This window comes from Pseudomonas sp. JL27(2026) (assembly GCF_056933555.1).
In genome coordinates this window covers 4,869,153-4,923,875 of sequence record NZ_CM167794.1, presented here as the reverse complement: position 1 = coordinate 4,923,875, position 54,723 = coordinate 4,869,153, and the positions used below count along the sequence as shown (strand labels likewise).

54 protein-coding genes, 1 tRNA gene, 2 pseudogenes and 1 riboswitch (2 of these 58 running past the window's edge) are annotated in these 54,723 nt (G+C 59.6%); of the genes and pseudogenes, 29 read left to right on the top strand and 28 right to left on the bottom strand.

Features of this window, described 5'->3' with window-relative positions:
* The 5 genes from AC1Z1G_RS22370 to AC1Z1G_RS22350 all read right to left on the bottom strand — a co-directional run.
* On the bottom strand, nt 1-158 hold the start of the coding sequence (locus AC1Z1G_RS22370; RefSeq protein WP_003171603.1) for a ribose-phosphate pyrophosphokinase. The gene continues 784 nt to the left of window position 1, outside the view; the window shows 158 of its 942 coding nt (coding positions 1-158); its start codon is at nt 156-158; its stop codon lies off the left edge, out of view.
* A gap of 46 nt (nt 159-204) precedes the next feature.
* Nucleotides 205-279: transfer RNA gene (locus AC1Z1G_RS22365), tRNA-Gln, on the bottom strand.
* A gap of 37 nt (nt 280-316) precedes the next feature.
* Complete coding sequence (ispE, locus tag AC1Z1G_RS22360; protein WP_483622502.1) at nt 317-1,168, bottom strand: 4-(cytidine 5'-diphospho)-2-C-methyl-D-erythritol kinase; 852 nt, start codon at nt 1,166-1,168, stop codon at nt 317-319.
* Nucleotide 1,169: 1 nt separating this feature from the next.
* A complete protein-coding gene (lolB, locus tag AC1Z1G_RS22355; protein WP_483622501.1) occupies nt 1,170-1,787 on the bottom strand; it encodes a lipoprotein insertase outer membrane protein LolB in 618 nt (205 codons plus the stop codon).
* Between the two features lie 4 nt (nt 1,788-1,791).
* Nucleotides 1,792-3,516 (bottom strand): tetratricopeptide repeat protein, encoded by a 1,725-nt coding sequence (locus tag AC1Z1G_RS22350; protein ID WP_483622500.1) that lies wholly within the window; start codon nt 3,514-3,516, stop codon nt 1,792-1,794.
* A gap of 182 nt (nt 3,517-3,698) precedes the next feature.
* On the opposite strand from AC1Z1G_RS22350, the gene hemA reads away from it, so the two are divergent.
* The 6 genes from hemA (at nt 3,699) to AC1Z1G_RS22320 (ending at nt 9,044) form a co-directional block, all read left to right on the top strand.
* Nucleotides 3,699-4,988 (top strand): glutamyl-tRNA reductase, encoded by a 1,290-nt coding sequence (hemA, locus tag AC1Z1G_RS22345; RefSeq protein WP_483622499.1) that lies wholly within the window; start codon nt 3,699-3,701, stop codon nt 4,986-4,988.
* The gene (prfA, locus tag AC1Z1G_RS22340) at nt 4,985-6,067 is read left to right on the top strand and encodes a peptide chain release factor 1 (protein ID WP_347902000.1); all 1,083 of its coding nucleotides are present in this window, start codon (nt 4,985-4,987) and stop codon (nt 6,065-6,067) included. The genes hemA and prfA overlap by 4 nt, the downstream gene beginning before the upstream one ends.
* The gene (prmC, locus tag AC1Z1G_RS22335; RefSeq protein ID WP_483622498.1) at nt 6,068-6,898 is read left to right on the top strand and encodes a peptide chain release factor N(5)-glutamine methyltransferase; all 831 of its coding nucleotides are present in this window, start codon (nt 6,068-6,070) and stop codon (nt 6,896-6,898) included.
* A complete protein-coding gene (locus AC1Z1G_RS22330) occupies nt 6,892-7,647 on the top strand; it encodes a molybdopterin-synthase adenylyltransferase MoeB (RefSeq protein WP_483622497.1) in 756 nt (251 codons plus the stop codon). Before prmC ends, AC1Z1G_RS22330 begins: the two co-directional genes overlap by 7 nt.
* The gene (murI, locus tag AC1Z1G_RS22325) at nt 7,640-8,431 is read left to right on the top strand and encodes a glutamate racemase (protein WP_483622496.1); all 792 of its coding nucleotides are present in this window, start codon (nt 7,640-7,642) and stop codon (nt 8,429-8,431) included. Before AC1Z1G_RS22330 ends, murI begins: the two co-directional genes overlap by 8 nt.
* 94 nt (nt 8,432-8,525) lie before the next feature.
* Complete coding sequence (locus AC1Z1G_RS22320; protein ID WP_483622495.1) at nt 8,526-9,044, top strand: acyloxyacyl hydrolase; 519 nt, start codon at nt 8,526-8,528, stop codon at nt 9,042-9,044.
* 74 nt (nt 9,045-9,118) lie between these two features.
* Here AC1Z1G_RS22320 and AC1Z1G_RS22315 read toward each other — a convergent pair whose 3' ends face one another.
* The 7 genes and pseudogenes from AC1Z1G_RS22315 to AC1Z1G_RS22285 all read right to left on the bottom strand — a co-directional run bounded on the left by AC1Z1G_RS22315 (nt 9,119) and on the right by AC1Z1G_RS22285 (nt 15,092).
* A complete protein-coding gene (locus AC1Z1G_RS22315; protein WP_483622494.1) occupies nt 9,119-9,424 on the bottom strand; it encodes a YkgJ family cysteine cluster protein in 306 nt (101 codons plus the stop codon).
* 129 nt (nt 9,425-9,553) lie between these two features.
* Nucleotides 9,554-10,336 (bottom strand): SDR family NAD(P)-dependent oxidoreductase, encoded by a 783-nt coding sequence (locus AC1Z1G_RS22310; protein ID WP_483622493.1) that lies wholly within the window; start codon nt 10,334-10,336, stop codon nt 9,554-9,556.
* A 17-nt stretch (nt 10,337-10,353) separates the two neighbouring features.
* Nucleotides 10,354-10,476: pseudogene (locus AC1Z1G_RS22305) on the bottom strand (nuclear transport factor 2 family protein); the annotation flags it as partial.
* A gap of 34 nt (nt 10,477-10,510) precedes the next feature.
* The gene (gene phrB, locus AC1Z1G_RS22300; RefSeq protein WP_483622492.1) at nt 10,511-11,956 is read right to left on the bottom strand and encodes a deoxyribodipyrimidine photo-lyase; all 1,446 of its coding nucleotides are present in this window, start codon (nt 11,954-11,956) and stop codon (nt 10,511-10,513) included.
* Between the two features lie 19 nt (nt 11,957-11,975).
* Nucleotides 11,976-12,914, bottom strand: coding sequence for a MerR family transcriptional regulator (locus AC1Z1G_RS22295; RefSeq protein ID WP_483622491.1), 939 nt, complete (start codon nt 12,912-12,914; stop codon nt 11,976-11,978).
* On the bottom strand, nt 12,915-13,877 hold the full coding sequence (locus AC1Z1G_RS22290) for a YbgA family protein (protein ID WP_483622490.1): 963 nt from the start codon (nt 13,875-13,877) through the stop codon (nt 12,915-12,917).
* A 228-nt stretch (nt 13,878-14,105) separates the two neighbouring features.
* A complete protein-coding gene (locus tag AC1Z1G_RS22285; protein WP_483622489.1) occupies nt 14,106-15,092 on the bottom strand; it encodes an NAD(P)/FAD-dependent oxidoreductase in 987 nt (328 codons plus the stop codon).
* A 195-nt stretch (nt 15,093-15,287) separates the two neighbouring features.
* Here AC1Z1G_RS22285 and AC1Z1G_RS22280 point away from each other — a divergent pair, with 195 nt between their 5' ends.
* The gene (locus AC1Z1G_RS22280) at nt 15,288-16,190 is read left to right on the top strand and encodes a TIGR01777 family oxidoreductase (protein ID WP_483622488.1); all 903 of its coding nucleotides are present in this window, start codon (nt 15,288-15,290) and stop codon (nt 16,188-16,190) included.
* Nucleotides 16,191-16,204: 14 nt separating this feature from the next.
* Nucleotides 16,205-17,227 carry a ferrochelatase gene (hemH, locus tag AC1Z1G_RS22275; protein ID WP_483622487.1) on the top strand — a complete coding sequence of 341 codons (1,023 nt, stop codon included), beginning with the start codon at nt 16,205-16,207 and terminating at the stop codon, nt 17,225-17,227.
* Between the two features lie 161 nt (nt 17,228-17,388).
* Here hemH and AC1Z1G_RS22270 read toward each other — a convergent pair whose 3' ends face one another.
* Nucleotides 17,389-18,663 (bottom strand): uracil-xanthine permease family protein, encoded by a 1,275-nt coding sequence (locus AC1Z1G_RS22270; RefSeq protein WP_483622486.1) that lies wholly within the window; start codon nt 18,661-18,663, stop codon nt 17,389-17,391.
* A 2-nt stretch (nt 18,664-18,665) separates the two neighbouring features.
* Nucleotides 18,666-19,304, bottom strand: a complete 639-nt coding sequence (upp, locus tag AC1Z1G_RS22265) for a uracil phosphoribosyltransferase (protein WP_483622485.1) — start codon at nt 19,302-19,304, stop codon at nt 18,666-18,668.
* 165 nt (nt 19,305-19,469) lie between these two features.
* On the opposite strand from upp, the gene AC1Z1G_RS22260 reads away from it, so the two are divergent.
* The 4 genes from AC1Z1G_RS22260 to AC1Z1G_RS22245 all read left to right on the top strand — a co-directional run bounded on the left by AC1Z1G_RS22260 (nt 19,470) and on the right by AC1Z1G_RS22245 (nt 21,449).
* On the top strand, nt 19,470-20,027 hold the full coding sequence (locus tag AC1Z1G_RS22260; RefSeq protein WP_347901985.1) for a hypoxanthine-guanine phosphoribosyltransferase: 558 nt from the start codon (nt 19,470-19,472) through the stop codon (nt 20,025-20,027).
* Nucleotides 20,028-20,031: 4 nt separating this feature from the next.
* Nucleotides 20,032-20,505, top strand: coding sequence for a WbuC family cupin fold metalloprotein (locus AC1Z1G_RS22255; protein WP_483622484.1), 474 nt, complete (start codon nt 20,032-20,034; stop codon nt 20,503-20,505).
* Nucleotides 20,506-20,612: 107 nt separating this feature from the next.
* Nucleotides 20,613-21,098 carry a hypothetical protein gene (locus AC1Z1G_RS22250; protein ID WP_483622483.1) on the top strand — a complete coding sequence of 162 codons (486 nt, stop codon included), beginning with the start codon at nt 20,613-20,615 and terminating at the stop codon, nt 21,096-21,098.
* Nucleotides 21,099-21,161: 63 nt separating this feature from the next.
* Nucleotides 21,162-21,449: a PA4642 family protein gene (locus AC1Z1G_RS22245; RefSeq protein ID WP_483622482.1), complete on the top strand. Its 288-nt coding sequence runs from the start codon at nt 21,162-21,164 to the stop codon at nt 21,447-21,449.
* A 116-nt stretch (nt 21,450-21,565) separates the two neighbouring features.
* Here the strand turns inward: AC1Z1G_RS22245 and mqo are convergent, their stop codons facing one another.
* Both mqo and AC1Z1G_RS22235 read right to left on the bottom strand, forming a co-directional pair.
* Complete coding sequence (gene mqo, locus AC1Z1G_RS22240) at nt 21,566-23,074, bottom strand: malate dehydrogenase (quinone) (protein WP_483622481.1); 1,509 nt, start codon at nt 23,072-23,074, stop codon at nt 21,566-21,568.
* Between the two features lie 740 nt (nt 23,075-23,814).
* Entirely contained in the window at nt 23,815-24,048 is a 234-nt protein-coding gene (locus AC1Z1G_RS22235) for a hypothetical protein (protein ID WP_483622480.1), read from the bottom strand.
* Between the two features lie 182 nt (nt 24,049-24,230).
* On the opposite strand from AC1Z1G_RS22235, the gene AC1Z1G_RS22230 reads away from it, so the two are divergent.
* A complete protein-coding gene (locus AC1Z1G_RS22230) occupies nt 24,231-24,815 on the top strand; it encodes a YajG family lipoprotein (protein WP_347906277.1) in 585 nt (194 codons plus the stop codon).
* 108 nt (nt 24,816-24,923) lie between these two features.
* Here AC1Z1G_RS22230 and AC1Z1G_RS22225 read toward each other — a convergent pair whose 3' ends face one another.
* Nucleotides 24,924-25,130 carry a hypothetical protein gene (locus AC1Z1G_RS22225; protein WP_084320502.1) on the bottom strand — a complete coding sequence of 69 codons (207 nt, stop codon included), beginning with the start codon at nt 25,128-25,130 and terminating at the stop codon, nt 24,924-24,926.
* A gap of 193 nt (nt 25,131-25,323) precedes the next feature.
* On the opposite strand from AC1Z1G_RS22225, the gene AC1Z1G_RS22220 reads away from it, so the two are divergent.
* Nucleotides 25,324-25,608 carry a hypothetical protein gene (locus AC1Z1G_RS22220; RefSeq protein ID WP_483622479.1) on the top strand — a complete coding sequence of 95 codons (285 nt, stop codon included), beginning with the start codon at nt 25,324-25,326 and terminating at the stop codon, nt 25,606-25,608.
* 214 nt (nt 25,609-25,822) lie between these two features.
* Here the strand turns inward: AC1Z1G_RS22220 and AC1Z1G_RS22215 are convergent, their stop codons facing one another.
* The gene (locus AC1Z1G_RS22215; RefSeq protein WP_483622478.1) at nt 25,823-26,989 is read right to left on the bottom strand and encodes a 1-acyl-sn-glycerol-3-phosphate acyltransferase; all 1,167 of its coding nucleotides are present in this window, start codon (nt 26,987-26,989) and stop codon (nt 25,823-25,825) included.
* A 140-nt stretch (nt 26,990-27,129) separates the two neighbouring features.
* Here AC1Z1G_RS22215 and AC1Z1G_RS22210 point away from each other — a divergent pair, with 140 nt between their 5' ends.
* The 3 genes from AC1Z1G_RS22210 to AC1Z1G_RS22200 are packed head-to-tail and all read left to right on the top strand — an operon-like array spanning nt 27,130 to nt 28,241.
* Entirely contained in the window at nt 27,130-27,312 is a 183-nt protein-coding gene (locus AC1Z1G_RS22210; protein ID WP_347901977.1) for a CPXCG motif-containing cysteine-rich protein, read from the top strand.
* 12 nt (nt 27,313-27,324) lie between these two features.
* Nucleotides 27,325-27,585: a putative signal transducing protein gene (locus tag AC1Z1G_RS22205; RefSeq protein WP_483622477.1), complete on the top strand. Its 261-nt coding sequence runs from the start codon at nt 27,325-27,327 to the stop codon at nt 27,583-27,585.
* A 35-nt stretch (nt 27,586-27,620) separates the two neighbouring features.
* Entirely contained in the window at nt 27,621-28,241 is a 621-nt protein-coding gene (locus AC1Z1G_RS22200; protein WP_483622476.1) for an SOS response-associated peptidase, read from the top strand.
* Nucleotides 28,242-28,387: 146 nt separating this feature from the next.
* Here AC1Z1G_RS22200 and AC1Z1G_RS22195 read toward each other — a convergent pair whose 3' ends face one another.
* A complete protein-coding gene (locus tag AC1Z1G_RS22195; RefSeq protein WP_483627962.1) occupies nt 28,388-29,131 on the bottom strand; it encodes a methyl-accepting chemotaxis protein in 744 nt (247 codons plus the stop codon).
* A gap of 111 nt (nt 29,132-29,242) precedes the next feature.
* Nucleotides 29,243-29,440: pseudogene (locus AC1Z1G_RS22190) on the bottom strand (HAMP domain-containing protein); the annotation flags it as partial.
* A gap of 1,367 nt (nt 29,441-30,807) precedes the next feature.
* On the opposite strand from AC1Z1G_RS22190, the gene AC1Z1G_RS22185 reads away from it, so the two are divergent.
* On the top strand, nt 30,808-31,626 hold the full coding sequence (locus tag AC1Z1G_RS22185) for a M48 family metallopeptidase (RefSeq protein ID WP_483622475.1): 819 nt from the start codon (nt 30,808-30,810) through the stop codon (nt 31,624-31,626).
* A gap of 131 nt (nt 31,627-31,757) precedes the next feature.
* On the opposite strand, the gene AC1Z1G_RS22180 is transcribed toward AC1Z1G_RS22185, so the two are convergent.
* From AC1Z1G_RS22180 to AC1Z1G_RS22170, 3 genes are all read right to left on the bottom strand, one after another.
* Nucleotides 31,758-32,342, bottom strand: a complete 585-nt coding sequence (locus tag AC1Z1G_RS22180; RefSeq protein ID WP_483622474.1) for a TMEM165/GDT1 family protein — start codon at nt 32,340-32,342, stop codon at nt 31,758-31,760.
* An 88-nt stretch (nt 32,343-32,430) separates the two neighbouring features.
* A riboswitch (yybP-ykoY riboswitch) is annotated at nt 32,431-32,554 on the bottom strand.
* 40 nt (nt 32,555-32,594) lie between these two features.
* A complete protein-coding gene (locus tag AC1Z1G_RS22175) occupies nt 32,595-33,593 on the bottom strand; it encodes a methyltransferase (protein WP_483622473.1) in 999 nt (332 codons plus the stop codon).
* A gap of 33 nt (nt 33,594-33,626) precedes the next feature.
* Entirely contained in the window at nt 33,627-34,592 is a 966-nt protein-coding gene (locus AC1Z1G_RS22170; RefSeq protein ID WP_483622472.1) for a 2-hydroxyacid dehydrogenase, read from the bottom strand.
* 91 nt (nt 34,593-34,683) lie between these two features.
* On the opposite strand from AC1Z1G_RS22170, the gene AC1Z1G_RS22165 reads away from it, so the two are divergent.
* From AC1Z1G_RS22165 to AC1Z1G_RS22145, 5 genes are all read left to right on the top strand, one after another.
* A complete protein-coding gene (locus AC1Z1G_RS22165) occupies nt 34,684-35,313 on the top strand; it encodes a LysE family translocator (protein ID WP_347901970.1) in 630 nt (209 codons plus the stop codon).
* 208 nt (nt 35,314-35,521) lie between these two features.
* On the top strand, nt 35,522-37,204 hold the full coding sequence (locus AC1Z1G_RS22160) for a fatty acid--CoA ligase (protein WP_483622471.1): 1,683 nt from the start codon (nt 35,522-35,524) through the stop codon (nt 37,202-37,204).
* A 334-nt stretch (nt 37,205-37,538) separates the two neighbouring features.
* A complete protein-coding gene (locus tag AC1Z1G_RS22155) occupies nt 37,539-39,413 on the top strand; it encodes a DUF1302 domain-containing protein (RefSeq protein ID WP_483622470.1) in 1,875 nt (624 codons plus the stop codon).
* 28 nt (nt 39,414-39,441) lie between these two features.
* Complete coding sequence (locus AC1Z1G_RS22150) at nt 39,442-40,806, top strand: DUF1329 domain-containing protein (RefSeq protein ID WP_483622469.1); 1,365 nt, start codon at nt 39,442-39,444, stop codon at nt 40,804-40,806.
* Nucleotides 40,807-41,011: 205 nt separating this feature from the next.
* Nucleotides 41,012-43,747 (top strand): winged helix-turn-helix domain-containing protein, encoded by a 2,736-nt coding sequence (locus AC1Z1G_RS22145; protein WP_483622468.1) that lies wholly within the window; start codon nt 41,012-41,014, stop codon nt 43,745-43,747.
* A 22-nt stretch (nt 43,748-43,769) separates the two neighbouring features.
* On the opposite strand, the gene AC1Z1G_RS22140 is transcribed toward AC1Z1G_RS22145, so the two are convergent.
* Together AC1Z1G_RS22140 and AC1Z1G_RS22135 are read right to left on the bottom strand one after the other, a co-directional pair.
* The gene (locus AC1Z1G_RS22140) at nt 43,770-44,336 is read right to left on the bottom strand and encodes an LbetaH domain-containing protein (RefSeq protein WP_483622467.1); all 567 of its coding nucleotides are present in this window, start codon (nt 44,334-44,336) and stop codon (nt 43,770-43,772) included.
* A 1-nt stretch (nt 44,337) separates the two neighbouring features.
* Complete coding sequence (locus AC1Z1G_RS22135; protein WP_483622466.1) at nt 44,338-45,561, bottom strand: O-antigen ligase family protein; 1,224 nt, start codon at nt 45,559-45,561, stop codon at nt 44,338-44,340.
* Between the two features lie 238 nt (nt 45,562-45,799).
* On the opposite strand from AC1Z1G_RS22135, the gene AC1Z1G_RS22130 reads away from it, so the two are divergent.
* Nucleotides 45,800-46,444, top strand: a complete 645-nt coding sequence (locus AC1Z1G_RS22130; protein WP_483622465.1) for an MBL fold metallo-hydrolase — start codon at nt 45,800-45,802, stop codon at nt 46,442-46,444.
* Between the two features lie 114 nt (nt 46,445-46,558).
* Nucleotides 46,559-47,278 carry a YiaD family glycine zipper/OmpA-like lipoprotein gene (locus tag AC1Z1G_RS22125; RefSeq protein ID WP_483622464.1) on the top strand — a complete coding sequence of 240 codons (720 nt, stop codon included), beginning with the start codon at nt 46,559-46,561 and terminating at the stop codon, nt 47,276-47,278.
* A 277-nt stretch (nt 47,279-47,555) separates the two neighbouring features.
* On the opposite strand, the gene AC1Z1G_RS22120 is transcribed toward AC1Z1G_RS22125, so the two are convergent.
* Nucleotides 47,556-47,993 carry a Z-ring associated ZapG family protein gene (locus AC1Z1G_RS22120; protein ID WP_483622463.1) on the bottom strand — a complete coding sequence of 146 codons (438 nt, stop codon included), beginning with the start codon at nt 47,991-47,993 and terminating at the stop codon, nt 47,556-47,558.
* 146 nt (nt 47,994-48,139) lie between these two features.
* On the opposite strand from AC1Z1G_RS22120, the gene AC1Z1G_RS22115 reads away from it, so the two are divergent.
* The 3 genes from AC1Z1G_RS22115 to zapE all read left to right on the top strand — a co-directional run bounded on the left by AC1Z1G_RS22115 (nt 48,140) and on the right by zapE (nt 51,334).
* On the top strand, nt 48,140-48,769 hold the full coding sequence (locus AC1Z1G_RS22115; protein ID WP_483622462.1) for an alpha/beta hydrolase: 630 nt from the start codon (nt 48,140-48,142) through the stop codon (nt 48,767-48,769).
* 24 nt (nt 48,770-48,793) lie between these two features.
* On the top strand, nt 48,794-50,149 hold the full coding sequence (locus AC1Z1G_RS22110) for a tryptophan--tRNA ligase (RefSeq protein WP_483622461.1): 1,356 nt from the start codon (nt 48,794-48,796) through the stop codon (nt 50,147-50,149).
* 90 nt (nt 50,150-50,239) lie between these two features.
* Nucleotides 50,240-51,334: a cell division protein ZapE gene (gene zapE / locus AC1Z1G_RS22105; RefSeq protein ID WP_483622460.1), complete on the top strand. Its 1,095-nt coding sequence runs from the start codon at nt 50,240-50,242 to the stop codon at nt 51,332-51,334.
* Between the two features lie 179 nt (nt 51,335-51,513).
* On the opposite strand, the gene AC1Z1G_RS22100 is transcribed toward zapE, so the two are convergent.
* On the bottom strand, nt 51,514-52,410 hold the full coding sequence (locus AC1Z1G_RS22100; protein ID WP_483627960.1) for a GlxA family transcriptional regulator: 897 nt from the start codon (nt 52,408-52,410) through the stop codon (nt 51,514-51,516).
* 244 nt (nt 52,411-52,654) lie between these two features.
* Here AC1Z1G_RS22100 and AC1Z1G_RS22095 point away from each other — a divergent pair, with 244 nt between their 5' ends.
* The gene (locus AC1Z1G_RS22095) at nt 52,655-53,791 is read left to right on the top strand and encodes an acyl-CoA dehydrogenase family protein (protein ID WP_483622459.1); all 1,137 of its coding nucleotides are present in this window, start codon (nt 52,655-52,657) and stop codon (nt 53,789-53,791) included.
* Nucleotides 53,792-53,895: 104 nt separating this feature from the next.
* Here the strand turns inward: AC1Z1G_RS22095 and AC1Z1G_RS22090 are convergent, their stop codons facing one another.
* Nucleotides 53,896-54,723: the 3' portion of an NADP(H)-dependent aldo-keto reductase gene (locus AC1Z1G_RS22090; protein WP_483622458.1), read on the bottom strand. 213 nt of this gene lie beyond the right edge of the window; the window shows 828 of its 1,041 coding nt (coding positions 214-1,041); its start codon lies off the right edge, out of view — the gene reads right to left on this strand; the stop codon is at nt 53,896-53,898.

Here is a 54,723-nt window from a genome sequence, read left to right as displayed (position 1 = left end):
ACATCTTTACCGCGGACGTTTTCATTGATCTCGGCTGTAATTTCGCCGTCGGAGAATTTACCGACAGAGATGTCACCGAGAGGGATATGCAGCTGACGTACAACACGCCGAGCCAGATCGGGGTTAGCGTTCCCCGTAAAGACCATCATCTTGGACACGCGCAGTACCTGAAGGCTGAGGGTAACCTGGATGAGTATTAGAAAATGGCAGGGGCGGCTGGATTCGAACCAACGCATGGCAGGATCAAAACCTGCTGCCTTACCGCTTGGCGACGCCCCTGTATCTGTTGCTACGAGTACCCAGTACTCGATTCCTTTTAGAGCAGACTTTGTAGTTTGCGATGCAACATCGAAACGTTGCTTCCCTTTGCTACAAACCCTGTAAGGGTCTCTGTAAGAAGGGCCGAGACTTTATCAGCTTCAGCTTTGCTTGGGAAGCCCCCAAACACACAACTTCCAGTTCCGGTGAGTTTTGCTTCGGTAAATTTACCTAACAAATTCAAAGCGTTACGTACATCTGGGTAACGCCTTGTTACCACCGGTAAGCAGTCATTTCGACTGTTTCCCTTGGGAACGGGGCGCACTTTAATGGGAGAAGAGTTACGTGTCAACAGCGGATCTGAAAAAATTTCTGCTGTACTTACAGATACTTGCGGCACAAGCACCAGATACCACGGTTCTTCCGGGTCTACAGGGGTGAGCTTTTCTCCCACACCCTCAGCAAATGCGGCGTGCCCACGCACGAAAACCGGGACGTCGGCACCCAGGGTCAGGCCCAGTGCGGCGAGCCGATCTTCGTCCCAACCCAGTTGCCAGAGATAATTCAACCCCAGCAATGTGGTGGCCGCATTCGAACTGCCGCCACCGATTCCGCCGCCCATGGGCAGAATTTTTTCGATCCAGATATCAATCCCAAGTGCGCAGCCGGATTGTTCCTGGAGTTTTTTGGCGGCTTTGACGATCAGGTTGCTGTCGTGAGGGACGCCTTCGAATTCGGTGTGCAAGCGAATGACACCGTCATCGCGTACGGCGAAGGTGATTTCATCGCCGTAGTCGAGAAATTGAAACAGGGTTTGCAGCTCGTGGTAACCGTCTTCACGGCGCCCGAGGATGTGCAGCATCAAATTGAGTTTGGCGGGCGAGGGCAGGGTCAGGCGATTTGCTGGCATGTCATTGCCCCAATTTGCGAGGTTGCCAGTCCTTGATCACCAGCGTGACGTCAAGGTCGGTGCCGTGCAGTTTGATCCGCTCCGGTAGCCAGTAGCCATTTTGTTGGGTGTAGCTGAGGTACTCGACCTGCCAGCCATCCTGCTCCAGTGTGGCCAGGCGACTGTCGGCATCGAGGCTCAAGCGACTTTTGCTGTCGGGGGCGGGTAAACCGCGAACCCACCAGACCAGGTGCGAGACCGGCAGCTTCCAGCCCAGTTGTTCTTCCAGCAAACCTTCGGGGGTGGACGCTTCATAGCGGCCCTGGTTGGCGACTTCCAGAGAAACCTTGCCGGGCCGTCCGGTCAGTCGGGCAGCGCCGCGGCCTAATGGGCCGGAGAGGCGGATATCGTAGTAATCCTGGCGTTGCAGCCAGAACAACGTACCGCTGCCCGAATCTTTCGGGGCGCGAATGCCAACCTTGCCGTTGATCTGCCAGCCATCGAGGCTGGCCAGTTGCTGCTTGTGCTCACTCCATTGTGCGGGGTTGCCGTGACCTTCGACCGACTCACGGGCACCAAAACCCGCGCAACCGGCAAGCAGGGCGATAAAGCTGAAAACGATAACGTGGCGCAAAAACATGATTTTAAAGAGTCTCGGAACCGGTCAGGCGCTTGATGGTGCTGCGCAGGGTAGGGCTGTCGGGTTGTTCCTTGAGGAACTTGCCCCAGATTTGCTTGGCTTCGCGTTGCTTGCCGTTGGCCCACAGGACTTCGCCCAGGTGCGCAGCGACTTCCTGATCGGGGAACCGCTCCAGGGCCTGACGCAGCAAGCGTTCGGCTTCGTCGAGGTTACCCATCCGGAAGTTCACCCAGCCGAGGCTGTCGAGAACGGCCGGGTCTTCGGGGTTCAGCTGGTGAGCCTGTTCGATCAGAGCCTTGGCTTCAGCGTAGCGCGTCGTGCGGTCAGACAAGGTGTAGCCCAAGGCGTTGAGCGCCATGGCGTTGTCCGGGTCGCGCTTGATGATCAGTCGCAGGTCTTTCTCCATTTGCGCCAGGTCATTGCGCTTTTCCGCCAGCATGGCCCGCGTATAGAGAAGGTTCAGGTCATCGGGGTATTGCTGCAACGCTTGTTCAAGGACCTTCCAGGCGCGATCCCCCTGATTGTTGGCCGACAGTGTCTCGGCTTGTATCAGGTACAGCTGGATCGCGTAGTCAGGTTGCTCGTCGCGTTGCTTGGCCAGGCGTGTTTCGGCTTCGGCGGTGCGGCCGTTGTTCATCAGGATGTCGGCCTGACGCAATTGCGCCGGCAGGTAGTCGTTGCCGGGGCCAACCTGGGCGTACTCGATCAGTGCGCCTTGCGGGTCGTTGCGTTCTTCGGCGATGCGACCCAGGTTCAGGTGCGCCGAGTCGACATGGCTTTCGCGGGCGATCAGGTCTTCCAGGTAACCCTTGGCCTCATTCCAGGCCTTGGCTTCCAGGCAGACGAGTGCCAGGGAGTAGCGCAGTTCGTCGTCTTCCGGGTACTGCTGGACCAGGCTGGAAAACTGCTCTTTGGCATCGCTCATGCGGTCCTGTTCGACCAGCATGCGCGCGTAGGTCAGGCGCAGGCGTTTGTCGTCCGGGTACTTGCGGATGCTTTTTTCCAGCAACGGCATGGCTTCGCTGCCACGGTTCAGCCCTTGCAACAGGCGGGCGCGCAACAGGATCGGCGCTATTTCGCCTTCTTCCGGAGGGTTTTTCTCAAGCAGGGTCAGTGCGCCCTTGGCGTCACCGTCCTGTTGGAGCAAGAGTGCCTTGCCGAAAATCAGTTGGCCGTTGTTAGGGTGACGCTGCAGCAAACGGTCAAAACTTTTCATCAGGCCGTTGCGCGTGTCCTGATCGGTGTCAGCCGCCGACAGTGCCAGAAAGTCGAAGTGGGTGTCGCCTTTGCCTTGCAGGACCTTTTCCATATAGAGCATGGAATCGTCGTAGCGACCGGCGCGGGCCAGTTGCACGGCGGCGGCGCGTTGGGCCTCGAGGTCGGTGGGGGCGTTTTTGGCCCAGATCAACGCCGTATCCAGCGCAGCCTGGTCGGCGCCCAAGTATTCGGCGATGCGGAAGGCACGCTCGGAAACCCCTGCATCCTGAGTGTTGATGGCCTGGGTCACGTAGTTGTCCAGGGCAATGTCGAAACGATTGCGCTGGCCGGCCAGTTCTGCGCTCAACAGGCTGAAGATGGTTTCTTCACTGAAGGAGGCATAAACCTTGGGCTTTTCAGGGGCTGGGGCGCTGTCTTCGACCGGCGGCGTACCGTCCGACGAAACGGGTGCCAAGGCCTGGCAGCCGCTGAGGAAGACAAAAGCAAGGAGCAACGCGGAAGATCTATTCATATAGGAAGAGGACGACTAACCTGCGGTCGGATCATCATGACACAAGCCTTCGGCCAAACATAACCGAGACTCAATGAGTGCCTTTTCACAGGCGGTCTATTAGGACAATAGTCTGCGGTGGTTGTTCTGGCCCGGACGAAGTAGGACAATTGTCGGCTTCTCGACATCATCAGCGACCTTGAATGGCCTTCCTTGCACTTGGTATTAACCACAAGACTGCGTCAGTAGACGTGCGCGAGCGCGTGGCTTTTACTCCAGAGCAGCTGGTTGAAGCCTTGCAGCAGCTCTGCCGACTCACCGACAGCCGCGAAGCTGCGATCCTCTCCACCTGCAATCGCAGTGAACTCTATATAGAACAGGATCACCTTTCGGCCGAAACCGTGCTGAGCTGGTTGGCCGATTACCATCATTTAAGCCTCGATGAGCTGCGCGCGAGTGCTTATGTGCATGAAGATGATGCGGCAGTTCGTCACATGATGCGTGTGGCCTCCGGGCTCGACTCGCTGGTGTTGGGCGAGCCGCAGATTCTCGGTCAGATGAAGTCCGCCTATGCCGTGGCCCGCGAGGCCGGCACGGTAGGGCCGCTGCTCGGGCGTTTGTTCCAGGCCACGTTCAACGCGGCCAAGCAAGTGCGCACCGACACCGCCATTGGCGAAAACCCGGTGTCAGTGGCGTTTGCCGCGGTCAGCCTGGCCAAACAGATTTTCAGTGACTTGCAACGCAGCCAGGCCTTGCTGATAGGCGCCGGCGAGACCATCACCCTGGTCGCCCGCCATTTGCATGAGTTGGGCGTGAAGCGGATCGTGGTCGCCAACCGGACCCTGGAGCGCGCGAGTATCCTGGCCGAACAGTTCGGCGCCCACGCGGTGCTGCTCTCGGACATCCCGGCGGAACTGGTGCGCAGCGACATCGTCATCAGTTCCACCGCCAGCCAGTTGCCGATCCTCGGCAAGGGCGCGGTCGAAAGTGCGCTGAAGCTGCGCAAGCACAAACCTATCTTCATGGTCGACATCGCCGTGCCACGGGATATCGAGCCCGAAGTCGGCGAGTTGGACGACGTTTACCTCTATAGCGTCGACGATCTCCACGAAGTGGTTGCCGAAAACCTCAAAAGTCGCCAGGGTGCAGCCCAGGCGGCGGAAGAGATGGTTTCCATTGGCGCCGACGATTTCATGGTTCGCCTGCGTGAGCTGGCGGCGGTCGATGTGCTCAAGGCCTATCGTCAACAAAGCGAACGCCTGCGCGATGAAGAACTGCAAAAAGCCCAGCGCATGCTCGCCAACGGCGGCAATGCTGAGGACGTATTGGTGCAACTGGCGCGTGGCCTGACCAACAAGTTGCTGCATGCGCCCAGTGTTCAGTTGAAAAAACTGACTGCTGAAGGCCGCCTCGATGCGCTGGCCATGGCCCAGGAACTCTTTGCCCTCGGTGAGGGCTCTTCGGATAGCTCTTCGGATAAAAAACCGCAATGAAAGCGTCACTGCTCAATAAGCTGGACATCCTCCAGGACCGTTTCGAAGAACTGACTGCCTTGCTTGGCGATGGCGAAGTCATTTCCGATCAGAACAAGTTCCGTACCTATTCCAAGGAATACGCGGAAGTTGAGCCGATTGTCGCCACCTATAAGCAGTTGCTCAAGGTTCAGGGCGACCTCGAAGGTGCCCAGGCACTGCTCAAGGACAGCGACCCGGACATGCGCGAAATGGCCGTGGAAGAAGTTCGCGAAGCCAAAGAGCAACTGATCGAGCTCGAATCCAGCCTGCAACGCATGTTGCTGCCCAAGGACCCGAACGACGGGCGCAACGTGTTCCTGGAAATCCGTGCCGGCACCGGGGGGGACGAAGCGGCGATTTTCTCCGGCGACCTGTTTCGCATGTATTCGCGTTACGCCGAGCGGCGTGGCTGGCGGGTCGAGATTCTCTCGGAGAACATCGGCGAGCACGGTGGCTACAAAGAAGTCATTGCACGAGTCGAAGGCGACAACGTCTACGGCAAGCTCAAGTTCGAATCTGGCGCGCACCGTGTGCAGCGGGTTCCGGCCACTGAATCCCAGGGCCGCATCCACACCTCGGCCTGCACCGTGGCGGTGTTGCCGGAGCCGGATGAGCAGGAAGCGATCGAGATCAACCCGGCGGATTTGCGGGTCGACACCTATCGTTCTTCCGGCGCGGGCGGTCAGCACGTAAACAAGACCGACTCGGCCATTCGTATCACCCACTTGCCGTCGGGCATTGTCGTCGAGTGCCAGGAAGAACGTTCCCAGCACAAGAACCGGGCGCGGGCAATGTCCTGGCTTTCGGCTAAATTGAACGACCAGCAAACCAGCGCGGCGGCGAATGCCATCGCCAGCGAACGCAAGTTGCTGGTGGGCTCGGGCGACCGTTCCGAGCGTATCCGTACGTACAACTTTGCCCAGGGCCGGGTTACCGACCACCGGGTCAACCTGACGTTGTATTCCCTCGACGAAATCCTCGCCGGTGGCGTCGATGCAGTGATCGAGCCGTTGTTGGCTGAATTCCAGGCCGACCAACTGGCGGCGATAGGTGAATAAATGACCATCATTGCCAGTTTGTTACGCGCTGCCGACCTGCCGGATTCGCCCACTGCGCGTCTGGACGCCGAATTGCTGCTGGCTGCGGCTTTGGGCAAGTCCCGCAGTTTTCTGCACACCTGGCCCGAGCGCATCGTGCCGAGTGAAGCCGCATTGACCTTTGCCAGCTACCTGCAACGCCGTCGCTCCGGGGAGCCCGTGGCGTACATTCTCGGCCAGCAGGGTTTCTGGAAACTGGACCTGGAAGTGGCACCGCACACCCTGATCCCGCGCCCGGACACCGAGTTGCTGGTCGAAGCCGCGCTGGAGCTGTTGCCCGCGACACCGGCCAATGTCCTCGACCTGGGCACCGGCAGCGGCGCCATTGCCCTGGCCCTGGCCAGCGAGCGTCCAGCCTGGAGCGTCACCGCCGTGGACCGCGTGCTGGAAGCCGTGGCCCTGGCCGAACGCAATCGCCAGCGCCTGCACTTGAACAACGTCACGGTGCTGAGCAGCCACTGGTTCGACTCGCTGAAAGATCATCGCTATACGCTGATCATCAGCAACCCGCCGTACATTGCCGCTGCCGACCCGCATCTGGTGGCCGGTGACGTACGCTTCGAGCCCGCCAGTGCGCTGGTGGCCGGCACCGATGGTCTCGACGACCTGCGTTTAATCATCGCCCAGGCGCCGCAACACCTTGAGGCGGGTGGCTGGTTGATGCTCGAACATGGTTACGATCAGGCCTGTGCGGTGCGTGATTTGCTGCTGGCCCAAGGCTTTGAAGAGGTCCACAGCCGTAAGGACCTGGGCGGTCACGAACGTATCAGTCTGGGGCGCCTGCCGTGCTGAATGATCAGGAACTGTTGCGCTATAGCCGGCAGATTCTGTTGCAGCATGTCGACATCGACGGGCAGTTGCGGCTCAAAGGCAGCCGCGTACTGATCGTCGGCCTCGGCGGTCTTGGCGCACCGGTTGCGCTGTATCTGGCGGCGGCCGGGGTTGGTGAACTGCATCTGGCGGACTTCGACACGGTCGACCTGACCAACCTGCAGCGCCAGATCATCCATGACACCGACAGCGTCGGCCTGAGCAAGGTTGACTCTGCGATCAAGCGCCTGGCGGCGATCAACCCCGAGATTCAACTGATCGCCCATCGCACCGCACTGGACGAAGACTCGCTGGCGGCGGTGGTGGCGGGCGTCGATCTGGTGCTCGATTGTTCCGATAATTTTTCCACCCGCGAAGCGGTGAACGCAGCCTGCGTGGCGGCGAAAAAGCCATTGGTCAGCGGTGCGGCGATTCGCCTGGAAGGGCAGTTGTCGGTGTTCGACCCGCGCCGCGCCGAGAGCCCGTGCTACCACTGCTTGTACGGGCACGGCAGCGAAGCCGAACTGACTTGCAGCGAGGCCGGCGTGGTCGGTCCGTTGGTGGGGTTGGTCGGCAGCCTGCAAGCCCTTGAAGCGCTGAAGTTGCTGGTGGGTTTTGGTGAGCCTTTGGTGGGGCGGCTGTTGCTGATCGATGCCTTGGGCACGCGTTTTCGTGAATTGCGGGTCAAGCGTGATCCGGGTTGCAGAGTCTGTGGGGGTATTCATGCGTGAAGCACCGATTGGTGTGTTCGATTCTGGTGTTGGCGGGTTATCGGTGTTGGCCGAGATCCAGCGTCTGTTGCCTAACGAAACGCTGCTGTACGTCGCCGACTGCGGGAACATTCCCTACGGCGAGAAAACCCCGGAGTTCATTCGCCAGCGTTGCAGCGTGATGGCCGAGTTCCTCCAGCAACAGGGTGCCAAGGCCTTGGTGTTGGCCTGCAATACCGCGACCGTGGCCGGTGTCGCGGACTTGCGTCGTGACTATCCGACCTGGCCCCTGGTTGGCATGGAGCCTGCGGTGAAACCGGCCGCGGCCGCCACCCGCAGCGGCGTGGTCGGAGTGCTGGCCACCACAGGCACCTTGCAGAGCGCCAAGTTTGCAGCGCTGCTCGACCGTTTTGCCACTGATGTGCGCGTCATCACCCAACCTTGCCCGGGGCTCGTGGAAATGATCGAGGCGGGCGATCTGCACAGCCCCGAGCTGCGTCAGTTACTGGCCGGTTACCTTGAGCCGTTGCTGGCCGGCGGGTGTGACACGATCATTCTCGGCTGCACCCACTACCCCTTCCTCAAGCCGATGCTCAAGCAGTTGATCCCCTCGGACATCAGCCTGATCGACACGGGTGCTGCCGTTGCCCGGCAACTTCAACGCCTGCTCGCCGAGCGTGAACTACTTGCGCAGGGGCCGCCCGCTGACGCGCAGTTCTGGACCAGCGCCAGTCCCGAACACATGAGAAAAATCCTGCCGTTGTTGTGGAATAAGTCTGGTGTTGTGCGAAGCTTCAGCCAGTAAAAATTGTGAGCTTCAGACGAGCCGCTGATTTCTATAGCCGTGTCTGTTGAGCCATAAAAACCACACGAACTCGTTTGGAAAAAGGATGTTTCTAATGAAGCGACTGTTCTGCCTGGCCGTGATTGCGGCCGCACTATCGGGGCTAAGCTTGTCGGCACAGGCCGCCGGTGTCGAGTTTGCGGTCGGCCAGACCAGCGACTCGACCCAGTCTTACCGCTTGGGGATGCAGTTTGATTGGGACCAGAGTTGGCTGCAGAGCGATGTCGGTCGCCTGACGGGATACTGGAGCGGTGCCTACACCTTTTGGGACGGTGACAAGCGGGCCAGCAACCACAGTTTTTCGTTCTCTCCGGTGCTGGTTTACGAGTTTGCCGGGCAAACCGTCAAACCGTATCTGGAGGCGGGGATCGGCGTTGCGGTGTTCGCCCACACCGAGGTCGAAGACAACAGACTGGGCTCGGCCTTTCAGTTCGAAGACCGTATCGGTTTCGGTTTGCGCTTTGCCGGTGGGCATGAAGTGGGGGTTCGGGCGTCGCACTATTCAAACGCCGGGATCAGCAGCCCGAATGATGGTGTAGAGAGTTACTCACTGCATTACACGATGCCGCTGTAACGGTTCTGAGCGGTGGTGGGTCATTGTGGCGAGGGAGCAAGCTCCCTCGCCACATTGGACCGCGTCAATCAGGATCAGCGATACGCCGTCGTAATTCCCTGGCGCTCGTCGATGCATTCCGGTGCGCCCATTTCGAACTCGCGGCAGATTAGCGGACGCTTTTCGTAGATGGTGCACATCATGCTGTTGCGATCCAGCGCGGCGCACCAGCCGTCATCCAGGCGCAGCATGACTTCCCCGCCCCAATCGTCGGTGTCGATGTAGCGTTCGGGGACGCCGGTGTCGGTGATCAGCATCACTTCGAGCTGACAGCAGCACGCCGCGCAGGTCGAACAAGTGACCGCCGGTTCAGCGATAGTGGTGAGGGGGATGGTGTTCATGGCGCGCAGTGTAAGGCAGTGAGCCGTCGCTGTGTGAAAGGCCTGACGGACGCTAAGCCGATGGCAGTGCATTGCTCAGCAGGTAAGCGCCGGGCAGCCCCGAAATACCGCTGCCGATGATCGCGATGTTCACGGCTGATCCTTGATCGGCGGTGCACTGCGGACCATCCGTTTGCCGATCGCCAGTTTGATCCGCTTGGGCATTTTCGACAGTGGCCAGAGTGTGGCCATGAACAGGGCCGGGAAGGCAATCTCCAGAGGGCGCTGTTTGAGTTTTTCGACGATGTGTCGCGCAGCCTTGTCGACCGGCCAGCCCAGTGGCATGGGGAAGTTGTTCCCGGTGGTCAGCGGGGTGTCTACAAAACCTGGGCTGACCACGGTGAGTTCAATGCCCTCGGGCGCCAGATCAATGCGCAGCGATTCGAACAGGTAACGCAGGCCGGCCTTCGAGGTGCCGTAGGCTTCGGCCCGTGGCAGCGGCAAGTACGTCACTGAACTGGCGATGCCCACCAGATGCGGCGCCACACCGGCGCGCAGCAAGGGCAGCGCGGCTTCGATGCAGTAGCTGCTGGCGAGCAGGTTGGTGCGCACCACGTGTTCGATGATCGAGGTGTCGAACTGCTTGGCGTCGACATATTCACAGGTGCCTGCGTTGAGGATCACAGTGTCCAGCGAGCCCCAGTCGTGCAGGATATGTTCGCCGATCTCGCGCACGGTCTGGCTGTTGGTCAGGTCGCCCGGCAGCACCAGCACTTGTCCCGGATAGCGATGGGCCAGGGCTTTCAAAGGTGCGACCGTACGGGCGCTGACCGCCAGATGCACGCCGGATTTCAGCAGTTCCTCGGCCAGCGAAGCGCCAATATCGCTGCTGGCTCCTGTCAGCCAGTATCGTCGTGGCGTTTTAAGGCTCATCCCTGTCTCCTTTTCAGTCAGGCAATGACCCGACCTAATACGGGTAAATACTTATACAGCAGGGCCCCGACATCGAAGTAGTCCCGGTGGCGGTAGACCTTGTCGCATCAGGGCAGGTGCGAGCAGCCCTCAACCTGAATCCTGGAGAACTCGCGAGCGAAGTGCTGCAAGAACTCACTCATTCACACCTGCGGCATCCAGGCGAGAAGGCAGATTTTTGAACGCGGCCAAGGCGCGTTCGCGCGAGCTGCTCAGGTTGACCATTGGCGGCGGATAATTGGCCACGCCAAACAACCCGCCCATGGCCGCCGGGTTGTGGATATCTTTTTTGTTCAGCCCTGCCAGTTCTGGTATCCAGTGCTTGATGAACAGCCCTTCGGCATCGAATTTAGCCGACTGGCTCAAGGGATTGAAGATCCGGAAGTAGGGCGCCGAATCCGTCCCGGTGGACGCGCTCCATTGCCAGCCGCCGTTGTTTGCCGCCAGGTCGCCGTCGATCAGGTGCTGCATGAAAAAGCGCTCGCCTTCGCGCCAGTCGATCAACAGATTCTTGGTCAAAAACATCGCCACCAGCATCCGCAGCCGGTTGTGCATCCAGCCGGTTTCCAGCAGTTGGCGCATGGCCGCGTCGATAATCGGCAGGCCGGTACGGGCCTCTTTCCAGGCGGCCAGCTCCTGGGGCGCATTGCGCCAGGCCAAGGCTTCGGTTTCCGGGCGAAATGCGCGGTGCCGGGAGACGCGGGGGTAGCCCACCAGAATGTGTTTGTAAAATTCGCGCCACAGCAGCTCGTTGATCCAGGTGACGGCGCCGAGGTTGCCGCTGTCGAATTCGCCCTGGTTGGCTTGCAGCGCGGCGTGCAGGCATTGGCGCGGGGAGATGACCCCGGCGGCGAGGTACGCTGACAACTGGCTGGTGCCGGGCTTGGCCGGAAAGTCGCGTTCGCTTTGGTAATAGTCGATCCGTTGATCGGCGAAGGTGTCGAGACGCCGCCGGGCCTCTGCCTCACCGGCCGGCCAGAGCTGGCGCACTGGTTCGCCGGGCGTGGCAAACCCTTCGACCTGTGACGGCACAGGATCAGGGCTGATGCCGGTCGCGGCTTGAGTCTTGGGCACGGCGATGAGGTTGGGTAACTTGCCATGCAAGCGGGAATAACAGACTTTGCGGAACTGGCTGAAGACCTGGAAGTAAGTGCCGGTCTTGGTCAGTACAGAGCCGGGTTTGAACAGCAATTGGTCCAGGTAGCTGTAAAAGGCACAGCCCTGCGCTTCAACGGCGCGGGCCACGGCCAGGTCCCGGCGGGACTCGTGAATGCCGTATTCCTCGTTGACGTGCAGTGTCTGGATCTTCAATTCCCGGCAGAGCCCTGCCAGCACGCTCGGTGCGTCATCCCAGTGCGGTGCGCGGCGGATCAACAGGGGAATGTTCAGGGTGTTCAGGGCCTGGCTCAGCAGGCTCAGGTTGCGCAGCCAGAAATCCACTTTGCACGCGGCATCGTCATGGGCCAGCCATTGCTGCGGGCTTATCAGGTACACGGCGACGCTCGGGCCGCGTGCTGCGGCAGCCGCGAGGGCGGTGTTGTCGTGCAGGCGCAGGTCGCTGCGCAGCCAGATCAAGTGCATGGTGATATCCGATCAAGCATTAAATGAGTCCACGCTCAATCAGCTCCTGTTGCGCCGACAGCGGGTCGGGCGCCAGGAACAAACCGGCGATCTCTGATGTTTTTACGGACAACTCTGCGCGGTGGATGCACACCGTTGGCCCGGCAACGAGGGTTGGGCAACTGACGCCGTTCAATAGTTTTGTCAGTGGGTTGAGATTGATGGCTTTACTCGAATACAGCAGCACGCCCCGGGCTTGCAGGTGTTCGACGGCCAGCGCCAGCTCACCCGGTGGCAGGGGCCAGTCGAAAACCTCTACGGGGCAATCGGTGCTGCTGATCAGCCAGGCACACAGCCATAGGTGAGGTTCGAGTGGCAGGTCGGACTGGTTGACCAGCAGCCACGGCGCACCGCGCAACTGACGGTTGTTATGGTAGATACGTGCGCCAAATTTACTGCGTAGCCAGGAGTAGAAAAACACCCGCTCCATCTGCGCACTGAATTGCCCTTGCCAGCGCTGCTCGAGTTCGGCCAGCAGCGGTATCAGCAGTTGTGCGCACAAGGTGCGTGGCGGGTACAGCGACATGACCTGGTTGAACGTGTCATCGACCTGACGCTCGGCCAATTGGCTGATGGCCTGTATCAGTCTGATGCGTAGCACCTGCCAATCGTTCTCCACCGACTCGGCCTGGGGCGAGGTGTCAAGCAATGGCTTGACCTGGCTGACGGCCACGCCGCGATTGAGCCAGACGAGGATGTTGTGGATGCGTTGCACGTGTTCAGAGGAGAACAGCCGATGCCCCTTGGGCGTGCGGCAGGGCACGATTAAGCCGTAGCGGCGCTCCCAGGCGCGCAGGGTCACAGCGTTGACGCCGGTCTGCCGGGCCACCTCGCGGATCGGCAGCCAGCCGTCGTCGAGCGCCCTCTGGAAGTCGGGGCCCAGGTCTTCGCTGGCAGACGGGTCGGGTGTGGTTTTCATTTAAATCGCATTTCGCAGGCTGAGATTTTCCGGGTGCGGTTGCAGGTAGACCTGTTGCGCCACATACGGATGGGGGTGTTGCCGGAAGTGGTGCTTGAGCAGTGTCAACGGCACCACCAGCGGCACGATGCCGTGGCGGTACTGGCTAATCACATGCTGCACTTCCTGCTTGTCTTCGGCACTGATGGCCTGCTTGAGGTAACCACTGAGATGTTGCAGCACGTTGGTGTGGGTGCGGCGGGTGGCGCACCTTTTCAGGGCGGCCATCAGTTTGCTGAAATAGCGCCGGCCGAGCTCGTCGGGGTCGCACTTGCCCATGTTGCCCAGCAGGTTGCCCAGGGTTTTGTATTGCAGCGGGTGGTGGGCCATCAGCAGGTATTTGTAGCGCGAGTGAAAGTCAGTCAGGGCGCGACGGCTCAAGCCTTGTTGCAACAACTGTTGCCAGGCGGCGTAGGCAAACACGCGGGTCAGGAAGTTTTCCCGTAGCACCGGGTCGTTGAGGCGGCCGTCTTCTTCGACCGGTAAATCCGGGTGTCGGGCGCAGAACGCCTGGGCATAGATACCGCGTGCGCCTCCGTCCACCGGGCTGCCGTTGGCGTGGTAGACCTTAACCCGGTCCAGCCCGCATGACGGCGATTTCTGCATGAAGATGTAGCCGCAGATATCCCCCAACTCGTCGGCCATCTGCTGGCCGTAGTCGGCCAGGGGCTGGGTCACGTTGATGTCGGGATGAACCGTGCCCACCGCCATCGGATACGCGGGATCGCCCACCAGCCGGATCGGCTCACGGGGGATACCCAGGCCAATGGCGACTTCCGGGCAGACCGCAACGAATTCGAAATAGTCAGTGAGGATACGGCTGCACAAGCGCGACTCCTTGTGGCCACCGTTATAACGGACTTCGGCCCCCATCAGGCAGGCACTGATGGCGATTTTGGGTTTGCTGGTGGAGTCGCTGGGCATCGGGACACCTCTGATCTATCCCTGTACAGAGGATTTTGTCTGTACAACATGGATGGATAATAGATTTAAAGGTGTACAAGTCAAACTGATTGTATAAGTTTTTTGGGCGATTATCGCGAGTCAGCTCGCTCCCACAGGTATTACTTCCAGCCCGTTAGCCTGGCGTCGTGGTTTGCAGATAGGCTGCCGTGTGCTTTGACAGCAGCAATTTAACGGGCTCGATGCGTTTCATTGCAGATGTTGATGCAGGCGCCGAGCGGCTTCCTGGCCACTGAGCCAGGCCCCTTCGACGCGACCGGACAGGCACCAGTCGCCACACACGTACAGGCCCAGATCGGCATCGGCCAGTGCCCCCCATTCGTGGCTGCTTGCCGGGCGGGCGTAGAGCCAGCGGTGGGCGAGGCTGAAGGTCGGGGCGGGCATGGCGCTGTGCAGCAACTCTGCGAATGCGCCGTGCAGTTGCTCGATCACGGCTTCCTTGGGCAGGTCAATGTGTTGTCGGCTCCAGGCGCTGGTGGCGTGCAGCACCCAGGTGTCGAGCTGGGTGTCGCGCCCTGGTTTGCTGCGGTTGCGCGCCAGCCAGTCCAGCGGGCTGTCCTGCACGAAGCAGCCTTCCATCGGGGTGTCCAGCGGGGTATCGAAGGCGAGGGCGATGGCCCAGGTAGGGTCCATTTTTACCCCGGCGGCGGCCCCGGCAAGTTTCGGCGCTGCGGCCAGCAGGGCGGTGGCCTGAGGGGCCGGAGTGGCGATGATGACGTGCCCGAAGGGGCCATGGGTGAAGCCCTCGGCATCCTGCAGGTGCCAGTGTTCTTCGCCGCGATACACCTCCGTGATCCGGCAGGCGAAATGCACTTCGAGGTCACCGAGCAGGGCACGGGTGATGGCGCTCATGCGTGGGGTTCCGACCCAGCGGGTCTGTTCGTCCGGTGACAGGCTGAGTTGGCCACCTTGGTAGGTATAAAGTTGCGGCGCCCATTCGGCGACCCATCCATTGGCTTGCCAGCGCTGCACTTCGGTGACAAAGCGGCGATCGCGCGCGGTGAAATACTGCGCGCCCATGTCCAATGCGCCAGCATCACTGCGTTTGCTTGACATGCGTCCACCGCTGCCTCGGCCTTTGTCGAACAACTGTACGACATGGCCGGCGTCACTGAGAGCTTGGGCGGCGGAGAGTCCGGCGATGCCGGTGCCGATGATTGCGATGGGTACAGTCATAGGGGCCTCGTTTACCTTTTTGTACAGGCTACGCCGTGGTTCAAGCCTGTACAATATTGTTTTCCGGTATAACTTTTAGCGTTATCGTTCTGGTAGCTTGTCCTAGTGTTAAGCACAGAGCTTGCCCGATCCGAATGTCCCTGCTTATAAAAATAGACTAGTGATCGGCAGAAAACGCCACGCGAGGAAGAAGTCATGCACATATTGCTGACCGGCGGTACTGGATTGATAGGACGTCAGCTCTGCCGACACTGGTTGAGTCGCGGTCATACGTTGACGGTGTGGAGTCGCAGCCCCGGGCTCGTGGCCAATGTGTGTGGCGCGCAAGTGCGCGGGATCGCGCGGCTGGAGGACCTCGGCGAGGAGCCGGTCGATGCAGTGATCAACCTGGCAGGCGCGCCGATTGGCGATCGTCACTGGACACACAAACGCAAGGCGTTGCTGTGGAGCAGCCGAATCGGGCTGACCGAAACCTTGCTGGCGTGGCTGGAAAGCCGCGCACAAAAGCCGTCGGTGCTGATTTCCGGGTCGGCGGTGGGTTGGTATGGCGACGGCGGTGAGCGTGAGTTGACCGAGGACGCTTCACCGGTCAGCGAAGATTTTGCCAGTCAGTTGTGCATTGCCTGGGAAGAAACCGCGCAGCGTGCCGAGGCGCTAGGCATCCGAGTGGTGCAGGTGCGCACCGGATTGGTGCTGTCGGCCGAGGGGGGCTTTTTGTCACGGCTGTTGCTGCCGTTCAAACTGGCCTTGGGCGGCCCGATCGGCAGTGGCCGGCAATGGATGCCGTGGATCCACATCAACGATCAAATCGCCCTGATTGATTTTCTCTTGCATCGCAATGACACCCGCGGTCCTTATAATGCCTGCGCCCCGAAACCGGTGCGCAATCGCGAGTTTGCCAAGACGTTGGGCGGCGTATTGCACCGGCCTGCGATCCTGCCGATGCCAGCCTTTGCGCTGCGGCTGGGGCTTGGCGAGTTATCGCTGTTGCTGCTGGGCGGGCAGCGGGCAACGCCGGCACGGTTGTTGGCGGCGGGTTTCACTTTTCAGTTCACTGATTTGCGCGCGGCGTTGGACGATCTGTCCAGCCGCCTTTAGAAATAGGACGTTGCATGACCGATCACGCGTTGCTCCTGGTCAACCTGGGTTCGCCGGCTTCCACGAAAGTGGCGGACGTACGCAGCTACCTCAATCAATTTCTGATGGACCCTTATGTTATCGACCTGCCATGGCCGGTGCGGCGTTTGCTGGTCTCGCTGATTTTGATCAAGCGCCCCGAGCAATCAGCTCATGCCTATGCGTCCATCTGGTGGGACGAGGGTTCGCCGCTGGTGGTCCTCAGCCGCCGTTTGCAACAGGTTATGACCACCCGGTGGACCCAAGGGCCGGTGGAGTTGGCGATGCGTTATGGCGAGCCGTCGATTGAGTCGGTACTCACGCGTATGGCTGGGCAGGGCATCAAGAAAATCACCCTCGCCCCGCTGTATCCACAGTTCGCCGACAGCACCGTGACCACGGTGATCGAAGAAGCGAAGCGGGTGGTACGCGAGAAGAAACTGAATGTGCAGTTCTCGGTTCTTCAGCCGTTTTACGATCAGCCGGAATACCTCGATGCGTTAGTCGCCAGCGCCAAGCCTCACCTGGAGCAGGATTACGATCACCTGCTGCTCAGTTTCCACGGTCTGCCAGAGCGGCACCTGAAAAAACTAAACCCGGGCCACACCTTTGAGGGGCAGGGTGATTGCTGTGCCGGAGCGCCGCCGGAAGTGGTCGCGACCTGTTATCGCGGCCAGTGCTTGCGCACCGCTGCCGCGTTTGCGCAGCGCCTGGGGCTGCCGGAGGGCAAGTGGTCGGTGTCGTTTCAATCGCGGTTGGGCCGCGCCAAGTGGATCGAGCCTTACACCGAAGCGCGCCTCGATGAGTTGGCCAGACAAGGTGTGAAGAAGGTCCTGGTGATGTGCCCGGCGTTTGTCGCCGATTGCATCGAGACCCTGGAAGAGATCGGTGATCGCGGGCTGGAGCAGTTCCGCGAGGCGGGAGGTGAGGAGTTGGTGTTGGTGCCGTGCCTCAATGACAGCCCGGAGTGGGCGAAGGCGTTGAGCACGCTGTGCGAAAGGGCGCCGCTGGCCCTGTAGGTGAACAGCCTTGTGGCGAGGGAGCGTGCTCCCGCTCGGCTGCGAAGCAGTCGTCAATCCGGTTGCTGCGGTCTTTGTGATGCACCGTGGTGTCCGGTTTTAGAAGCGCTTCGCACTCCAGCGGGAGCATGCTCCCTCGCCACAGGGGGCTGTGTAAGCCGTTAGATCAACGGCTCATCCGGCTGTTTTTTCTTCCAGCCATCATTGCCCGGCAGGATCAGGTTCAACGCAATCGCCACAATGGCGCACAACGCGATGCCCTTGAGGCCAAAGTCATCCGGGCCGGTGCCGGTGCCAACCAGCACACCGCCAATTCCGAACACCAGCGTGACCGATACAATCACCAGGTTACGCGCCTCGCCCAGGTCGATCTTGTGGCGGATCATGGTGTTCATGCCCACCGCTGCAATCGAGCCGAACAACAGGCACAGGATCCCGCCCATCACCGGCACCGGGATGCTTTGCAGCAGCGCACCGAACTTGCCGATAAACGCCAGGCTGATGGCGAAGATCGCCGCCCAGGTCATGATTTTCGGGTTGTAGTTCTTGGTCAGCATCACCGCGCCCGTGACTTCGGCGTAGGTGGTGTTGGGTGGGCCGCCGAGCAGCCCGGCCGCGGTGGTAGCGATACCGTCACCAAACAGCGTGCGGTGCAGGCCTGGTTTTTTCAGGTAATCACGACCGGTCACGCTGCCGACAGCAATTACGCCGCCGATGTGCTCGATGGCCGGGGCCAGCGCCACCGGAACAATGAACAGAATGGCCTGCCAGTTGAACTCTGGTGCGGTGAAGTGCGGCAACGCGAACCAGGGCGCGGCAGCAATTTTCGCGGTGTCGACGACGCCGAAGAAAAACGCCATGCCAAACCCCACCAGCACGCCCGAGATGATCGGCACGAGGCGGAAGATGCCTTTGCCGAACACCGCCACGATCAATGTGGTCAGCAGGGCGGGCATGGAGATCAACATCGCCGTCTGGTAAGGGATCAGTTCAGTACCATCGCCGGCCTTGCCCATCGCCATATTCGCGGCAATGGGCGCCATGGCCAGGCCGATGGAGATAATCACCGGGCCAATTACCACTGGGGGCAGCAGGCGGTCGATGAAACCGGTGCCCTTGATCTTCACGGCCAGGCCGAGAAAGGTGTAAACGAAACCGGCCGCCATCACGCCGCCCATGGTCGCCGCGAGACCGAACTGGCCCTTGGCGAGAATGATCGGGGTGATGAAGGCAAAACTCGACGCCAGGAACACCGGCACTTGCCGTCCGGTGACCACCTGGAACAGCAGAGTCCCGAGGCCCGCCGTGAACAGCGCGACATTCGGGTCGAGGCCGGTAATCAGCGGCATCAATACCAACGCGCCAAACGCCACGAACAGCATCTGCGCGCCAGAAAGAATCTGGCGCCAGAGCGGGTCGTTGAACTCATCCTGCATGCTCACGCGTCCTTCTGCTTGGTGCCGAAGATCTTGTCGCCAGCATCGCCCAGGCCAGGAATGATGTAGCCGTGTTCGTTCAGCTTCTCATCAATGGAGGCGGTGTAGATGGTCACGTCCGGGTGGGCGTTCTCGACAGCCGCAATGCCTTCTGGCGCGGCTACCAGGACCATCGCACGGATGTCTTTGCAACCGGCCTTTTTCAGCAGGTCGATGGTGGCGACCATGGAACTGCCGGTGGCGAGCATCGGGTCGATGATCATGGCCAGGCGCTCGTCGATCTCCGGAACCAGTTTCTCCAGATAGGTATGAGCCTTCAGGGTTTCTTCGTCGCGGGCCACGCCGACAGCGCTGACCTTGGCGCCCGGGATCAGGCTCAGGACACCTTCGAGCATGCCGATACCGGCACGCAGGATCGGCACGACGGTAATTTTCTTGCCGGCGATTTTTTCAACGGATACGGTGCCGCACCAGCCTTCAATGTCATAGGTTTCAAGGGGCAGGTCTTTGGTGGCCTCGTAGGTCAGTAGCGCCCCGACTTCCTGAGCAAGCTCACGGAAATTCTTCGTGCTAATGTCTGCGCGGCGCATAAGGCCAAGTTTGTGTCGGATCAGCGGATGGCGGATCTCACGGATGGGCATAGGGAAAAGCTCCGGCGGCGGGCAAAAAAAACGGCCTAGATTAATCTATCCGGGGGTGTTGTCCTATAGACATACAGTACGTTAGTCCACAAACGCTTGATCTGGCCGTTCGGGATGCGTACCTTTGCCCGCTTTTCCGAATCCGCCACCCCCTTGGAGAGCGCCATGTCCGCTGATCTCGAGCATATCCGTCAAATCATGCGAGAGGCTGACTGCCTGTACACCGAAGCTGAAGTCGAGGCGGCCATCGCCCGCGTCGGTGCACACATCAACGAAGAACTCGCTGAGCGCAATCCGGTGGTGTTCTGTGTGATGAACGGCGGCCTGATTTTCTCCGGCAAGCTGCTCACCCACCTGAAGTTCCCACTGGAAGCGTCCTACCTGCACGCCACCCGCTATCGCAACGAAACCAGCGGCGGCGAGCTGTTCTGGAAGTCCAAGCCGGAAGTGTCCTTCATCGACCGTGACGTGCTGATCATCGACGACATCCTCGACGAAGGTCACACCTTGGGCGCGATCATCGACTTCTGCAAACACGCCGGCGCCCGCGCCGTGCACACTGCCGTACTGATCGACAAGGACCACGACCGCAAGGCTCGCCCGGACCTGAAAGCCGATTACGTCGGCCTGCCGTGCATCGACCGCTACATCTTCGGTTATGGCATGGACTATAAAGGTTACTGGCGCAATGCCGCCGGGATCTTCGCCGTCAAAGGAATGTAAAAACATGGCAACGCCCAGCTTTCTCGATCAAACATTGTTTACCGAACTGGCCGGGAAAGCGGCGGCCAACCCGCGCGGTCGGCAGCATCACAACTTCCACCAGATGGAAGAGCCGTGCCACCGGATGGCGGTCGGCTTGCAGCCGGCCACCTACATTCCGCCTCACCGGCATTTGAGTGACGACAAGGCAGAAACCCTGCTCGTCCTTCAAGGGCGCCTGGGCGTGCTGATCTTCGACGAGGCGGGGCAGGTTGTCGCCAAGCGGGTCTTGCAGGGCGGCGGCGATACCCTGGGGGTGGATTTGCCTGCGGGCGTCTACCATGGCCTGGTGGTGCTGGAAGCGAACAGCGTGATGTTCGAGTGCAAGTCCGGTCCTTATCGGCCGGTGGGCGAGGGTGAGCATGCTCACTGGGCGCCCCGCGAAGGTGAGCCTGGCGTCGCCGAATACCACGCCTGGATGCGTGCGCAGTTCGATTGATCTTCACCCATGTGGGAGCAAACCCGCTCCCACATGGGATCGTGTTCACAGATTCACTTTCCTATACCCCATGCTAGAGTGCTTGGCCCCGCCCTCCGGAGCCTGTCATGAGCCTTTTGATCCGCAACTGCGCCGCCCTGTTGCTGACCCTCAGCCTTCCGCTGGCGGCCGCGCCAGCGGTCATGCACGGGCAGTTCCTGCCACCCGACGACCTGTTGCTGCGTGGTGGTCAGCCCGAGCAACAGCAACTGTTGCAGGTCACCGAGTATTCGGTGGTGGTCGGCAGTCAGCGTCAATCCACGCAACAGCCTATCCCGGTGACTTCACCGTTAATGATTCGCCTCAAGGGCAAGCCCTTGAACAAGGGCGCGACCATCAGCCAGGTGCTGGTGAATTTCGACGGTGAAAGCAAAAGCCTGAAAAAACCGATCTATGACGACAAGAGCAAAACCCTGACGCTCTACTACCCGCAGGCTCAGTACCGGGTAGTGATGGACTTGCTGCGTAACGATACGGTGTATTGCCAGTTCCTCAGTTACGCCAACGGGCATGTCTGGGCAGACCTGCACACCGGCAGCCAACGCACGCGTTGAGCCTGGGGCCGCGCGGGGGGTAAACTGCCCGCCCCGTGTAATGTCTGCGAGCTGGAGTCGGCAATGCGTAAAGATAAAAAGCAGTTGATTGGTGACGAGATCGGCGATGCGCAGATCAAACTGTTCCTGGATTTCGAACCGGTCGACGCCACTTCACCGTCCCTGCACAAGCTGATCAAGGCTTACCGTGGCTTGCGGATCGACGATTTCGAGCGTTTCCTGGTGTTCTTCGTCGAGGCCGGGCTGGACCTGAACGGCAAGGATGAGCACGGCAATGACTTCGTTGCCTTGATCAAGGATCAGCGCAACGCGCCGGACTACATCGAGCTGATCGAAAAAGCTCGCGGCTGATTCCTCAGGTACATCGGTAAGTGTGGCAAGCGCCCTCGCCACAAATCAGGTTTGCCCGGTCATAAAAAAACGCCCCGCTCTCAACGAGAACGGGGCGTTTTTTATGCCTCAAGACTTTAAGCGAAGCTTGGGGTCTCGCTGCTTTCTGCAACCAGCTCCAGCGCGACGTTATTCTGCGCGTTGATCTTGCGATACAGCGCAGCGTCGGTTTCCAGGACCTTTTCACGGGCCGGGAAGATTTCCGCCAGTTTGGCGGCCCATTCACCGGAAGCTTTGTTCGGGAAGCATTTTTCGATCAGTTCCAGCATGATCGAAACCGTTACCGACGCGCCTGGCGAAGCGCCGAGCAGTGCCGCGAGGGAACCGTCCTTGGCCGCCACCAGCTCGGTGCCGAACTGCAGAACGCCACCTTTCTTCGGGTCTTTCTTGATGATTTGCACACGCTGGCCAGCCACTTCCAGGCGCCAGTCTTCGGCTTTGGCTTCGGGGTAGAAGCGGCGCAGCGATTCCAAGCGTTGCTCCATCGATTGCATCACTTCGCTGACCAGGTACTTGGTCAGGTCCATGTTGTTTTTCGCCACGGCCAGCATCGGACCGATGTTACCGGCGCGAACCGACATCGGCAGGTCCATGAACGAGCCGTGCTTGAGGAACTTGGTGGTGAAACCGGCGTATGGCCCGAACAGCAGGGATTTCTTGCCATCGACCACGCGGGTGTCCAGGTGCGGCACCGACATCGGCGGCGAACCGACCGCCGCCTGGCTGTACACCTTGGCCTGGTGGTGCTTGACCACTTCGGGGTTGTCGCAACGCAGCCATTGGCCGCTGATCGGGAAACCGCCGAAGCCTTTGCTTTCTTCGATGCCCGAGGCTTGCAGCAGTGGCAGCGCAGCGCCACCGGCACCCAGGAAGACGAATTTGGCGTCGACATCACGGGTGTTGCCGCTGTTGACGTCCTTGATGCTGACGGTCCAGCCGTTGCTGTTGCGCTTGAGACCGGTCACACGCTTGCAGTACTTGACCTGGGCATCGGGTGCGCTGGTCAGGTGCTTGAGCAGTTGATTGGTCAGGGCGCCGAAGTTGACGTCGGTGCCGTTCATCACGCGGGTCGCGGCGATGGTTTCGTCAGCCGGACGCCCCGGCATCATCAATGGCATCCAGTCCGCCATTTTTGCCTTGTCTTCGGTGTATTCCATGTCGGCGAAGGCGTGGTGCTTGCTCAGCACCTTGAAGCGTTCCTTGAGGAACGAAACGCCTGCATCGCCTTGCACGAAGCTCAGGTGCGGGACCGGGCTGATGAAGGATTTCGACGAGCCGAAGGTGCCTTTTCTGGTCAGGTAGGACCAGAACTGCTTCGACACCTCGAACTGGGTGTTGATGTGCACGGCTTTCTTGATGTCGACGCTGCCGTCGGCGGCTTGCGGCGTGTAGTTGAGCTCACACAGCCCGGCGTGACCGGTACCGGCGTTGTTCCACGGGTTGGAACTCTCCGCGGCACCGGAATCCATCAACTCGACGACTTCCAGCTTGATCGCGGGGTCGAGCTCTTTAAGCAGTACAGCCAGGGTGGCACTCATGATGCCGGCCCCAACCAGTACTACGTCGACTGCTTCGTTATGCGCCATTTAACGCGTCTCCAAAATCTGCAGCACCAAATTGTCGGCATAGCTGCCAGGAGTTACGGGGCAAGCTTTGTAGAGCCCCAGGTCACCCATGGCCAGGATCGCCATGTCCGAATCTTCGCAATTTTTTGCAACTTCGACAGACGCTACCCACCGGGCTTAGGGTTCCTATGAACTCACTTCAGCGCGCGGGAGGCAATTCGACTTATGGTCGATACGTCCGTTTGTGCAACCAAATCCGTAGCGGACAGGCTTCAGGCTCCGGTGTTTGAGGAGCACTCGGTCCTGTGTCGTTGGGCTGTTGTAGACGCTAATGGTGCATGTTCAGACGCAAAACTATTCATTTGCTCGCCACACTCTCGTGAAGTTGTGAAAACCCGTTTTTTCACGCTCTTTTGAAGACGTGAACCTCAAAAAAGGGCTGTCCCAGCCTGGCACTGTGCCCGAGGATCGCCGCCATCGACACAACAATGGCAGGCAACGCAGGCAAACAGCTCAGTGACCGAGCGTAATGACAGCTCTGGCAGATTCGCGAGAAGGGGTGTTTTGCAGGGTAAACAGCAAGCACGCCAGCTTCACTCGATCTGTGTGGGCGGCTCTCTGTGGGCGGTTCTGGGTGCCAATACGTGCGTATTGACGGTGTTGCGGGGCCCGATCAGGAGACGTCCTTATAATCGGGGGGAGATTGTAGCGAAGAAACGCAGGGAAATGGTCGTGTTTAATGACTTTTATTAGCCGTCTGGTCAGGAGGGCAACAGCTGTTGCAGCCATGAGCGTGTAGCGCGCCCGCTGACACGGGCGCTGTCGGGCAACGGCCGGTGCAACCAGTTGAGGCGGATCTCCTGGATTTCCACCCAGCCTTCGCCCGTTGGCACCTGTTGGCAGTGCCTGAACGCCAGGCAGCATTGATTGTCGTCGAGCTGGGCGAAGTAGCGATATTTACGGCGTGAGACGAACAGCGGCCAAAGGATTGTCATGGCTATGTATCCGGTGTGTGACTGCCTTGAAGATTGTCAGTGTGGCATGACATTGGCGTTACTGCCTGGCGCGGCGCATGACTTTGCACAACTGTTCAGCCCGTATTCAGGGTCGCTGGTTTGCACCCGGCCCCCACCGCTATACTGCCGGTCTGTTTGTGCCTGATTCTGGAGAGAAGCGCATGTTGCAACGCCTGTTGTTCGGTTTGATCACTGTGACCAGTTTGACCCTGGTTGGCTGCGCCCACAGCCCGCAACAACTCAGTCCGCAACCCAAGCTCACGAGCCAGCTTGCACCTGTAGGCCATGGCCAGCCGGTGGTGGTGCGTGTGGTTGACGGCCGTCCGTCGCCTACCTTGGGCACCCGTGGTGGCTTGTACCCGGAAACCAGCGCCATTACCGTACAAGGCGCCGATATCCTGCCCAAGTTGCAAGCCCAGGCTGAAGCCGCCGTTCGTCTGCTGGGTTTCACCCCGACTGCCAACGCCTATAACGCGCCGCAGTTGACCGTGACTCTGGCCGAGTTGAAATACCAGTCGCCCAAAGAAGGCATGTACGTGACCGAAGCGACCATCGGCGCGACCTTCCGCTCCGATGTGCAGAACGCCAACCGTCGCTACAGCGGCCGTTACGGTGCCTCGCTGGACCAGCGTTTCGGCATGGCGCCGAACCAGGAAACCAACACCAAGCTGGTGGGCGATGTACTGAGTGATGCGCTGACGCGTTTGTTCAAGGACCCGACCGTCGGTCAGATCCTCGGCGAGTAAACATTCGCGAGATTCAAAAAAGCCCGGTGCCAGTGATGGCCCCGGGCTTTTTCATGCCTGTCGATCCTTCGGGACCCGCTCCGCGCGCTCTACAAGGGGTCGGCGTTGTCAGGCCGCTTGCGAGTAAAAATCCAGCACGCTGACACCCGTCAGCAAATCGGTTTCAGGCAGGTCGGCGTGTTGATGTCCGCCAAGGGCGCAATACACCAGCCAGTGGCGGTCCTGGACATTGAAGGCGAGGCTGCCGACCAGCGCTTGCTGTTCATCGCTTTGGGCGATCAGGTAGAGGCGGTCCTGGTTTTCGGCGTGCAGCATGACAAGCTCCATGGGGATTCGAGGGGCCACAGACTGGCTTGCTTAGATGACGAAGGCATGACGGGCTGAATTAATCGGCGCATCGGTCGTTGTTTCGTCTTAAAACGCGGGCAACACGTCAGGCTTTCGGTAGAATCCGCGCCGCGAGAGCAGGCCTGATGCTCCGCCTTACCGGTTTTGCTTGAGGTTTATGATGTCGTTGCACCTGATCTCGCTGTTTTCTGCACACCCCGCCAAACTGATCAACCTGCTAGCCCTGCTGTTCGCCTGCCCCGGCGGTTGGCTGCTGCATGCCACCCGGCGCCGTGAGCAGCGAGCCCTGGCCCACCTCGCCGAACAAAGCGAACGTCGCGCGGTTGACCAGCCGATGTTGTTGCTGGACGTTGCGACCTTGCGCATGAATCGCTTTTTCTACCGTTTCGGTTTCGCCTGCCTGGCCCTGGCGCTGCTGGTGTCGTGGATCAGCACCCGCTTCTGAACCCTGACACAACCTGTGGCGAGGGAGCTTGCTCCCGCTGGGCTGCAAAGCGGCCCAAAAACCCGTCCCCCGTGTTGTTTCAGGCACACCGCGATCACCGGTTTTACGACTGCTGCGCAGCCGAGCGGGAGCAAGCTCCCTCGCCACAGTAAGAGCAAATCCCCAAAAAAAACGGCGCCCTGAAGGGCGCCGTTGTTGTATCTGGTCAAACCGCTTACAGGGGCAGGCCTGCCTTGACGCGGTACTGATTGCGCACCGGCGTTGCATATTGCAGCACCAGGAACGGCCGGTGTGCCTCGGGGCACGCGTCGAGGCGCCGTTGCCATTCTTCCCGGGCCTTGGCCAGCTCATCGGCGGCAAACACCTGGGCGGCGTTGGGCACCTGCAGTTGCGGGTCGGCGTCGCTCCACTGGGCATAAGCCAGGTAATGCACCGGGAACAAGCGATAGCCGCCAAGGATCTGCCGGTCCATTTCGCTCGCCAATTGTTTGGTGTCCTCGAAACGTTCGGTGATTGGCGCTGCGAAGTTCACGTGCACCCGGCCTTTGTAGCCGGTGATGCCCTTGGCGATGCTTGCGTCATCCTCGCCGGGCACTTTGGCGTAAGTGCCGGTGGTGGCGCGGATGTACAGTTCTCGGGCCTTGGCCTGGTCGCACGGGTCGTATTCGTAGCTGATCGACACCGGGGTGAGGTTGAGCGACTGAATGACTTCGCCAAACGGCTCGTCCTTGCGGCTCATGTGGAACATCTTGAGGATCGCCGACTCGGTACGGTCGTCGCCGTCCTTGGCCCGGCCTTCGGCCTGGGCGATCCAGATCGACTGGCAGTCGTTGCGGATCGAATGGTTGATGTACGCCGAGAGCAACTGGTAAGCCGCCATTTTTTCGCGTCGACCGGTGATCGAGCGGTGCACGATGAAGCTCTTGTTCAGGCGCATCAGGTCGCTGACAAAGGGCTTTTGCAGCAGGTTGTCGCCAATGGCGATGCGTGGCGTCGGCAGGCCGGCGTGGTACACCGCATAGTTGACGAAGGCCGGGTCCATCACGATGTCGCGGTGGTTGGCGATGAACAGGTAGGCGCTGCCGGACTTGAATTGTTCGACGCCGGTATAGGTCACGCCGTCAGTGGCGCGCTCGATCGTATGGTCGACGTACAGCTCGACCTTGTCCTGCAAGGTGGCCACCGAGCTGACACCCGCAAACTCACGGCGCAGCCGATAAGCGATAAGGGGTTTGAGCAACCAGCCGAAGGCCCCGGCAAAGCGCGGGAAGCGGAAGTGGGTGAGGATATCTAGAAACGCCTTGTCGCCGAGCAGCCTGGCCAGTACTGCCGGGACTTCGCTGTCGTCGTAAGGTCGGATGGCATCGAATTCGCCCATCATGCTCTCTTGTTAGAAACGGCTAGGGTAAGTAATGGATAGGATCGATTACACATAGGGCACGGTCTGAAAAATACGCTCAAACAAAAATAGCCCTGCAAATAGACCGGCGATTATACGCACAAGTCACTTGGGAGACCGCGATGCTGGAAACTGCGCACTATGACTGCCCTTATTGTGGGGAAGAAGTGGAGGCTGTGCTGGACTTGTCCGGCGGTGATCAGCAGTACATTGAGGACTGTCCGGTGTGTTGCCGGCCAATTGTGTTCACGCTGCAAACCGATGGTCAGGAATGGATGCTCGACGTTCACACTGAAAACGAGTGAAGGGTGACTCCTATGCAGCGCATCTATGAACCGGAAAACCTGATGGAAGGCGAGTTACTGCAAGGCATGCTGGCCAGTGAAGGGGTGGAGGCGCATCTGGTGGGGCGCGACCTGCTGGGCGGTGCGGGCGAACTGCCGGTGTTCGGCCTGCTCGGGCTGGCGGTGGACAACGACCAGGCGCAATACGCGCGCGAGCTGATCACCGCGTACAATGCGGCGCTGCCTATGCCTGGCGACGAACCGCACCCTGTTGCCGGAGTGCTGGTCTGTTAGGCTGACGTTCGTTTGAGTGAGAGTCGTGTTGCCCCATGTGTGGACGTTATGCCCTGTTTCGTTGGAACCCCGCGTTTGCGGCCTTGCCCGGATTTCCGGCCGATCAGCAGGCGCAGTGGAACATTTCGCCCAATGACTCGGTGCTGATGCTGCGGGCGGACGCGGGCCAGCGCACGTTGGCGCGTGCACGGTGGGGGCTGACGCCACCCTGGCTGACCGATTTGTCGCGGACTCCGGCGCATGCCCGTGCCGAAACCCTGGCCGAACAGCCCATGTTTCGCGAGGCCTTTCGCCAGCGCCGTTGCCTGTTACCGGCCAACGGGTTCTACGAATGGCGCGGCACCACCCGCAAGCGCCCGTACTGGCTGACACCGGGGGAGGGCTCCTCGCTGTTTTTTGCGGCAATCTGGGAAGCGTACCCAGTGCAGGAGCAAGTCTGGTTAAGTACGGCAGTGGTGACCCAGGCCGCGTCGAATCAGCGTCGTCCGTTGATGCTCGATGCAGCCGGGCAGCAAGCCTGGCTTGACCCCGAAACCCCGTTGCACACCTTGCAGGCGCTGCTCGCCAGCGAACCTGCCGTGTTGCGCGAGCGGGTGCTGGCGAACCTGGTGAACGATCCAAAACTCAATGCGCCGGAATGCCTGACGCCGGGTTAAGCCTGAGTCAAAAGCCCCTCACCCCAGCCCTCTCCCGGCGGGAGAGGGCGCTGATCGAGTTGTCTTACTCAATTCATCGACCTGAAGTAGCCCCCAATGAGTCCCCTCTCCCTCTGGGAGAGGGTTAGGGTGAGGGGCTTTGCTTTTCAGACCTTGAACTGATTGATCAACCGCCGCTGCTGCTCGGCCAGTTTGGTCAGGTCCGCACTGGCAGCGCTCGATTCATCCGCGCCGCCCGCGACTTCATTGGCCACCTGGCCGATATTGATCACGTTGCGATTGATGTCGTCGGCCACCGCGCTTTGTTCTTCCGCCGCACTGGCGATCTGGGTATTCATGTCATTGATCACCGATACCGCCTGCGTGATGGTTTCCAGGGCCTCGGCCGCCTGAGCGGCGCGCTGCACGCTTTCATCCGTGCGGTTCTGGCTGTCTTCCATGACACGCACCACATCGCGGGTGCCCTGCTGCAACTGCTGGATCATCGACTGGATTTCTTCGGTGGCCTGCTGAGTCTTCTGCGCCAGATTGCGCACTTCATCAGCCACTACCGCAAAACCACGTCCCTGCTCGCCAGCCCGGGCGGCTTCAATCGCGGCGTTCAAGGCCAACAGGTTAGTCTGCTCGGCGATCCCGCGAATAGCGGTCAGGATCGCGTTGATGTTCTCGCTGTCCTTGGCCAGGGTTTGCACTACGCCCACCGCTTTGCCGATTTCCACCGCGAGGGCGCCAATCGAGGTCGAGGTGTTACGCACGATCTGCATGCCTTGGGCAGCGGCGCGGTCGGCGTGGCTGGCAGCTTGCGCGGCCTGGGTCGCGTTGCGTGCGACGTCCTGGGCGGTGGCGGTCATTTCATGCACCGCGGTGGCCACTTGATCGATCTCGGCCATTTGCTTGTGCACGCCAATATTGGTGCGGATGGCGATGTCGGCCGTGTGTTCGGATGAGTCGCTGACGCTCTGCACCGACGTCACGACCTGGGTGATCATCGCCTGCAACTTGGCCAGGAAAGTGTTGAAGCCCTTGGCGATCGAACCCAGTTCATCGGCGCGGTCGCTGGTCAGGCGGCGTGTCAGGTCACCTTCGCCCTGGGCGATATCGTCGAGCATGGCCACCATCTGTTTCAGGGGGCGGGCAATGCCGTGGCCTACCAGCCAGATCACCAGCAAGCCGATACCCGCGATCAGCAGGCCGACCATGGTCATGCCGAACGTGTCGGCGTTGCGCTGTGCCTTGAGGTCACTCTGCAAGGTTTGCAGGTCGGCCATCACCGCGTTCAGCGGCAATTGCAGCAGCAGGGTCCAGCGAGCGTCGGTCTGGCCGATGCCGAAAGGCAAATACAGCTCGATCTTGCCGCGGGTCTTGTCGACGTTGTAGGTCACTTCGCCGCGATTGAGGTGGCTCAGGTTGGCGACCTGGCTGGCGTCGAGAATGTCGCTGACCTTCTCGCCGAACTTGCTAGGGTCCTTGGTGTAGGCGACCAGGCGCTGGTTGCCGCCGATCAGGGCCATTTCACCGACACCGTTATAGAGCTTCTGGTTTGCGCCCAGCAGCATGTCCTGAATGAAGTTCACCGACAGGTCGGCGCCGACGATGCCTTGGAATGTGCCGTTGACCATGATCGGTTCAATGAAGGATGCCAGCATCACGGTCTTGTCGCCGACCTTGTAAGGCGCCGGGTCGATTACGCAGGGTTTTTTGCTCTCCTGGGAGCACAAGTAGTACTCGCTGGCGCGCACGCCGGTGGAGAGGACGGTGCGATCGTTGACGTCCGCCAGTTTGTCCAGGCCCAGGCTGGCGTCTTCGTTGCGGAACCACCACGGCAGAAAGCGCCCGGTGCCCGCATCGATACCGACCACTTGGCTGCCGACATAAGCCGCGTCGTTATGGTCCAGCGCGTTGGGTTCCCAGCCGATGTAGGTGCCGAGGATTTTCGGGTTCTGTGCGACGTTTTCCTTGATCAGGCTGATCAGTTGCTCACGGCTCAGGCTCAGCTGCGGTTTGCCGTCGGCCTGCGCAGTGCCGATCAGCGCGTTGACCCGCACCAGTCCACCGGCAATCAGCAGTGGCGCTTCGAGCTCACGCTGGATCTGGCTGACCTGGGTTTGCGCCAACCCGCGCAGACGTTGCTCAATGACTTGCTCGAACTGCGCCTGAGTGCGCTGCTGGACCATGTCCTGGGTCCGCGCCCCGGAGAACACGGCGTACAACACCAGGGCGGCGACAACGCTCAATACGATGGCACCGGCCAGGGCGGCGACGGAAAACTGGATCGACTTGAATTTCATAACGGCTCCGGACGCGGGAATGACGTCTGCCGAGGGTTATCGGCGGCCGGGCGGTCGGGCATGAGCGGGAATTTTCAAAATGACTGTTTTGGATCGGCAGGTGTCGCTCAGGGGCAGGTGTTGAGCCTTTGCGGCGTCTGGCGGGGTGTCTTTTATGAATTTATTGCGACGGGGAGGTAGGGCGTATCTGAAATTAACGTGCAGCACGTCTGTTGTATCTGGCGTCGATAGAGATCACAGCCTAGGATACGCGCCATCTTTTCAGGGAGAGAGTGTTCATGAGTAAGCGTTTGGTTTTGTGTGCATTGAGCGCAAGTCTGCTGCTCGGTGGGTGCCAGTCGGTCAATACGACCAGCGGCGGCGCGGTGGGTGTCGAACGCAAGCAGTACATGTTCAGCATGCTGTCGACCGATGAAGTCAACCAGATGTATGCCCAGTCTTATCAAAAGACGCTTGGCGAAGCGCGCAGCCAAGGGGTACTGGACAAGAACAGTGCCCAGGCTCGGCGTGTTCAGGCGATTGCTGATCGCCTGATTGCCCAGGCCCCGAACTTCCGCCCGGATTCGGCGCAATGGAAGTGGGAAGTCAACCTGATCAAGAGCGACGAGCTCAACGCCAACTGCGGTCCTGGCGGCAAGATCATTTTCTACACTGGCCTGATTGACAGCCTGAAACTCACCGACGATGAAATCGCTGCCGTCATGGGTCATGAAATCGCCCACGCTTTGCGCGAGCACGGTCGTGAAGCAATGTCCAAGGCCTATGGCATCGAAATGGCCAAGCAGGGCGCTGGCGCATTGTTCGGTCTGGGGCAGGACAGCCTGGCGCTGGCCGATACCGTGGCGAACTACGGCATGACCTTGCCCAACAGCCGTGCCAACGAAAACGAAGCCGACCTGATCGGCCTGGAGCTTTCGGCACGTGCCGGTTACAACCCGAACGCCGCGATCACCTTGTGGAACAAGATGAGCAAGGCTTCCGAAGGTTCGTCACCGGAGTTCATGAGTACTCACCCGGCGTCCACCAGCCGCATTGCTTCCCTGCAAGCGGCGATTCCGAAAGTCATGCCGCTTTACGAGAAAGCGCCGAAGTCCTGATGTTTATACATCGTCAGTAAGAACCTCATCGAGAACAGGCTCGCTCCCACATTGGTCCCGTACGTCAGAGATCAACTGTGGGTGCGAGCCTGCTCGCGATAAACGATAACGCGCTCTACCGGCCTATCGCATTACACCCATCCGCTACTCTGCATTGCCTTGTACACCGCCACAATGGCCAGTACGAGGAACGCCGACGCCGCCAGGCGACGGATCAGGGTCAGGGGCAGTTTGTCTGCGGCAAAGTTACCTGCCAGAACCACCGGCACGTTGGCAATCAGCATGCCCGCCGTAGTGCCGATAATCACCAGCCACAACTCAGGGTATTGTGCCGCCAGCATCACAGTGGCGACTTGAGTCTTGTCGCCCATCTCCGCCAGGAAGAACGCAATCAGCGTGGTCAGGAACGGACCGAACTTGCGGGCCGTGCTGGCTTCGTCATCATCCATTTTGTCTGGCACCAGGGTCCACAGCGCGGTCGCTGCAAAGCTCGCGGCCAGAATCCAGTGCAACGTTGAATCCGAGAAGAAACTGCCAAACCAGGCACCGACTGCGCCAGCGGCTGCGTGGTTGGCCAGGGTCGCGGCGACGATGCCGGCAATGATCGGCCAGGGTTTGCGAAAGCGGGCGGCGAGAATGAGTGCGAGCAGTTGCGTCTTGTCGCCAATTTCGGCCAAGGCAACGATTGCGGTAGGAACGAGTAGAGAATCCAGCATCAGGTAGTTTCCAAGGGGCGGGTCGACACGGCTATGACACGTACAGCCTTCCCGCCCCGGGTAAGGTGTTCGTGTCATAGGTCTTGTCAAACCCTGCGTTCCGTCTGTGCGGACGCTGGGGTCGCATACGCCATGGTCTGAGGACCAAGTATGTTGACGTATGCCGGACGAGCATGGCGCTCGTGGGAGACTACTCCCCTAGGACGGAGCGGATTCTGCCTAGGCAAATCCGATAGGGCAAGCGTTAATTGCTCAGCCGCGTTTGGCCCGGTAAATCCGGAAACCTTGCCCTTCGGCCTTGATCGTACACGCCCCCAAGTGCTCTTCGATCAGCGGTTGGTACTTCAGGAAACTGTTGGCAACCAGGCGAAGTTCGCCGCCATTTTTCAGATGTTTGGCAGCTTTTCGCAGCAGGTTCTCGGTAGCGAAATAATCGGTATGAACGCCGACATGAAACGGCGGGTTACTCAGGATTGCGCTCAAACCCATCGGTGCGGCGTCGATTCCATCGCCCGTCAGCACCTCGGCTTCCAGACCGTTGGCCGCCAGGGTCAGGCGACTGCTGGCGGCCGCGAAGGCGTCGACGTCCAGCAGGGTGACGGTGTTGTGCGGATAGCGCCGCTTGACCGCCGCGCCCAGAACGCCAGCGCCACAACCGAAGTCCAGCAAGTGACCGCTTGGCAGTTTGTCCAGGTGTTCGAGCAGCAGCGCGCTGCCGCGATCCAGCCGACCGTGACTGAACACGCCCGGCAGGCTGATGACTTTCAGAGGGCCTTCGGCCAGTGGCAGTTCATATTCCTGGGCCAGGCTTTCCAGCGATTTGGCCTCGGGCGCATTGGCCACGGTGACTTGCCATAGCTGGCAATGCCGTGCGCTGTCGAGCTTGCGAGGTTTACCGAAGGGGTTCAGCTGTTTGGCTGCGCCTTCGATGCCGCTGCGCTTTTCACCCACCAGGTACAGCTCGCGACCGGCCAGGCGCGAGGCGAGGGCGTTGAGGATGTAATCGGTCAGGTCCTTGGACTTGGGCAGAAACACCACGGCTGTCTCAAACGCGCGGTCCGGTGCGTTCACGCCAAAGTGGCTGCGCTCGGCAAAGCGTGCGTCCAGCGCGGCTTGGTCGCCCGCGTGCCAGCACCAGCCGTGAGCGTTGGGCAATTTGCCCAGCAGGTCATCGGCGGGCAACCCGGCCAGCAGCAACGAGCCTTGAAACAAATCAGCCTGACGAAGCAGTACTTCACTGCGCGGATCCATAGTCTGCTCCTTGAAAAAAAGTGCGGCAGTTTATCAACTGACGACCCGCAGCGCTGTACCGCTGAAAAACGCCTGGGCGTTTTCCGTCAGTTGGCCGACGATCCGCTGCCGCGCCTCGCGGCTGCCCCAGGCGTTGTGGGGTGTGACGATCAAGCGAGGGATGTCATGGGCCAGCAGCGGATTGCCGGCGGTCGGCGGTTCGACGCTCAGCACATCGGTGGCCGCACCACCCAAATGGCCGCTGCGCAGGGCATCGGCCAGGGCCTGCTCGTCGATCAAGCCACCGCGGGCCGTGTTGACCACAAAGGCACCGGGCTTGAGCAGTGCCAGTTCGCGAGCCCCGATAAAATGGCGCGTGTGTTCATTGAGCGGGCAATGCAGGGTCAGCGCATCGACTTGCGGCAGCAGTTCATTGAGCGGCACCCGATCAGCGCGGGCAGGGCGGCCGGGAATCTGCCCCGACACCACCCGCATGCCAAAGGCTTCAGCCAGCCGCGCCACTGCGCCGCCCAACTCGCCATGGCCGAGCAGGCCGAGGGTTTTGCCTTCGAGTTCGACGATCGGGTAGTCCAGCAGGCAGAATTGTTTCGCCTGCTGCCAGCGACCTTCACCGACAGCTTTTTGATAATCGCCCAGGCGCGTGGCGAGGTTAAGCAACAGCATGATCGTGTGTTGCGCGACCGATGGCGTGCCGTAACCCTGGCAGTTGCTTACGGTAATACCATGGGCGCGGGCGGCGGCGAGATCGACGTTGTTGGTGCCGGTGGCGGCGATCAGGATCAGCTTCAGGTCAGGGCAGGCTTTGAGCGTTTCAGCGTTCAACAGGACTTTGTTGCTGATGGCCACGCAGGCACCCTTGAGCCGCTCAACGATGTTGTCCGGCGTGGTCAGCGAGCACAGTTGAAGGTCATCGAAGCAGGCCTGCAAACCGCTGAGGTCCAGGTCGCCGAGGTCCAAGGAACTGTGGTCGAGGAAAACGGCGCGGTTGTCGTTCGTCATTAACTGTACCTTTTGCGCGGGGATCTGAAGGCGTAATCTGCCGAGCCTACCAGATGAAACAAAACGTTACGCTTGGCCAAAAGGAGCCCTCATGTACTTGACCGAGTTTTTGACCGTTGCCCTGATTCACCTGCTCGCCGTGGCCAGTCCAGGACCGGACTTTGCCGTGGTGGTGCGTGAAAGCGTGACCCACGGTCGCCGCGCCGGCACCTGGACGGCGCTGGGGGTGGGCACGGCGATCTTCCTGCACGTGGGCTATTCGTTGCTGGGCATTGGCCTGATCGTGTCGCAGTCGATTGTGTTGTTCAATGCACTCAAATGGCTGGCGGCCGCGTACCTGCTGTACATCGGCTTCAAGGCCCTGCGGGCGCAACCGGCCAAACCTGCTACCGAAGACCTGCACAAGGAAGTCGGCGAACGCACCGCGCGCGGTGCTTTCACCTCGGGGTTCGTGACCAATGGCCTGAACCCCAAGGCCACGCTGTTTTTCCTTTCGTTGTTCACCGTGGTCATCAACCCGCACACGCCGCTGTCGATCCAGGCCGGTTACGGGATTTACCTGGCCGTGGCGACCGCTGTCTGGTTCTGCCTGGTGGCGATGCTGTTCAGCCAGCAGCGCGTACGTGCCGGTTTCGCTCGCATGGGCCACTGGTTCGACCGGATGATGGGCGCGGTCCTGATCGCCATCGGTGTGAAACTGGCCTTTACCGAGATGCATTGATCGCGTTGTCCGTTCGCACCTTGGAGGTGTGCGGCCGGACGGTTGTAGGCCAAATCGTGTGATCAGTGATGAATCCGGGCAAATGCTGGCGTAAAGCTAGCATTTGTACGGTGCCGCAAATCATTCCTTTGGCTGATTTGGGCTGTGTTCAAGGGCTCTAGAGTGCTTAACTCAATGCCAAGACCGTGCAGTCAGAAAAGGGATTCTTATGTTGCAGACTCGCGTTATCCCCCCGGCTGAAGGGGCCTACCAATACCCGCTGCTGATCAAGCGTCTGCTGATGTCGGGCAGCCGCTACGAAAAAACCCGTGAAATCGTCTACCGCGACCAGTTGCGCTATACCTACCCGACCCTGATCGAGCGGGTCGCGCGGCTGGCCAACGTGTTGACGGCGGCGGGGGTCAAGGCCGGGGATACCGTGGCGGTCATGGACTGGGACAGTCACCGTTACCTGGAATGCATGTTTGCGATCCCGATGATTGGTGCCGTGATTCACACCATCAACGTGCGCCTGTCTCCCGAACAGATTCTCTACACCATGAACCACGCCGAGGACCGCTTCGTGCTGGTCAACAGTGAGTTTGTGGGGCTCTACCAGGCGATTGCCGGGCAACTGGCCACGGTCGAGAAAACCCTGCTGATCACCGACGGGGCCGACAAAACGGCTGACCTGCCGAACCTGGTGGGTGAGTACGAGCAGTTGCTCGCCGCCGCCAGCACCCAATACGACTTTCAGGATTTCGACGAAAATTCGGTCGCGACCACTTTCTACACTACCGGCACCACCGGTAACCCAAAAGGGGTGTATTTCACCCACCGGCAACTGGTGCTGCACACCATGGGCGTGGCGGTGATCATGGGCAGCATCGACAGCGTGCGCCTGCTCGGCACCCGCGACGTGTACATGCCCATCACCCCGATGTTCCATGTGCATGCGTGGGGCCTTCCGTATGTGGCAACCATGCTGGGCCTCAAGCAAGTCTATCCCGGCCGTTACGACCCGGAATACCTGGTAGAGCTGTGGCGCAAGGAGAAGGTCACCTTCTCCCACTGTGTGCCGACAATCCTGCAGATGCTGCTCAACTCCAAGGCTGCACAAGGCACCGATTTCGGTGGCTGGAAAATCGTCATTGGTGGCAGTGCCCTCAACCGTGGGCTGTACGAAGCGTCCAAGGCCAAGGGCATTCAGTTGACTGCCGCCTACGGCATGTCGGAAACCGGCCCGCTGGTGTCTTGCGCGCACCTGAATGAAGAGTTGCTGGCCGGCACCGATGACGAGCGCACCACCTACCGCATCAAGGCCGGGGTGCCGGGACCGTTGGTGGAAGCGGCCATTGTCGACGACGACGGCAACTTCCTGCCCGCCGATGGCGAGTCCCAGGGCGAACTCGTGCTGCGCGCCCCCTGGCTGACCGAGGGCTATTTCAATGAGCCGCAAAAGGGCGCCGAGCTCTGGGCTGGCGGCTGGCTGCACACGGGGGACGTCGCGACCCTGGACAGCATGGGCGTGATCGATATTCGTGACCGCATCAAGGACGTGATCAAGACTGGCGGCGAATGGGTCTCCTCGCTGGCACTCGAAGACCTGATCAGCCGCCACCCGGCGGTACGTGAAGTAGCAGTGGTCGGCATTCCTGATCCGCAATGGGGGGAGCGGCCGTTTGCCCTGCTGGTGGTTCGAGAAGGCCATGTGATCGGGGCCAGGGAACTCAAGGAACACCTCAAGCCTTTCGTGGAACTGGGGCATTTGAGCAAGTGGGCAATTCCGAGTCAGATCGCCCTTGTTACTGAAATTCCCAAGACCAGTGTCGGCAAGCTCGACAAGAAGCGTATCCGCGTCGACATCACACAGTGGCAAGCCAACAACAGCACCTTCCTTTCGACGCTTTAAGCGTCCCTTGCCGTGCCCGAAAAGGCACGGCAGGCCCACCAAGCAAGCGCTTGGCTTGTGAAATCGAAAATTTCAGCCATTCTTGCCGTGCCGGCATTTGCCGGTCTGGCGAAACGACTGTTCCAGAGTGCCCGGGGGCTGCAAATCACACTTTAGAGGGATCAAGCAGTAACCCCTGCTGGCTATAGTCGCTCAAGGATTTTTAAGAACGAGGCAAACGCACACAACGGGGCGATGCAACTTGAATGATGTCGGGGGCTTCTGGTTTCCGGTCACTCAGAACGTTTTTAGAAGTGCTCACTGCCATAACAATAAAGCACATGGAGTAGCGTCGATGACATCTACCAACCAGTTCTGGCGCCGGGCAAAACTGCCCCTGGCGGTCAGTCTCGCCTCTACGCTCGCCGGACCCGCATTCGGCGTCAGTTTCAATATCGGAGAGATCGAAGGTCAGTTCGATTCGTCACTGTCGGTGGGTGCCAGTTGGTCCACCGAACAGCCCAACAAGAACCTGATCGGTGTCAACAACGGTGGTCACGGCCTGTCGCAGACCTCCGACGACGGCCATGCGAACTTCAAGAGCGGTCAGACCTTCTCGAAGATCTTCAAGGGCATCCATGATCTTGAGCTGAAGTATGGCGATACGGGCGTATTCGTACGCGGCAAGTACTGGTATGACTTCAAGTTGCAAGACGAAGACCTCGACTTCAAAAACGCCAGTAACGACGGCCGCAAGGAAGGTGCCAAGTCCTCCGGCGGTCAAATTCTCGATGCGTTCGTTTACCACAACTACTCGATAGGCGATGAGCCTGGCTCGGTCCGTCTGGGCAAGCAGGTCGTGAGCTGGGGTGAAAGTACGTTCATCGGTGGCGGCATCAACTCGATCAACCCGATCGATGTGTCTGCGTTCCGTCGTCCGGGTGCCGAGGTCAAGGAAGGCCTGATTCCGGTCAACATGTTCTACATTTCCCAGAGCCTGACCGAAAACCTGTCGGCCGAGGCGTTCTATCAGCTGGAATGGGACCAGACCGTTGTCGACAACTGCGGCACCTTCTTCTCCCAGCCGGACATCATCGCCGACGGTTGCACCGACAACCTGCGGGTGCTGAACAAGCGCTCGACCATCCCGGCCATCGCCCTGGGGCCATTGGCCAACTTTGGCGTCGACGTCAACGAAGAAGGTGTACTGGTTGCCCGTGGCGGCGACCGCGATGCACGGGACAGCGGCCAGTGGGGGCTATCGTTCAAGTACAACTATGAGCCGCTGGACACCGAGTTCGGTGCCTATTTCATGAACTACCACAGCCGCGCGCCGATTTTCAGCGCCACGGCTGCGCCACAGTCGATTTACAACATCGCCAAGGGGTTGCCAGGTCCATTCGCAGCATTGGGGCCGTTACTGGTGGCCGGTAACTCCAAGTACTTTGTCGAATACCCGGAAGACATTCGCCTGTATGGCTTGAGCTTTTCCACCACCTTGCCTACCGGCACCGCGTGGCAGGGCGAGATCAGCTACCGTCCGAACGCGCCGGTGCAACTGAACTCCACCGATATCCTGTTCAACGGTGTGCGTCCATTGGGTGGTCCGCTCGCCGATGCTTCGCTGCTCAACGGCCAGCCTGGTCAGGACCTGCACGGTTATCGTCGTAAAGAAATCACTCAGTTGCAGACCACGTTCACGCACTTCTTCGATCAGGTCATGGGCGCCAGCCGTCTGACCTTGGTAGGTGAAGTCGGGTTGACCTACGTCGGCGGCCTGGAAAGCACCTCCAACGTACGTTATGGCCGTGACCCGGTTTACGGGCCGGGTGAATTGCCAAATGGTACTTGCGAGTACCTGAACGGTAAGACCATTGCGGGCGCCGGTCCAGGCACCGCCAAAAACAACGCCACCCGTAACTGCAATGACGACGGGTTCACCACCTCGACTTCCTGGGGTTATCGCGGTCGTGCCATTTGGGAATACAACGACGTATTCGCGGGTGTGAACCTCAAGCCGAATGTGGCGTGGTCCCATGACGTCAGCGGTTATTCCCCTGGCCCTGGCGGCAACTTCGAAGAAGGCCGCAAGGCTGTCAGCCTGGGTGTCGATGCCGAGTATCAGAACACCTATACCGCGAGCCTGGCCTACACCAATTTCTTCGACGGCAAGTACACCACCGTGGATGACCGCGACTTCGTTGCGCTCAGCTTTGGCGTGAACTTCTAAGTACTGCTACTTCAGGACGAACAAGAATATGAAAATGACCAAGAGTCTGTTGCACGTAGGAGTACTGGGGCTTTCGTTGCTGGCGGCCAATGTCATGGCGGCCGTTCCGGCGGCGGAAGCGGACAAGCTGGGCAAGAGCCTGACCCCGATGGGTGCGGAAATGGCAGGCAATGCCGACGGATCGATTCCAGCTTGGAAACCACTGCCGAAAAACGCCGGCACCGTGGACAGCAAAGGCTTCCTGTCCAACCCGTTTGCCAGTGAGCAACCCCTGTTCACCATCACTGCGCAAAACGTCGACAAGTACAAAGACAAACTGGCGCCGGGCCAATACGCGATGTTCAAGCGTTACCCGGACACCTTCAAAATGCCGGTGTACCCGTCCCATCGTGGCGCCACGGTACCGGATGACGTGTTTGCCGCGATCAAGCGCAACGCCACCAGTACCAACCTGGTTTCAGGTGGCAACGGGCTGGAAAACTTCGAGACAGCCGTTCCGTTTCCGATTCCGAAAAGCGGCGTCGAGGTGATCTGGAACCACATCACCCGTTATCGTGGCGGTAGCGTGACTCGCCTGGTGACCCAGGCCACGCCGCAAGCGAATGGCTCGTACAGCCTGGTGTACTTCCAGGATCAGTTCGTGTTCCGCGACAAGATGAAGGACTACGACCCGAAAAACCCGGGCAACATCCTGTTCTACTTCAAGCAGAAAGTGACCGCGCCGGCACGTCTGGCCGGTGGCGTCCTGCTGGTTCACGAGACGCTTGACCAGGTCAAGGAGCCGCGTTCGGCGTGGGTCTACAACGCCGGTCAGCGTCGTGTGCGTCGGGCTCCGCAGGTGTCCTACGACGGTCCGGGTACTGCCGCTGACGGTTTGCGTACATCCGACAACCTCGACATGTTCAACGGTGCGCCGGATCGCTACGACTGGAAGCTTGAAGGCAAGAAAGAGATGTACATTGCCTCCGACAGCTACAAGCTAGATTCCCCGGCGCTCAAGTACGCCGACATCATCAAGGCCGGCCACATCAATCAGGACCTGGCGCGTTACGAGCTGCGTCGTGTCTGGCATGTGGTTGCAACCTTGAAGGAAGGCCAGCGCCACATCTATGCCAAACGTGACTTCTTCATCGATGAAGACACCTGGCAAGCGGCAGTGATCGATCACTACGACGGTCGTGGTCAACTGTGGCGTGTCGCTGAGGCTCACGCCGAGGATTACTATGACAAGCAGGTGCCGTGGTACGCCCTTGAAACCCTCTATGACCTGCAGTCCGGCCGTTACCTGGCTCTGGGCATGAAGAACGAAGAGAAGCAGGCGTATGACTTCGGCTTTACCGCCACTACCAGCGACTTCACGCCAGCTGCACTGCGTCAGGAAGGGGTTCGCTAACCCGCTGTAAACCGAGGCCGCATCCTCGTAAAAACGCCCCGATTGATTCGGGGCGTTTTTTTTTGCAACGATTCGTGGTTCGGGCGTCTGTCAGACCGTGGTCTTTTTGTAGCCATTTGTAGCAATAACCTTCAATCCCTTGTCGTTTACCGCTAGTCTGCGGACATCTGCAATGCCGCCAACAGAATTTTAACAAGAGCCGGCCATGAATGATCTGTCCCCATTTTCGGGTCCCGCCAGTGTTGCTGTCACGGCATTGGACGGGCGTTTTTTCCGACCTCCGTTGCCTGATGGCCACGTGTGGCGACCTCGCTTATGTGAACGCCTGACGGCGGGTTTGAACGGAAGGCTGCTACTGGTCAGTGCGCCGGCAGGTTTCGGAAAAAGCTCGTTGGCCGTGGAGTTTTGCCAGAGCCTGCCCGCTCATTGGCAAAGCCTCTGGCTGGGGCTTAGCCCACGAGACAATGATCCCGGTCGCTTCCTCGAACGGCTGCTGGACGGTCTGCAACATTACTTTCCCCAGTTGGGCGCTCAGGCCCTCGGCCTGCTGAAAATGCGCCAACGGCACCAGCCTTTTGCCTTCGAGGAATGGCTCGACGGCTTGCTCGACGATCTGGCTGCTCACGTATCGACCCGTGCGCCGCTGCTGCTGGTTCTTGACGACTACCACCTGGCGCAGGGGCCGGTCCTTGATCGCTGCCTGCAATTCTTCCTCAATCACCTGCCTGACGGTGTGCTGGTGCTGGTCACCAGTCGACAGCGCCCGGACTGGCATCTGGCGCGTTTGCGGCTGTCGCGGCAACTGGTCGAGCTGCACGAGCAAGACCTGCGCCTGACCCATGATGAATCCCTGGCCTTGCTCGACCGTCACAGCAGCTCGCTGCGTGGTGAAGCGCTGGAGCAACTCATCCAGCGCAGCGAAGGCTGGGTGGCCGGTCTGCGTTTCTGGCTGTTGGCGGCCTCTGAAGCCGGTGGCGATGAGGCGCTGCCACAGGCGTTGAAGGGCAGCGAAGGCTTGATTCGCGACTACTTGCTGGAAGAGGTCATCGATTGCCTGCCTGCCGAGGTGCAATCTTTTTTATACGACACCGCGCCCCAGGAACGCTTTTGCAGCGAGCTCTGCGACGCCGTGCGTGAAGCACACGACAGTGCGCAGATCCTCCGGTATCTGCTGGCGCATCAGGTATTTCTGGTGCCGCTGGACGAGCAGGGTCTTTGGTACCGCTACCATCATCTGTTTTCCGATCTGCTGCGCAGCAGGCCTTCGGTCAGCACCATGGTGCCGACCGCCAGTCTGCATTTGCGGGCGTGCCGTTGGTTCAATGCGCAAGGCCTGATCGACGAGGCGGTGGAGCAGGCCTTGCGCGCCGGGCACCTGGATGTTGCGGCGAACCTGGTGCAGAACCTGTCCGAGGAGCAACTGCTGGCCGAGCAAAATGTCGCCATGTTGCTGCGCTGGAAAATGGACTTGCCCGACAGCCTGCTGATCAGCACCCCCCGGCTGATCGTGTTGTATAGCTGGGCGCTTGGGCTGGCCTGTCAGTTGGATGCGGCTGAGGAGCTGGCCAGTCATTTGAGCCGATTCCTGCCGGCGCCTTCGGCAACGGCGCAGAAGTCCATGCTGGCGCAATGGTTGGCGCTGAGCGGGATCATTGCCAGGGGCCGTGGTAACCGCGAACTGACCATACTGTATTGCACGCAAGCGCTGGAGAGCCTGCCGGCCAAACGATACGGCCAGCGGCTGATGTGCCTGTCGACCCTGTCCAACCTGGCCATTGCCGACGCCGACCTCTGGCGTGCGCGAGGCCTTAATCGAGAGTCTCTGGAGTTGGCGCAACGGGTGGGTAATCCGCTGTTCGAGGCGTTGGCTCACTACGATCGGGCTCGAGTGCTGCAAGCTCGTGGGGAAATACTGCGTGCTCTCGATGAAGTGCATCAGGGCCTGCAACGGTTACAAGGGTTGTCGGCGCAGCGACTGTATGCCGTTCGCGCACGCCTGACGCTCTATGAAGGCTTTTTGCTGACCATGCGCTCGCAACCCGAGGCCGGGCTGGCCCGGTTGCAGGCCGGGCTGGTCGAAGCTCGGGCGTGTCGGGACATCAGCGTGCTGATCGGTTACTGCGTCATCGCCAATCTGGAAGGGCATCGCGGTCATTTTGCCGCCGCGTTCGCCGAACTGGCAGAGGCCGAGCGACTGATGCACATCTGGGATGTGCCACCGATCTACTACCTGGCGATGATCACTCTGGTCAAATGTGAGCTCTGGCTGGCCCAGGGACGCACCGACCTGGCCGAAGCCTGGCTGGCGAGGCTGGGTCAGACCTACAACGGCGAATTGGCGGCAGCCCCGCCAGAGTTCCATCCGCAGCTCCCGTTGCACATTGAGTTGCAACAAGCGCTGCTTGAGACGATTCAAGGGCAGCCGATGCGTGCAGAGGGACGTTTGAATGCACTGATTGAGCATGGGCAGCGCACGGGCCGACAAATGCTCAGTGCGATGGCCTTGAGTCAGAAACTCGCGTTGTTGATCGGCGGTCGAGAGACCGAGGCCCGGCAAACCTTGTTACAGGCTGTTGATGCGGCGGCGGGGGGTGTCTTGCAACCTTTCGAATGGTTATTGCGCGATCATCCGCAATGGTTGCGTGAGCAGTTGGCGCACTGTCCGCCAACACCCTTGCGCGAGAGCCTGCTTGAGCGATTACCGGTGATCGTCACGCGTGAAGCACTTGATCCGCAGCATCACACGGAAAATCTCAGTGCCCGGGAGCAGGCGGTGCTTCAGTTGATCGCTCAAGGTTGTTCTAACCAGCAAATCAGCGATCAACTGTTTATCTCGTTGCACACCGTCAAAACCCACGCCAGCCACATCAACAGCAAGCTTGGTGTCGAGCGAAGGACGCAGGCTGTGGCGCGGGCCAAGGCGTTGGGACTGTTGGGTTAAGCTCCCTCACGCAGGGTGTTGTTTACTGCTGGAGGCGACCCATCGAGGTTGAGTCGTACTCGCGAACGTCGGTGGTGCGCCGATTGAACGCTACGTGACCGGCGGCGACGCTTTTATCGAGGAAAGTACCCGCACCGACGATCGCACCATCCCCGAGCTGCAAGTCGTCGGAGATAATGCAGGCGTGTGCATGAACCCTGACTCCGTCGCCGATGAGCAGCTTGACGTCATCGCGCAACCCTTTGATCCCGATGGTGCTGTTTTGCCAGATCTTGAAGTTTTTGCCGATCTGCGCGTGGGAGGTAATCACGATTCCGTTCGGGTGAGCGATCCACAGGCCTTCGCCAATGGTCGCACCGAGCATGATTTCTACGTTGAACTCGCGACTCAGTTTTTCGTTGAGCAGTTTGCCGCGACGTCTCCAGAACTTATTGCCTTGTTCATTGAGAACATAGGCAAGACGAAACCAGAACACATAACGATAACGGCTGTATCTGCGGCACTTTTGAAATAGCCGTTTCCAGCTGAAAGGTTTGTCGAGGCTGCCAATAATCTCGATGTGCCAGTAACGTTTTACGGCACTAAACATACTAGTTATCACGGACAGTTCTCTCGCAAACGCTATTCAGTCGCGTGTGCTGGGCCAGAATGATGCCCAGCGGCAGCCAGAACACTATCCAGTAGACGCCGGGGCGATTCATGACGGTGTGGTAGTTGAACAAGGCTGTCATCATGCCGAAAATGAGCAACGGCAAACCAATCGACCCCAGAGGGGCGTTCCAGATTCTTCGATCCGTTGCTTGTCGGAAGGCAGCAATCAGCATGGTCAACATCAACAGAACACCGATGACGCCATACTCATAAAAGAACTGCAGAAAGAGATTGTGGGCCTGATTGAAACATTGACCTGATGCAATGCAGATGTCGAAACTGCGGCCTGCGCCTGCCCCTGTTAACCAGAATTCGTTCAGGCGTGTGAACCAACCTTCCCAGATTGCGTCTCTCAAGCTGAAACCACGTACTTGTTGCTCACGCACTACGGGGGAAAGCCAAATGCCGATAGCAGCAGCGACTAACACTGCACCCATCAGCCATTTTCTGGTACGGGGGGTGTGAAAGAGAACGGCCGCCGTTAACGCAGCAACGCCATACCCCATCCAGACACCGCGAGCCCCGGTGCAGAACACATACAGGGACAGACTGACCAGGCAGGCGCTGAATAAGACAGTGATCGGTAGCGAGTAGCGTTTGGTCAGCAGTTGGCAAAAACCATAGACGCCGAAGAATCCATAAAATAGCGCTGCAATGATAGGGTTTTGAAAGTCACCATAACGTCCATATCCCAGGCTGAACAGGCGATAGCCACTAAAGACAATATTCCGATCTTGCAGAATGGATTGCAGGACGATGCTGGCAATGGCGCAAACACCTGCGATAACAAACAGAATGTTCAGGCACGCTTCCATCTTGCCTTCTCTGACCAAGAGGGCAATGGTCGCGAGGTACAAGACAATATATAAGGCTATTTTGAACTGATCATACGTGGAGTTTTCAGAGCCGCTATTAGTAAAGGCAATGGCCACTGTAAAAATCAGCATTGCACCGATGAGCCAGTATCTTTTCTGAATCATGCTGTTACGAAGTCGAGCGTCTCCTATGAACAAAACCAATGAAGGTATGAACAGGACCATATTGGACACGGTGGTGCGAGTGCTTCCATCAGTGATGAAAATCATCCCGGAAATATGCGTAATGAAACCGACAATCAAGGCTATTAGCGTAAATCGCAGAAACATAGTGTTCTGGTAAGTCATGAAAAATCCATTGTCAGGTTAAGCTCATAAAGCGACACACATTTAGTACTTAACATTTGTATTTTGCTGCTTCCTGCTGGTGAATGATTAAGTGTTCCGGCTACCTTCTAGTCGAGGTTTGCCAGGGAGGGCTGGAGTCGTTAATTTGTGATCATTGGAGGGGGGGATTGCGTTAGCACGACCCGTACGGATGATGGCATTGTGCCAAGATTCTGCCACGAATCTTACAGGAGTCCCTATGAGAGCGCCAAAAACTGTAATAATCCGAGAGTCTTTTCCGGTAGGGCCATTGCAGTGTAATTGCACGATAATCGGTGATCCGCTAACCGGTAAGGCGATTGTCGTCGATCCTGGGGGTAACCACGAACTGATCCTTGACCGGCTCCATGCCTTGGATTTGCGTGCAGTAAGCATAATTCATACCCATGCTCACCTTGATCACTTCCTCGCTTCCGGGCAGTTGAAAGAAAAAACCGGCGCCACCTTGCATCTGCATAAAGAGGATCAGTTCCTTTGGGATAATCTTGAGATGCAGTGCCAGATGTTCGGGGTGCCCTATACCCCGGTGCCGCCGCCGGATCGCTGGCTGGCTGATGATGAGGAACTGGCTTGCGGATGTGGCGTAGCGTTGCACACACCAGGTCATACGCCCGGTTCCATGAGCTTTTGGTTTTCAGAGGCTAAGCTGCTGATTGCCGGTGATACGTTGTTTCGTCGTGGGGTAGGGCGGACGGACTTGTGGGGTGGCGATCAGGCCACCCTCGTACGTTCGATCAAGCAGCGCTTGTATACCCTGGACGAGGAGGCGACGGTGGTCACCGGACATGGTCCCGACACCCGTCTGGGCGATGAAATGCGCGAGAACCCTTTTGTGCGGGCCTGATTTCCAGGTGTGAGTGAAGCTCATGGAATTTTTGCCGTTCATGGTGATCCAACGCCCGCAAAGGTCTATTGCCAACGTCCGTTGCACCACCGAATGCAAAAGTAGGAGCTTTCCATGTTGACCTCGCGTCGTTTGATTATTGTCGCTACTGCCGTGGCATTGCTGTCCGGCTGCGCTTCACCTAACCCGTATGACAACCAGGGGCAGGCCGACGGTGGCTCTCAGGGTATGAGTAAAACCGCCAAGTACGGTGGTCTCGGTGCGCTGGCCGGTGCCGTGGCCGGCGCAGCCATCAGTCACGACAACCGTGGCAAGGGCGCGCTGATTGGCGCGGCAGTCGTCGGTGCTTCTGCCGCCGGTTATGGCTACTACGCTGACCAGCAGGAAAAGAAACTGCGCGCCAGCATGGCCAACACCGGTGTAGAGGTGCAGCGCCAGGGTGATCAGATCAAGTTGATCATGCCGGGTAACATCACTTTCGCAACCGATTCGGCGAATATCGCGCCAAGCTTCTACCAGCCGTTGAACAACCTGGCCGGCTCGCTGAAAGAGTTCAGCCAGAACCAGATTGAAATCGTCGGCTACACCGACAGCACTGGCAGCCGTCAGCACAACATGGACCTGTCCCAGCGTCGGGCCCAGAGCGTGGCGACTTATCTGACTTCCCAGGGTGTCAGCGGTGCCAACCTGTCGGCACGTGGTGCCGGTCCGGATAACCCGGTTGCCAGCAACGGTGACGTTAATGGTCGTGCGCAAAACCGTCGCGTAGAGGTCAACCTCAAGGCGATCCCTGGTCAGCAGTATGGCCAGCCGCAAGGTCAGCAATACCAGTAACAGGCCTGACTGAACCCCAGGTGTAAAAAAGCCCGCCCGATTCTCAGCAGATCGGGCGGGCTTTTTTTGTTGTTGCCTGTGCGGGCCTCTTCGCGAGCAAGCCCGCTCCCACATGGGTTCAGAGTCGAGCCATCATTCAGTGAGCACCATAAATCCTGTGGGAGCGGGCTTGCTCGCGAAGAGGCCCTGACAGGCGCAGGAGTTATCAAACCCTGAGCCACAAAAAAGCCCTCGGACATCACCTGTCCGAGGGCTTTTTGTGTAGAGCGAAACCTGATTACTTCTTCAGGCCGTAGTGTTCGTCGAGCATGCCCGGAGCGTTTGGCGCTTTCGGTGCGTAATCGCGTGGCGGCTCCTGATTGCGCGGCGGGGTCAGGCGCTCGCGCGGGGTTGTTTGCACGGCATCGGTGTGCAGGGCAGCCAGCAGGCGTTGGCGAGTCTGTTCGTCCAGGGCCAGGCGGTTGGCGCCCTCGGCGAGGTGGTCTTGCACTTCCTGATAGCTCTGAGTGAGTTTTTTCACCAGCATTGCGGTGCTGTTGAAGTGGGTAACCACTTCATTCTGATAGCTGTCAAAACGTTCCTGGATGTCATCCAGCTGACGTTGCGTGCGGTTAGGCGCAGCATTGGGCAGCAGTCGGGCAACCAGGAATCCAATGGCGACACCGGCAACCAGGGCAAGAGTCGGCAACAACCAAACTAAGAGCGAGTGTTCCACGAGTCCTTCCTCTATAAACGGCTTTGCTTTACGTTAACGGCTCGGACCTGCGCTGTATACCGCGACGAGATCGCAATCATGCCAGGCACAGACTTTTAGCTAGACGAGTCGACCCCTCGAGAGGTCACGGAGTTCCTTCCTTGCTTATGCGTGAAACCCCTGTATTGATTGATGGCCCGGTGGGCCAACTCGAAGCCTTGTACCTGGATTCCCCCGAGCCACGCGGCCTGGCGCTGATCTGCCACCCCAACCCGGTGCAGGGCGGCACCATGCTCAATAAAGTTGTTTCGACCTTGCAGCGCACCGCTCGCGACGCCGGTTTGATCACATTACGTTTCAATTACCGTGGTGTGGGTGCCAGCGCGGGTTCCCATGACATGGGCACTGGCGAAGTCGACGACGCACAAGCAGCGGCCGAGTGGTTTCGCGCCAGGCACCCTGAGCTGCCGATGACCCTGTTCGGTTTCTCGTTTGGTGGTTTTGTTGCGGCCAGCCTGGGCGGGCGCCTGGAAGCCAGCGGGGAACGCCTGGCTCAGTTGTTCATGGTCGCTCCTGCCGTGATGCGCCTGGGCGATCAGGATCAACTGCCGCAGCACTGTCCGGTCACTGTGATCCAGCCAGAAACCGACGAAGTCATCGACCCGCAGCTGGTTTACGACTGGTCTGATGCCCTTGATCGCCCCCATGAGCTGCTGAAAGTGGCAGAATGCGGGCACTTTTTTCACGGCAAGCTGACTGATCTCAAGGATCTGATCCTGCCGCGCCTTTCGAATTGATTGCAGTCTGATAAGCGATTACCCATGACTACTCGTACGCGCATCCTCACTGGCATCACCACCACCGGCACCCCGCACCTGGGCAACTATGCGGGCGCTATCCGCCCGGCGATCCTCGCCAGCCGCGACAGCAATGCCGATTCGTTCTACTTCCTGGCCGACTACCACGCCCTGATCAAGTGCGATGACCCGCTGCGTATCCAGCGCTCGCGCCTGGAAATCGCCGCGACCTGGCTGGCCGGTGGCCTGGATGTGGATCGGGTAACGTTTTATCGCCAGTCCGACATCCCGGAAATCCCGGAACTGACCTGGCTGCTCACTTGCGTCGCAGCCAAGGGCCTGCTCAACCGTGCGCATGCCTACAAGGCGTCGGTGGACAAAAACGTTGAAACCGGCGAAGACCCGGATGCCGGCATCACCATGGGCTTGTACAGCTACCCGGTGCTGATGGCCGCGGACATCCTGATGTTCAACGCTCACAAGGTGCCGGTCGGTCGCGATCAGATCCAGCACGTGGAAATGGCCCGTGACATCGGCCAGCGTTTCAACCACCTGTTTGGCCAGGGCAAGGAGTTCTTCACCATGCCGGAGGCGCTGATCGAAGAAAGCGTCGCCACGCTGCCGGGTCTTGATGGTCGGAAGATGTCGAAAAGCTACGACAACACCATTCCGTTGTTCTCCAGTGCCAAGGAAATGAAGGACGCAATTTCGCGGATCGTCACCGACTCCCGCGCACCGGGCGAGGCCAAGGACCCGGACAACTCGCACCTGTTCACCTTGTTCCAGGCCTTCGCCACCCCGGCGCAGGCCGATGAGTTCCGCAGCGAACTGTTGCAGGGCCTGGGTTGGGGTGAAGCGAAGAATCGTCTGTTCCAGCTGCTCGATAACGAACTGGGCGAGTCCCGCGATCGCTACTACACGCTGATTGAGCGTCCGGCAGATCTCGAAGACATTCTGCAGCACGGTGCTGCAAAGGCTCGCGCCGTGGCCACGCCGTTCCTCAACGAGCTGCGTGAAGCGGTTGGCCTGCGCTCTTTCGTCAACCAGACGCAAGTGGCAGCCACCACCAAGAAGAAAGCCGCGAAAGCTGCGCGTTTTGTCAGCTTCCGTGAAGACGACGGCAGCTTCCGCTTCCGTCTGCTGGCGGCCGATGGCGAGCAACTCGTGCTGTCGCGTCACTTCGCGGATGGCAAAACCGCAGGCGTGGTGACCAAGCAACTGCAGTCCGGTCAGCCGCTGGACGTGCGCAGCGAAGACCTGAGCTTTAGCGTCTGGCTGGAGGGCGAGTGCGTCGCCGACAGTCCGGCTTTTGCGGACAGTGCCGCGCGGGATGTCGCCATCGACGCCTTGCGGGTTGCTCTGACGCCTGTTCAGGAATAATCAGCGGCTCGGCCCGACCAAGGGCTGATTGCCATTCCCCGGGGCCGTCGCTACAGTGACGGCCCGTTTTTGTTGCCTTGCTAACGAATTATGACGCCCCTAGAACGATATCAAGCTGATTTGAAACGCCCGGAATTCTTCCATGATGCGGCGCAGGAAACTGCCGTGCGTCATTTGCAGCGCCTGTACGACGATCTGGTCGCGGCCTCGCAAAGCAAGCCGGGCCTGTTCGGCAAGCTGTTTGGCAAGAAAGACCAGGCGCCGGTCAAGGGTCTGTATTTTTGGGGCGGCGTAGGTCGCGGCAAGACGTACCTGGTCGACACCTTCTATGAAGCGCTGCCGTTCCAGGAAAAGTCCCGCACTCACTTCCACCGTTTCATGAAGCGCGTGCACGAAGAGATGAAGACCCTTGGCGGCGAAAAGAACCCGCTGACCATCATCGCCAAGCGTTTCGCCAACGAGGCTCGGGTGATCTGTTTCGATGAGTTCTTCGTGTCCGATATCACTGACGCGATGATCCTTGGCACCTTGATGGAAGAACTGTTCAAGAACGGCGTGACCCTGGTCGCGACGTCGAACATCGTGCCGGACGGTCTGTACAAGGACGGCCTGCAACGTGCGCGGTTCTTGCCGGCCATTGCGCTGATCAAGCAGCACACCGACATCGTCAACGTCGACAGCGGCGTCGATTACCGTCTGCGCCACCTTGAGCAAGCGGAGTTGTTCCACTTCCCGCTCGACGAAGCGTCCCACGAGAGCCTGCGAAAAAGCTTCCGCGCACTCACGCCGGAATGCACTCAGGCTGTCGAAAACGATGTGTTGATGATCGAGAATCGTGAGATTCGCGCTCTGCGCACCTGCGACGATGTGGCCTGGTTCGACTTTCGCGAGTTGTGCGACGGTCCGCGTAGCCAGAACGACTACATCGAACTCGGAAAAATCTTCCACGCGGTGTTGCTCAGCGGTGTGGAGCAGATGAGCGTCACCACCGACGACATCGCCCGACGGTTTATCAACATGGTCGACGAGTTCTATGACCGTAACGTCAAGCTGATCATTTCGGCGGAAGTCGAGCTGAAAGACCTCTACACCGGCGGTCGTTTGAACTTCGAGTTCCAGCGCACCTTGAGCCGCCTGCTGGAAATGCAGTCCCACGAGTTCCTGTCGCGGGCGCACAAGCCGTAGGGCGTTTCGCCGCACAAAAAAGGGCCTGCAATGCAGGCCCTTTTTCGTTCATCGCAGAACCCCTGTGGGAGCGGGCTTGCTCGCGAAAGCGGACTGGCATTCAACATGGATGTCGACTGACACACGGCTTTCGCGAGCAAGCCCGCTCCCACATTTTTGATTTGTAGTGGTTCTAAAGCCTACGCCGCTTGCTGAAACTGCTGCCGATACTGGTTCGGTGACAACTCCGTGTGCTGTCGGAACAGTCGGGCGAAGAAGCTCGCGTCGTCGTAGCCAACCTCGTAGCTGATGGTCTTGATGCTCTTGCGGCTGCCGGACAGCAGGCCTTTGGCCGTTTCGATGCGCAGCCGTTGCAAGTAATGCAGCGGTTTGTCGCCGGTGGCGGTCTGGAAGCGGCGCATGAAGTTTCGGATGCTCATGCCGTGTTCACGCGCGACGTCTTCGAAGCGGAACTTGTCGGCGAAATGCTCTTCGAGCCAGTGCTGGATCTGCAGGATGATCACGTCCTGGTGCAGTTTCTGACCGCCGAAACCGATGCGACCCGGGGCATAGCTGCGTTGCACCTCGTACAGAATGTCGCGAGCCACGGCCTGGGCCACATGAGCGCCGCAGAAGCGTTCGATCAGGTAGATATAGAGATCGCATGCCGACGTAGTGCCGCCCGCGCAGTACAGGTTGTCGGCGTCGGTCAGGTGTTTGTCCTGATTGAGCTGGACCTTGGGGAAGCGTTCCTCGAAGGCATTGAAAAACCGCCAGTAGGTGGTCGCCTCCTTGCCGTCGAGCAGGCCGGCCTCGGCGAGCCAGAACACCCCGGTGGCTTCACCGCAAAGCACGGCGCCACGGGCATGTTGTTCGCCAAGCCATGGCAGCACTTGTGGATAACGTTGGCAGAGGGTGTCGAAATCGTCCCAGAAGGCGGGAAGGATGATGATATCCGCATCCTCCAGTTCGCCATCCACGGGGATGATCACATCACTGAAGCTGCACACTGGTTTGCCGTCGGGGCTGACCAGGCGGGTTTCGAACGCCGGTGTCAGGCCTTGGCCCAGTTGCTTGCCGTAACGCAGGCTGGCCAGATGGAAGAAATCCTTGGCTTGCATGAGGGTGGAAGCGAAAACCCGGTCGATAGCCAGGATGCTGACGCGCCGCAAGGGCGTGGAGACTTGGTTAGACATAATTCAATTTATTCTTATAGGGGAAAGTGGTCACCAGACGGCTGGATCGTCTTATTTTTTGTCGGATGTGTCCAGTGCCCTCTTGCTGGGGAGGGGGCTAGGCTCATTGATTCATTTTCGGCAAACAATAACGACAGGTGCCCGCATGATCCCCAGAACCTTGTTCAGCCCCGACCACGAACTCTTTCGCGACAGCGTACGGACCTTCCTTGAAAAAGAGGCTGTGCCGTTCCATGGGCAATGGGAAAAGCAGGGTTACATTGATCGTACGCTGTGGAGCAAGGCGGGGGAGGCGGGGATGCTCTGTTCCCACTTGCCGGAAGAGTACGGCGGCCTGGGGGCGGACTTCCTCTACAGCGCGGTGGTCATCGAGGAGGTGGGGCGGTTGGGGTTGACCGGCATTGGTTTCTCCCTGCATTCGGACATCGTGGCGCCCTACATCCTGCATTACGGCAGTGAGGCGCTGAAGCACAAGTACCTGCCAAAACTGGTTTCAGGCGAGATGGTCACCGCCATCGCGATGACCGAGCCGGGTGCGGGTTCCGACCTGCAAGGGGTCAAAACCACTGCGGTGCTGGAGGGTAATGAGTACGTGATCAATGGCTCGAAAACCTTCATCACCAACGGCTTTCTGGCGGACCTGGTGATTGTCGTCGCCAAGACCGACCCCAAGGCTGGCGCCAAGGGCACGAGCCTGTTCCTGGTGGAGGCGAACACGCCGGGCTTCGCCAAGGGCAAGCGGCTGGAAAAGGTCGGGATGAAAGCGCAGGACACTTCCGAACTGTTCTTCCAGGATGTTCGTGTGCCCAAGGAAAACCTGCTGGGGCAGGCCGGGATGGGGTTCGCCTATTTGATGCAGGAATTGCCACAAGAGCGCCTGACGGTCGCCATCGGCGGTCTGGCTTCAGCCGAAGCGGCGTTGCGCTGGACCCTGGATTACACCCGCGAGCGCAAGGCATTCGGCAAGGCGATTGCGGACTTCCAGAACACCCGATTCAAACTGGCGGAGATGGCCACGGAAATCCAGATTGGCCGGGTCTTCGTCGACCGCTGCCTGGAGCTGCATCTGCAAGGCAAGCTCGACGTGCCGACGGCGGCGATGGCCAAATACTGGGGCACCGACCTGCAATGCAAGGTGCTCGACGAGTGCGTGCAGTTGCATGGCGGTTACGGCTTCATGTGGGAGTACCCGATTGCCCGCGCCTGGGCGGATGCGCGGGTGCAGCGGATCTATGCCGGGACCAATGAAATCATGAAGGAGATCATTGCGCGGTCGCTTTGAATTCAGGGTGAATGGAAGACCGCTTTCGCGAGCAGGCCCGCTCCCACATGGATCGCGCTGTACCTGTGGGAGCGGGCTTGCTCGCGAATGGATCTAAAGATCAATCAAGGAGCCGGATTCGGGTGATCCTTGTGAATCGCCTCGATACCCGCCAGCACTTCATCCGAAAGCTTCAGATCAAGACTGGCAATGTTGCTGTCGAGTTGTTCCAGTGTCGTCGCGCCAATGATGTTGCTGGTGACAAACGGCTGCCGGGTCACAAACGCCAGGGCCATTTGCGCCGGGTCCAGGCCATGTTCACGGGCCAGCGCCACATAACGGCTGCACGCAGCTTCCGACTGCGCGTTGAAATAGCGGCTGAAGCGGCTGTAGAGGCTCAGGCGGCCTTTGGCCGGGCGCGCCCCACCTTCGTACTTGCCGGACAGAAAACCAAACGCCAGCGGCGAGTAGGCGAGCAGGCCGCATTGTTCGCGGATGGCGATTTCCGACAGGCCCACTTCGAAGCTGCGGTTGAGCAGGTTGTAGGGGTTCTGGATCGATACTGCGCGCGGCCAGCCTCGGGCTTCGGCCAGCGCAAGGAATTTCATGGTGCCCCATGGCGTCTCGTTGGACAGGCCGATGTGGCGGATCTTGCCGGCCTTGACCTGTTCGTCAAGCGCTTCGAGGGTTTCCTCCAGTGGGGTGAAGTCTTCGTCAGCGGTGTGTTTATAGCCGAGTTGGCCGAAGAAGTTGGTGCTGCGCTCGGGCCAGTGCAGTTGATAGAGGTCGATCCAGTCGGTCTGCAAGCGCTTGAGGCTGGCGTCCAGGGCTTGGACGATGTGCTGGCGATTGTGTTTGAGCTGACCGTCGCGGATGTAGTCGATGGTGTTGCCGGGCCCGGCGATCTTGCTGGCCAGGATCCAGTCGGCACGATCGCCGCGACGTTGGAAGTA

Bases quoted from the DNA above. Each gene is read 5' to 3' on its own strand.
- ispE (WP_483622502.1), bottom strand. From the start codon at position 1,168: ATGCCAGCAAATCGCCTGACCCTGCCCTCGCCCGCCAAACTCAATTTG.
- lolB (WP_483622501.1), bottom strand. From the start codon at position 1,787: ATGTTTTTGCGCCACGTTATCGTTTTCAGCTTTATCGCCCTGCTTGCC.
- AC1Z1G_RS22350 (WP_483622500.1), bottom strand. From the start codon at position 3,516: ATGAATAGATCTTCCGCGTTGCTCCTTGCTTTTGTCTTCCTCAGCGGC.
- hemA (WP_483622499.1), top strand. From the start codon at position 3,699: ATGGCCTTCCTTGCACTTGGTATTAACCACAAGACTGCGTCAGTAGAC.
- prfA (WP_347902000.1), top strand. From the start codon at position 4,985: ATGAAAGCGTCACTGCTCAATAAGCTGGACATCCTCCAGGACCGTTTC.
- prmC (WP_483622498.1), top strand. From the start codon at position 6,068: ATGACCATCATTGCCAGTTTGTTACGCGCTGCCGACCTGCCGGATTCG.
- murI (WP_483622496.1), top strand. From the start codon at position 7,640: ATGCGTGAAGCACCGATTGGTGTGTTCGATTCTGGTGTTGGCGGGTTA.
- AC1Z1G_RS22320 (WP_483622495.1), top strand. From the start codon at position 8,526: ATGAAGCGACTGTTCTGCCTGGCCGTGATTGCGGCCGCACTATCGGGG.
- AC1Z1G_RS22315 (WP_483622494.1), bottom strand. From the start codon at position 9,424: ATGAACACCATCCCCCTCACCACTATCGCTGAACCGGCGGTCACTTGT.
- AC1Z1G_RS22310 (WP_483622493.1), bottom strand. From the start codon at position 10,336: ATGAGCCTTAAAACGCCACGACGATACTGGCTGACAGGAGCCAGCAGC.
- phrB (WP_483622492.1), bottom strand. From the start codon at position 11,956: ATGCACTTGATCTGGCTGCGCAGCGACCTGCGCCTGCACGACAACACC.
- AC1Z1G_RS22295 (WP_483622491.1), bottom strand. From the start codon at position 12,914: ATGAAAACCACACCCGACCCGTCTGCCAGCGAAGACCTGGGCCCCGAC.
- AC1Z1G_RS22290 (WP_483622490.1), bottom strand. From the start codon at position 13,877: ATGCCCAGCGACTCCACCAGCAAACCCAAAATCGCCATCAGTGCCTGC.
- AC1Z1G_RS22285 (WP_483622489.1), bottom strand. From the start codon at position 15,092: ATGACTGTACCCATCGCAATCATCGGCACCGGCATCGCCGGACTCTCC.
- AC1Z1G_RS22280 (WP_483622488.1), top strand. From the start codon at position 15,288: ATGCACATATTGCTGACCGGCGGTACTGGATTGATAGGACGTCAGCTC.
- hemH (WP_483622487.1), top strand. From the start codon at position 16,205: ATGACCGATCACGCGTTGCTCCTGGTCAACCTGGGTTCGCCGGCTTCC.
- AC1Z1G_RS22270 (WP_483622486.1), bottom strand. From the start codon at position 18,663: ATGCAGGATGAGTTCAACGACCCGCTCTGGCGCCAGATTCTTTCTGGC.
- upp (WP_483622485.1), bottom strand. From the start codon at position 19,304: ATGCCCATCCGTGAGATCCGCCATCCGCTGATCCGACACAAACTTGGC.
- AC1Z1G_RS22260 (WP_347901985.1), top strand. From the start codon at position 19,470: ATGTCCGCTGATCTCGAGCATATCCGTCAAATCATGCGAGAGGCTGAC.
- AC1Z1G_RS22255 (WP_483622484.1), top strand. From the start codon at position 20,032: ATGGCAACGCCCAGCTTTCTCGATCAAACATTGTTTACCGAACTGGCC.
- AC1Z1G_RS22250 (WP_483622483.1), top strand. From the start codon at position 20,613: ATGAGCCTTTTGATCCGCAACTGCGCCGCCCTGTTGCTGACCCTCAGC.
- AC1Z1G_RS22245 (WP_483622482.1), top strand. From the start codon at position 21,162: ATGCGTAAAGATAAAAAGCAGTTGATTGGTGACGAGATCGGCGATGCG.
- mqo (WP_483622481.1), bottom strand. From the start codon at position 23,074: ATGGCGCATAACGAAGCAGTCGACGTAGTACTGGTTGGGGCCGGCATC.
- AC1Z1G_RS22235 (WP_483622480.1), bottom strand. From the start codon at position 24,048: ATGACAATCCTTTGGCCGCTGTTCGTCTCACGCCGTAAATATCGCTAC.
- AC1Z1G_RS22230 (WP_347906277.1), top strand. From the start codon at position 24,231: ATGTTGCAACGCCTGTTGTTCGGTTTGATCACTGTGACCAGTTTGACC.
- AC1Z1G_RS22225 (WP_084320502.1), bottom strand. From the start codon at position 25,130: ATGCTGCACGCCGAAAACCAGGACCGCCTCTACCTGATCGCCCAAAGC.
- AC1Z1G_RS22220 (WP_483622479.1), top strand. From the start codon at position 25,324: ATGTCGTTGCACCTGATCTCGCTGTTTTCTGCACACCCCGCCAAACTG.
- AC1Z1G_RS22215 (WP_483622478.1), bottom strand. From the start codon at position 26,989: ATGATGGGCGAATTCGATGCCATCCGACCTTACGACGACAGCGAAGTC.
- AC1Z1G_RS22210 (WP_347901977.1), top strand. From the start codon at position 27,130: ATGCTGGAAACTGCGCACTATGACTGCCCTTATTGTGGGGAAGAAGTG.
- AC1Z1G_RS22205 (WP_483622477.1), top strand. From the start codon at position 27,325: ATGCAGCGCATCTATGAACCGGAAAACCTGATGGAAGGCGAGTTACTG.
- AC1Z1G_RS22200 (WP_483622476.1), top strand. From the start codon at position 27,621: ATGTGTGGACGTTATGCCCTGTTTCGTTGGAACCCCGCGTTTGCGGCC.
- AC1Z1G_RS22195 (WP_483627962.1), bottom strand. From the start codon at position 29,131: ATGGCCGAGATCGATCAAGTGGCCACCGCGGTGCATGAAATGACCGCC.
- AC1Z1G_RS22185 (WP_483622475.1), top strand. From the start codon at position 30,808: ATGAGTAAGCGTTTGGTTTTGTGTGCATTGAGCGCAAGTCTGCTGCTC.
- AC1Z1G_RS22180 (WP_483622474.1), bottom strand. From the start codon at position 32,342: ATGCTGGATTCTCTACTCGTTCCTACCGCAATCGTTGCCTTGGCCGAA.
- AC1Z1G_RS22175 (WP_483622473.1), bottom strand. From the start codon at position 33,593: ATGGATCCGCGCAGTGAAGTACTGCTTCGTCAGGCTGATTTGTTTCAA.
- AC1Z1G_RS22170 (WP_483622472.1), bottom strand. From the start codon at position 34,592: ATGACGAACGACAACCGCGCCGTTTTCCTCGACCACAGTTCCTTGGAC.
- AC1Z1G_RS22165 (WP_347901970.1), top strand. From the start codon at position 34,684: ATGTACTTGACCGAGTTTTTGACCGTTGCCCTGATTCACCTGCTCGCC.
- AC1Z1G_RS22160 (WP_483622471.1), top strand. From the start codon at position 35,522: ATGTTGCAGACTCGCGTTATCCCCCCGGCTGAAGGGGCCTACCAATAC.
- AC1Z1G_RS22155 (WP_483622470.1), top strand. From the start codon at position 37,539: ATGACATCTACCAACCAGTTCTGGCGCCGGGCAAAACTGCCCCTGGCG.
- AC1Z1G_RS22150 (WP_483622469.1), top strand. From the start codon at position 39,442: ATGAAAATGACCAAGAGTCTGTTGCACGTAGGAGTACTGGGGCTTTCG.
- AC1Z1G_RS22145 (WP_483622468.1), top strand. From the start codon at position 41,012: ATGAATGATCTGTCCCCATTTTCGGGTCCCGCCAGTGTTGCTGTCACG.
- AC1Z1G_RS22140 (WP_483622467.1), bottom strand. From the start codon at position 44,336: ATGTTTAGTGCCGTAAAACGTTACTGGCACATCGAGATTATTGGCAGC.
- AC1Z1G_RS22135 (WP_483622466.1), bottom strand. From the start codon at position 45,561: ATGACTTACCAGAACACTATGTTTCTGCGATTTACGCTAATAGCCTTG.
- AC1Z1G_RS22130 (WP_483622465.1), top strand. From the start codon at position 45,800: ATGAGAGCGCCAAAAACTGTAATAATCCGAGAGTCTTTTCCGGTAGGG.
- AC1Z1G_RS22125 (WP_483622464.1), top strand. From the start codon at position 46,559: ATGTTGACCTCGCGTCGTTTGATTATTGTCGCTACTGCCGTGGCATTG.
- AC1Z1G_RS22115 (WP_483622462.1), top strand. From the start codon at position 48,140: ATGCGTGAAACCCCTGTATTGATTGATGGCCCGGTGGGCCAACTCGAA.
- AC1Z1G_RS22110 (WP_483622461.1), top strand. From the start codon at position 48,794: ATGACTACTCGTACGCGCATCCTCACTGGCATCACCACCACCGGCACC.
- zapE (WP_483622460.1), top strand. From the start codon at position 50,240: ATGACGCCCCTAGAACGATATCAAGCTGATTTGAAACGCCCGGAATTC.
- AC1Z1G_RS22095 (WP_483622459.1), top strand. From the start codon at position 52,655: ATGATCCCCAGAACCTTGTTCAGCCCCGACCACGAACTCTTTCGCGAC.